This window comes from Paenibacillus sp. NRS-1782, from assembly GCF_050467685.1.
GTDB classification, from domain to species: Bacteria; Bacillota; Bacilli; order Paenibacillales; family Paenibacillaceae; genus Paenibacillus; species Paenibacillus terrae_A.
Map to the genome: position 1 here is coordinate 57672 of NZ_JBITPH010000049.1, position 57671 is coordinate 115342.

52 protein-coding genes, 1 tRNA gene and 1 riboswitch (1 of these 54 only partly in view) are annotated in these 57671 nt (G+C 46.7%); of the genes, 11 read left to right on the forward strand and 42 right to left on the reverse strand.

Annotated elements, in window-relative coordinates:
• The 7 genes from ACIFQM_RS19020 to ACIFQM_RS19050 all read right to left on the reverse strand — a co-directional run.
• Positions 1 to 550, reverse strand: partial view of a 4-hydroxy-3-methylbut-2-enyl diphosphate reductase gene (locus ACIFQM_RS19020; RefSeq protein WP_430040987.1) — the 5' portion only. It extends 407 nt beyond the left edge of the window; only the first 550 of its 957 coding nucleotides appear in the window; it begins with the start codon at positions 548 to 550; its stop codon lies beyond the left edge, outside the window.
• A 110-nt stretch (positions 551 to 660) separates the two neighbouring features.
• Complete coding sequence (locus ACIFQM_RS19025; RefSeq protein ID WP_430040986.1) at positions 661 to 2139, reverse strand: sensor histidine kinase; 1479 nt, start codon at positions 2137 to 2139, stop codon at positions 661 to 663.
• A gap of 2 nt (positions 2140 to 2141) precedes the next feature.
• Positions 2142 to 2831: a response regulator transcription factor gene (locus tag ACIFQM_RS19030; protein ID WP_044647436.1), complete on the reverse strand. Its 690-nt coding sequence runs from the start codon at positions 2829 to 2831 to the stop codon at positions 2142 to 2144.
• A gap of 147 nt (positions 2832 to 2978) precedes the next feature.
• Positions 2979 to 4574: a S1C family serine protease gene (locus tag ACIFQM_RS19035; RefSeq protein ID WP_430040985.1), complete on the reverse strand. Its 1596-nt coding sequence runs from the start codon at positions 4572 to 4574 to the stop codon at positions 2979 to 2981.
• A gap of 195 nt (positions 4575 to 4769) precedes the next feature.
• Positions 4770 to 5078 carry a hypothetical protein gene (locus ACIFQM_RS19040; protein WP_430040984.1) on the reverse strand — a complete coding sequence of 103 codons (309 nt, stop codon included), beginning with the start codon at positions 5076 to 5078 and terminating at the stop codon, positions 4770 to 4772.
• Between the two features lie 85 nt (positions 5079 to 5163).
• A complete protein-coding gene (locus ACIFQM_RS19045) occupies positions 5164 to 5739 on the reverse strand; it encodes a 3D domain-containing protein (protein ID WP_430040983.1) in 576 nt (191 codons plus the stop codon).
• Between the two features lie 61 nt (positions 5740 to 5800).
• A complete protein-coding gene (locus ACIFQM_RS19050) occupies positions 5801 to 6682 on the reverse strand; it encodes a putative sporulation protein YtxC (protein WP_430040982.1) in 882 nt (293 codons plus the stop codon).
• Positions 6683 to 6921: 239 nt separating this feature from the next.
• On the opposite strand from ACIFQM_RS19050, the gene ACIFQM_RS19055 reads away from it, so the two are divergent.
• The 4 genes from ACIFQM_RS19055 (at position 6922) to ACIFQM_RS19070 (ending at position 10199) form a co-directional block, all read left to right on the forward strand.
• Positions 6922 to 7317, forward strand: coding sequence for a hypothetical protein (locus tag ACIFQM_RS19055; protein ID WP_430040981.1), 396 nt, complete (start codon positions 6922 to 6924; stop codon positions 7315 to 7317).
• Positions 7318 to 7519: 202 nt separating this feature from the next.
• A complete protein-coding gene (locus ACIFQM_RS19060; RefSeq protein ID WP_430040980.1) occupies positions 7520 to 8014 on the forward strand; it encodes a cation:proton antiporter regulatory subunit in 495 nt (164 codons plus the stop codon).
• Between the two features lie 4 nt (positions 8015 to 8018).
• Positions 8019 to 9245, forward strand: a complete 1227-nt coding sequence (locus ACIFQM_RS19065) for a cation:proton antiporter (RefSeq protein ID WP_430040979.1) — start codon at positions 8019 to 8021, stop codon at positions 9243 to 9245.
• 90 nt (positions 9246 to 9335) lie between these two features.
• Positions 9336 to 10199, forward strand: a complete 864-nt coding sequence (locus tag ACIFQM_RS19070; protein ID WP_430041039.1) for a YitT family protein — start codon at positions 9336 to 9338, stop codon at positions 10197 to 10199.
• A gap of 206 nt (positions 10200 to 10405) precedes the next feature.
• Here ACIFQM_RS19070 and ACIFQM_RS19075 read toward each other — a convergent pair whose 3' ends face one another.
• The gene (locus tag ACIFQM_RS19075; RefSeq protein WP_007429455.1) at positions 10406 to 10495 is read right to left on the reverse strand and encodes a putative holin-like toxin; all 90 of its coding nucleotides are present in this window, start codon (positions 10493 to 10495) and stop codon (positions 10406 to 10408) included.
• 121 nt (positions 10496 to 10616) lie between these two features.
• Complete coding sequence (locus ACIFQM_RS19080; protein ID WP_430040978.1) at positions 10617 to 11075, reverse strand: hypothetical protein; 459 nt, start codon at positions 11073 to 11075, stop codon at positions 10617 to 10619.
• 131 nt (positions 11076 to 11206) lie between these two features.
• Between ACIFQM_RS19080 and ACIFQM_RS19085 the strand changes: the two genes are divergently transcribed.
• The 4 genes from ACIFQM_RS19085 (at position 11207) to ACIFQM_RS19100 (ending at position 14751) form a co-directional block, all read left to right on the forward strand.
• Positions 11207 to 11422: a helix-turn-helix domain-containing protein gene (locus ACIFQM_RS19085; RefSeq protein WP_430065981.1), complete on the forward strand. Its 216-nt coding sequence runs from the start codon at positions 11207 to 11209 to the stop codon at positions 11420 to 11422.
• Positions 11423 to 11927: 505 nt separating this feature from the next.
• On the forward strand, positions 11928 to 12464 hold the full coding sequence (locus tag ACIFQM_RS19090) for a pyridoxamine 5'-phosphate oxidase family protein (RefSeq protein ID WP_430040976.1): 537 nt from the start codon (positions 11928 to 11930) through the stop codon (positions 12462 to 12464).
• A gap of 292 nt (positions 12465 to 12756) precedes the next feature.
• Positions 12757 to 13500, forward strand: a complete 744-nt coding sequence (locus tag ACIFQM_RS19095; protein WP_430041038.1) for a YggS family pyridoxal phosphate-dependent enzyme — start codon at positions 12757 to 12759, stop codon at positions 13498 to 13500.
• Between the two features lie 21 nt (positions 13501 to 13521).
• Positions 13522 to 14751, forward strand: coding sequence for a benzoate/H(+) symporter BenE family transporter (locus tag ACIFQM_RS19100; protein WP_430040975.1), 1230 nt, complete (start codon positions 13522 to 13524; stop codon positions 14749 to 14751).
• A 97-nt stretch (positions 14752 to 14848) separates the two neighbouring features.
• Here the strand turns inward: ACIFQM_RS19100 and ACIFQM_RS19105 are convergent, their stop codons facing one another.
• The 5 genes from ACIFQM_RS19105 to metA form a co-directional block, all read right to left on the reverse strand.
• A complete protein-coding gene (locus ACIFQM_RS19105; RefSeq protein WP_430065983.1) occupies positions 14849 to 16279 on the reverse strand; it encodes a PLP-dependent aminotransferase family protein in 1431 nt (476 codons plus the stop codon).
• Between the two features lie 321 nt (positions 16280 to 16600).
• Positions 16601 to 17734 carry a cyclic dehypoxanthinyl futalosine synthase gene (mqnC, locus tag ACIFQM_RS19110; RefSeq protein ID WP_430040973.1) on the reverse strand — a complete coding sequence of 378 codons (1134 nt, stop codon included), beginning with the start codon at positions 17732 to 17734 and terminating at the stop codon, positions 16601 to 16603.
• Positions 17735 to 18141: 407 nt separating this feature from the next.
• Positions 18142 to 19320, reverse strand: coding sequence for a trans-sulfuration enzyme family protein (locus ACIFQM_RS19115; RefSeq protein ID WP_430040972.1), 1179 nt, complete (start codon positions 19318 to 19320; stop codon positions 18142 to 18144).
• The gene (locus ACIFQM_RS19120; RefSeq protein ID WP_430040971.1) at positions 19317 to 20501 is read right to left on the reverse strand and encodes a PLP-dependent transferase; all 1185 of its coding nucleotides are present in this window, start codon (positions 20499 to 20501) and stop codon (positions 19317 to 19319) included. Before ACIFQM_RS19120 ends, ACIFQM_RS19115 begins: the two co-directional genes overlap by 4 nt.
• 123 nt (positions 20502 to 20624) lie before the next feature.
• Positions 20625 to 21542 (reverse strand): homoserine O-acetyltransferase MetA, encoded by a 918-nt coding sequence (gene metA, locus ACIFQM_RS19125; protein WP_430040970.1) that lies wholly within the window; start codon positions 21540 to 21542, stop codon positions 20625 to 20627.
• Positions 21543 to 21663: 121 nt separating this feature from the next.
• Positions 21664 to 21789: riboswitch (SAM riboswitch) on the reverse strand.
• A gap of 553 nt (positions 21790 to 22342) precedes the next feature.
• Between metA and corA the strand changes: the two genes are divergently transcribed.
• Positions 22343 to 23278, forward strand: a complete 936-nt coding sequence (gene corA / locus ACIFQM_RS19130; protein WP_430040969.1) for a magnesium/cobalt transporter CorA — start codon at positions 22343 to 22345, stop codon at positions 23276 to 23278.
• 79 nt (positions 23279 to 23357) lie between these two features.
• On the opposite strand, the gene ACIFQM_RS19135 is transcribed toward corA, so the two are convergent.
• The 12 genes from ACIFQM_RS19135 to ACIFQM_RS19190 all read right to left on the reverse strand — a co-directional run bounded on the left by ACIFQM_RS19135 (position 23358) and on the right by ACIFQM_RS19190 (position 32011).
• Complete coding sequence (locus ACIFQM_RS19135) at positions 23358 to 24371, reverse strand: HRDC domain-containing protein (RefSeq protein ID WP_430040968.1); 1014 nt, start codon at positions 24369 to 24371, stop codon at positions 23358 to 23360.
• Positions 24372 to 24536: 165 nt separating this feature from the next.
• Positions 24537 to 25415: an ROK family protein gene (locus ACIFQM_RS19140; protein ID WP_430040967.1), complete on the reverse strand. Its 879-nt coding sequence runs from the start codon at positions 25413 to 25415 to the stop codon at positions 24537 to 24539.
• Between the two features lie 168 nt (positions 25416 to 25583).
• On the reverse strand, positions 25584 to 26480 hold the full coding sequence (locus ACIFQM_RS19145; protein WP_283655235.1) for a 5'-3' exonuclease: 897 nt from the start codon (positions 26478 to 26480) through the stop codon (positions 25584 to 25586).
• Between the two features lie 75 nt (positions 26481 to 26555).
• Positions 26556 to 26921, reverse strand: coding sequence for an arsenate reductase family protein (locus ACIFQM_RS19150; protein ID WP_430040966.1), 366 nt, complete (start codon positions 26919 to 26921; stop codon positions 26556 to 26558).
• 2 nt (positions 26922 to 26923) lie between these two features.
• Positions 26924 to 27886, reverse strand: a complete 963-nt coding sequence (locus ACIFQM_RS19155) for an RluA family pseudouridine synthase (RefSeq protein ID WP_430041037.1) — start codon at positions 27884 to 27886, stop codon at positions 26924 to 26926.
• A 21-nt stretch (positions 27887 to 27907) separates the two neighbouring features.
• Positions 27908 to 28471, reverse strand: coding sequence for a cob(I)yrinic acid a,c-diamide adenosyltransferase (locus tag ACIFQM_RS19160; RefSeq protein WP_430040965.1), 564 nt, complete (start codon positions 28469 to 28471; stop codon positions 27908 to 27910).
• An 18-nt stretch (positions 28472 to 28489) separates the two neighbouring features.
• Positions 28490 to 29062, reverse strand: a complete 573-nt coding sequence (locus ACIFQM_RS19165; protein ID WP_044646648.1) for a hypothetical protein — start codon at positions 29060 to 29062, stop codon at positions 28490 to 28492.
• 103 nt (positions 29063 to 29165) lie between these two features.
• Positions 29166 to 29372 (reverse strand): aspartyl-phosphate phosphatase Spo0E family protein, encoded by a 207-nt coding sequence (locus ACIFQM_RS19170; RefSeq protein WP_430040964.1) that lies wholly within the window; start codon positions 29370 to 29372, stop codon positions 29166 to 29168.
• A 112-nt stretch (positions 29373 to 29484) separates the two neighbouring features.
• Positions 29485 to 30696, reverse strand: a complete 1212-nt coding sequence (locus tag ACIFQM_RS19175) for an aminotransferase class I/II-fold pyridoxal phosphate-dependent enzyme (RefSeq protein ID WP_430040963.1) — start codon at positions 30694 to 30696, stop codon at positions 29485 to 29487.
• A 12-nt stretch (positions 30697 to 30708) separates the two neighbouring features.
• Positions 30709 to 31209, reverse strand: coding sequence for an Lrp/AsnC family transcriptional regulator (locus ACIFQM_RS19180; protein WP_014280586.1), 501 nt, complete (start codon positions 31207 to 31209; stop codon positions 30709 to 30711).
• 144 nt (positions 31210 to 31353) lie between these two features.
• Positions 31354 to 31740: a spore coat protein gene (locus tag ACIFQM_RS19185; protein ID WP_430040962.1), complete on the reverse strand. Its 387-nt coding sequence runs from the start codon at positions 31738 to 31740 to the stop codon at positions 31354 to 31356.
• A 34-nt stretch (positions 31741 to 31774) separates the two neighbouring features.
• Positions 31775 to 32011, reverse strand: coding sequence for a hypothetical protein (locus ACIFQM_RS19190; protein ID WP_430040961.1), 237 nt, complete (start codon positions 32009 to 32011; stop codon positions 31775 to 31777).
• A gap of 471 nt (positions 32012 to 32482) precedes the next feature.
• On the opposite strand from ACIFQM_RS19190, the gene ACIFQM_RS19195 reads away from it, so the two are divergent.
• Positions 32483 to 33721, forward strand: a complete 1239-nt coding sequence (locus tag ACIFQM_RS19195; protein WP_430040960.1) for an NAD(P)/FAD-dependent oxidoreductase — start codon at positions 32483 to 32485, stop codon at positions 33719 to 33721.
• Positions 33722 to 33796: 75 nt separating this feature from the next.
• Here ACIFQM_RS19195 and ACIFQM_RS19200 read toward each other — a convergent pair whose 3' ends face one another.
• From ACIFQM_RS19200 to ACIFQM_RS19215, 4 genes are all read right to left on the reverse strand, one after another.
• Complete coding sequence (locus ACIFQM_RS19200; RefSeq protein ID WP_430040959.1) at positions 33797 to 35050, reverse strand: MFS transporter; 1254 nt, start codon at positions 35048 to 35050, stop codon at positions 33797 to 33799.
• A gap of 115 nt (positions 35051 to 35165) precedes the next feature.
• Positions 35166 to 35846 carry a hypothetical protein gene (locus ACIFQM_RS19205; RefSeq protein WP_430040958.1) on the reverse strand — a complete coding sequence of 227 codons (681 nt, stop codon included), beginning with the start codon at positions 35844 to 35846 and terminating at the stop codon, positions 35166 to 35168.
• A 54-nt stretch (positions 35847 to 35900) separates the two neighbouring features.
• A complete protein-coding gene (locus tag ACIFQM_RS19210) occupies positions 35901 to 36314 on the reverse strand; it encodes a DUF350 domain-containing protein (protein WP_007429540.1) in 414 nt (137 codons plus the stop codon).
• A gap of 59 nt (positions 36315 to 36373) precedes the next feature.
• Positions 36374 to 38743, reverse strand: a complete 2370-nt coding sequence (locus ACIFQM_RS19215; RefSeq protein ID WP_430040957.1) for an endonuclease MutS2 — start codon at positions 38741 to 38743, stop codon at positions 36374 to 36376.
• Positions 38744 to 38895: 152 nt separating this feature from the next.
• On the opposite strand from ACIFQM_RS19215, the gene ACIFQM_RS19220 reads away from it, so the two are divergent.
• Complete coding sequence (locus ACIFQM_RS19220) at positions 38896 to 39255, forward strand: phage holin family protein (RefSeq protein ID WP_430040956.1); 360 nt, start codon at positions 38896 to 38898, stop codon at positions 39253 to 39255.
• Positions 39256 to 39406: 151 nt separating this feature from the next.
• Here the strand turns inward: ACIFQM_RS19220 and zapA are convergent, their stop codons facing one another.
• From zapA to ilvC, 12 genes are all read right to left on the reverse strand, one after another.
• Positions 39407 to 41431: a cell division protein ZapA gene (gene zapA, locus ACIFQM_RS19225; protein WP_430040955.1), complete on the reverse strand. Its 2025-nt coding sequence runs from the start codon at positions 41429 to 41431 to the stop codon at positions 39407 to 39409.
• Positions 41432 to 41639: 208 nt separating this feature from the next.
• Positions 41640 to 44087 (reverse strand): phenylalanine--tRNA ligase subunit beta, encoded by a 2448-nt coding sequence (pheT, locus tag ACIFQM_RS19230; protein ID WP_430040954.1) that lies wholly within the window; start codon positions 44085 to 44087, stop codon positions 41640 to 41642.
• Positions 44088 to 44115: 28 nt separating this feature from the next.
• Positions 44116 to 45147, reverse strand: coding sequence for a phenylalanine--tRNA ligase subunit alpha (gene pheS / locus ACIFQM_RS19235; RefSeq protein ID WP_430040953.1), 1032 nt, complete (start codon positions 45145 to 45147; stop codon positions 44116 to 44118).
• Positions 45148 to 45623: 476 nt separating this feature from the next.
• Positions 45624 to 47465: a ribosomal protection-like ABC-F family protein gene (gene abc-f / locus ACIFQM_RS19240; RefSeq protein ID WP_430065985.1), complete on the reverse strand. Its 1842-nt coding sequence runs from the start codon at positions 47463 to 47465 to the stop codon at positions 45624 to 45626.
• Positions 47466 to 47976: 511 nt separating this feature from the next.
• Positions 47977 to 48047 (reverse strand) — tRNA-Gly (locus ACIFQM_RS19245).
• Between the two features lie 107 nt (positions 48048 to 48154).
• Positions 48155 to 50296: a putative bifunctional diguanylate cyclase/phosphodiesterase gene (locus tag ACIFQM_RS19250; RefSeq protein ID WP_430045863.1), complete on the reverse strand. Its 2142-nt coding sequence runs from the start codon at positions 50294 to 50296 to the stop codon at positions 48155 to 48157.
• A gap of 343 nt (positions 50297 to 50639) precedes the next feature.
• Positions 50640 to 51743, reverse strand: coding sequence for an ATP-binding protein (locus tag ACIFQM_RS19255; RefSeq protein ID WP_430040950.1), 1104 nt, complete (start codon positions 51741 to 51743; stop codon positions 50640 to 50642).
• A 342-nt stretch (positions 51744 to 52085) separates the two neighbouring features.
• A complete protein-coding gene (locus ACIFQM_RS19260) occupies positions 52086 to 52502 on the reverse strand; it encodes a hypothetical protein (protein WP_064963921.1) in 417 nt (138 codons plus the stop codon).
• 265 nt (positions 52503 to 52767) lie between these two features.
• On the reverse strand, positions 52768 to 53307 hold the full coding sequence (locus tag ACIFQM_RS19265; protein ID WP_430040949.1) for a peroxiredoxin: 540 nt from the start codon (positions 53305 to 53307) through the stop codon (positions 52768 to 52770).
• A gap of 301 nt (positions 53308 to 53608) precedes the next feature.
• Entirely contained in the window at positions 53609 to 54685 is a 1077-nt protein-coding gene (gene leuB, locus ACIFQM_RS19270; protein WP_430040948.1) for a 3-isopropylmalate dehydrogenase, read from the reverse strand.
• Between the two features lie 204 nt (positions 54686 to 54889).
• Positions 54890 to 56431 (reverse strand): 2-isopropylmalate synthase, encoded by a 1542-nt coding sequence (locus ACIFQM_RS19275; RefSeq protein WP_430040947.1) that lies wholly within the window; start codon positions 56429 to 56431, stop codon positions 54890 to 54892.
• Positions 56432 to 56555: 124 nt separating this feature from the next.
• Entirely contained in the window at positions 56556 to 57548 is a 993-nt protein-coding gene (gene ilvC / locus ACIFQM_RS19280; RefSeq protein ID WP_014280566.1) for a ketol-acid reductoisomerase, read from the reverse strand.
• Positions 57549 to 57671: the final 123 nt, after the last annotated feature.

Here is a 57671-nt window from a genome sequence, read left to right on the forward strand (position 1 = left end):
GCTTTTTCATAATGTGCTTGATGTCCCACTGACTCATGGTCGTCTGATTCGTGATTAGAATTTTGCCCGCAGACAACATAAGGCTGTCGATCTCCTCTTCCTTCTCGATCAGATGAACATGGTCGGGAGCAATGCCGATAGCTCCCTCCGGCTCGGGATGATTCTTTTTGCCGATATAAATAATCTGATATCCCTCGGCAGACTTCTCCCGAATCAGATCATGAGTCTTCGTCACGTCCGGGCAAGTTGCATCAACCGTAGTCAGCCCCTTATCGCGAGCCAGCTTGCGAACCTCAGGGGATACACCATGGGCGGTGAAAATAACGGTACCACTCTCCACCTGGCTTAAAATCTCCATGCGGTTAGGGCCGTCCAGTGTAATAATTCCCTCATCCTCGAAGGAATTTGTGACATGACTGTTATGCACAATCATGCCTAGTATATAAATAGGCCGAGGTAAGTCCAAGTTTTTGGCCGCCTGACGAGCCAATACCATGGCATCGACTACGCCGTAGCAGTAACCCCGGGGCGAAATTCTGAGCACTTCCAAAAATAGCACCCGCTTTCTTCGACACAGTAGACAGCTCCAAAAATTGAGTAGCTGCGGCATCCAAGCCTTTACCGGCCAATTCTATGATGTAGTTGCCTTCCTATTATAGCCTATTCCAAAGGCGCGGAAAAGCTGACCGGAAGCCAGATGATAAATGTCGTCCCTTCCCCTTGGCGTGTAACCACTTCCACAGACCCGTGATGCTCATCTATAATCCACTTGGCAATGGACAAACCCAAGCCAATACCCTCCGTCACCCCGCGCGACTCATCCGCCCGATAAAAGCGGTCAAAAATAAAGGGAACCTCACTCTTGTCCATCCCGATGCCTGTATCACTAATCCGCAGACCTACCTGTCCCTGATAGACGATAGCATCAAACCGGACCGTACCTTCTGGTGTATATTTGAACGCATTATCTATGAAAATGAACAGCATTTGCTGCAAATAATCCTTACTGCCATCCATATAAACGCCATTCAGTATCGAAAAGTCACCCACGTTCCATTCGGACGTCCGCTCCAAAAATTGAGCACGCCGGGCAACCTCACTTACGAGTGGCTCCAGCGCCACCGGGGCCTTCTCGAATGTTTTCCCTGTATCTGCTCTGGCGAGCGATAGCATATCGCCAACCAGACGGCTCATCCGTTTTCCTTCATCCGCCATATCACTCAGGGCCTCCATAGAGAGCTCACGAATCATCGCTTCATCCATATTGGGACGGTCTCCCGGCTCGGTAGTCCACATTTTGAGCAAAAAATCAACGTTGCCTCGGATTGTCGTAAGCGGCGTACGCAGTTCATGGGAAGCATCGGCTACAAAGCGGCGCTGGGCTCCATAAGCATCCTCCAACTCCTTATAAAAAACCTCCGTACGCCCCAGCATCTTGTTAACCGTCGCGATCAGTTGTCCAATTTCATCTGGCGGTCCATCATATTCAATGCGGACACTCAAATCATTACTGGACTGAATCTGATTAGCCCCTTCGATCACCTTGACCAGCGGCTTCATGGACTTGCGAGCTAAAAAGAGGCCTGAGGTCGCAGCGGCGAGCAATGCAAATAACGAACCGTACACAAGCACACTTTGCAGCCTGTTCATAAGCCGATCCTGAGAGCCTGTAAATTGCCCCACCTGTAACAGTCCAACCACTAATCCCAGTTCCTCGGATTTGATCGGTTGCTGATAAATCATAAAGGAATCCCCATCCACACTTACACGTCGAATTCCCTCATTTTGAACCGCTCCAGCCGCTGTGGATGGAACCGGAAAGGTAATATCGAGATTTTTCATATTTTGCGTCGTCTTGGTGACACCGGATGTATAATTATAAATTTGTACATATAGCTGTGATTCATCAATTCCACGACCCTGCACCAAGCCCAAATCCAGATTGGGGACCTCAAACAGTCCTCCTTTGACGGTGAGCAGTAACTGCTTGTTAATACGTGGCGTCTGGTTCATAAGCTGACTTTTCACTTCATTATAGGTGTAATAATATACCAGTCCGTAAATAGCCAGTCCAAACATAACAAGTACTATAGCCAAGATGCTGGAATACCAAGCTGTCAGTCGCCAACGAATAGACATATTTACACATCACCTCTTAAAATATAACCCGCTCCCCGAATCGTACGAATGAGCCGTTTGCCGCCATCCTGCTCCGTTTTTTGTCGGAGCATGGCAATATACACTTCCAGCACGTTTGACTCTCCGCTGTAGTCATAGCCCCAAATTTTGTCCATAATCAGATCACGAGACAGAACGCGCTTCGGGTTTTGCATAAACAAGTGGAGCAGTTCAAATTCCTTTGCCGTCAGCTCCAGCCGCTTGCCGCCGCGAACCACTTCACGCGATTCGTTATCCAGCTGTAAATCTTCGAAGGTCAGTCGATGTCCATTATGATCCTGCTGCTCGGTTTTACGGCGCAGAAGCGCCCGCACACGAGCCAGTAGCTCCTCCAGAGCAAACGGCTTGACGAGATAGTCGTCTGCACCCAGATCCAGCCCCTTGACCCGGTTCTCCACCTCGTCCTTGGCTGTAAGCATCAGAACGGGCACCGTACTTCCTCCCTCCCGCATGCGACGGCATACCTCGAAGCCATCCAGTTGCGGCATCATCACATCCAGCACGACAACATCAGGCTCAGCTGTAAGCATTTTATTCAATCCCTCTGCGCCGTTGGCAGCCGTCATCACTTCATAGCCCTCGAAGGCCAGCCCTCTGCGCAGCATGGACACAATTTTTTCATCGTCATCAATAATCAGAATGGTAGAACGCATACACCATCGAGCTCCTTTATTATCTTCTTTTCACTCTATTGTAGCAGGAGTAGACGCGTGTAGCATCTTGCCGCCGTATACAGCAAGAAACGAAAGGTAACTCCCTTCCGTTTCTTGCCACATTTTCACTTTTAAAGAAGGATTGGATCACTGTTGAAGAGTCGAGCTAAAGTCGTTCTTGTTACCCACTTTTAACTGGACATCCTTTTTCTGTCCTGCCCGTTCAATGTTAAGCGTCAGTGCTGTACCCACTTTTTGCTTTTGAATGAAATTGATCAGCTCCTGTGATGTGCTGTAAGGAGTACCATTAGCTCCGATAATCACATCATAAGGACGCAGATCCGCCTGATAAGCTGGTGATTTGTAGATAATATCCCGCACCACTGAGCCTTCAGTCAGGGTTGTCCCCAATTCTTTGGCTACTTCGGGACTCAGATTCAACAGACTTGCGCCAATGAAAGGAACGGGTTCTTTCGGAATAGGCTGATTATTTTTCAGCTTGTCGACGACTTCCAAAATCGTATTGGACGGAATCGCAAACCCGATTCCCTGTGCGTCAGCACTGACAGCTACGTTCATGCCGATAACCTGTCCTTGCAGATTCAACAGAGGACCACCAGAGTTCCCAGGGTTAATGGACGCATCGGTCTGAATTAAATGTTTATATTGAGTAGGTTTTCCCGTAGACTCACTGTTAATGGTAATCGTACGTTCCTTCGCACTCAGCACCCCGGCTGTTACCGAATGCTCGAAGCCTTCAGGGTTACCGATGGCTACCATCCACTCACCGACTTTAGCATTTTCGGAGTTGCCTAACGTTACTGTCGGAAAGTTATCCTTGCCTTCAATTTTCAGCACAGCCAAATCCAGATCTGCATTTTTGCCCAGTACTTTGGCTTCATATGGCTTATTGGTTCCCTCTACCGTGACCTGGACCACATTCGCGCCTTCAACAACGTGATTGTTTGTCAGGATGTAGCCCGTTTTATCGAAAATAAAGCCGGAACCAATACCAAGCGGAGTCAGTTGTCCGCTGTTGCTGCCATCATTTTCATTGCTGCTGCCGTTGTTTCCGCTATTGCCACTGTCTCCATACTGATTACCGAAAAAATATTGATATAGCGGGTCATTATAATAAGGACTGCTTTGTCTGCCACTGCTACTAGATTGCTTAGCCAGTGTTTCAATTTTGACGACTGCCGGACCCGCTTTGGCCACAACGGATTGAACGTCTGCCGTGCCGGAAGGCATTACAGCCGGAACTGCGTTAGGCGCCTGACTCGTCGTTCCCGAATTAGTCGTTTCTCCGCTTTCAGCTGCCGCCGAAGTCATCGCCGTCTCAGGAGTGAACATATTCGTGCGGTCGGCCGTGTACATCAGAACCGTAATAACCAGCATCCCGGCCAAAAAGGATAGGAAAATCGTCTTTACCTGGGACTTGGGTTTATTTTGTTTAAATTGCCAGTTACCGCCGTTCCGGCCTGAGCCGTCTTGTTGTTGCTCAGCCCCGGCACGATGGTAAGAGGAAGGGAGTGGCCTTACCGCCTGCGGTGGCGTAATCTCAACGTCCTTCTCTACAAGCTTCCCATCCTTGCGTTGTCCATCTGATTGAACCGAAGAAAAAGGACCGTACGAATAGTAATATGAGGAACCGTTTGAATCATTCTGCCGAGTTGTTTTATCGGATTCAACCTGATCATTGTCATCCCGGCGTCCGGAATTATTATTTTTAAATTCGTCCATTGTTTATCTCCTCCCAAACCCTATGCTTCAAGGTGGTGTTGTTTAGCTGACTTTATTTTGCACTTTAAACCTTAATTCCACCTTAAAAACAATTAAAAAGGAGATAAAACCTTTTACTCCATGATCGCTCACGCCTTGTTCAAACACGAAATGCCCCGGATATGAGTCCGGAGCATTGTCAATCGTATATGCTTTTTATTTCGTGTTAAAGTTTTCGTCAAATTTTTCGTTCGGTGTTTGAGCATTATTTTGAACTTTGCTGCGACTGGAGTTTTGTACCTTTTGTGATACAGAGCTTGTGCCGCCTTGATCTGCTGCGAATTCTTCACTATATTTCTCATTTGGTGTCTGGTAGTTGTCCTGAATTTTATTCTGCTCGGACTTTTTCACCTTTTGAGAAACGACACCTACTGAGTTGTCTTGGGCAAATTCCGCTTTGTACTGATTTCCTGCGTTTGACTTGTTACCTTGATTGGTGTACGAATTTCCGCCTTGATTTGCCATAATTCTCAACCTCCCAATATGTTTTTCGGGATAAGCTTTACCCCGCAACATAGTATGTGAAGTCAGGAAGGACAATATACACGAATTATATGGAATCATCCAGCGTAGAAGCCGGAATGGATTTGTGCGTCTCGATCACCTTTTGGAGCGAATTTAGCATCTTCTCCGTACATTTTCCGCTTCCTTTTCTAATAATTTGCACATCCACTTCTTTCTTACCCCACTCAGAATAGACCTGCCGGGTAGTTTTAAAATACAGGTCGATTTTATTGCCTTTGATCGCTGATCCCGTATCTGCTACAATGCCGTAGCCGTAACCTGGAATGTACAAAATGCTGCCCAAAGGAAATGTTTTGGGATCAGCTGCAATCGTGGACAATGTGTTTTTGTCACGACGCACTTTAACACCGGAATACGTAATACCGTAACCCGGATGAGTTGGCCGCTTGCCAGTGGATTCATAGCCTGCTGTATATCCCGTTGCCGTGACCGTCATGGTCGTAATCACCTGCTCCTCCCGCGGAGACAAAACAGGCGTTGACTGCCCTTTTTTATGCTGGACCGGCTCTTTGTGACCGTAAACCTCATTGCCAGGCAATACCAGACAAGTGAGGGTTAACACGGTTCCCAAAATCCGTTTCCATACCAACATGGATCTCATAAAAAACCTCCCCTTGAGGCAAAGGCTTTCCAGAAATCCGTTGGTTTATACGAGCACTTGATTATTTTTGAATATCCTGCCCGGGATAGAGCCTGCTGAGCTTCATTTTATCTTCAAAAATATGCAGGAGCGTCCGCACAATAGGGGTGTGCTCATCATCTGTGTGTAATATAATGGAAGCAGGCGAAATCGAAATGAGTGTACTAACGATTCTGTCCTCGACCTCCATTTCAAGTTCAACCCCTGGCATCTCCACAATAATATCATCTCCTTCAGGTGTCGGTATCGGCACCATGGAGCTATCGAGGATGGTAAAATCATGTCCACCCTGATGAAGCACATGCACCAGTGGAACTTTACTTTCCTGGAAAAACACAAAATATTTGAGCAATCCCATAAATTCTTCATACTGCCGATCTGCCCAAAATTCTTCCATGGCATAGTCGACGATTTCCTCAAGCTCCTTTTTATATGCGTTCAGCCTGAATTGAATAAGCCCTTCCAGATTAACCACGCGCAGCTCCATAAAATCCTTTTCCAGTAAGGCCGCCAGTTTGCCGTGGCGCTTCATACGCCCTCTTCGGCCATCATCCTTTAACAAAGAACGCACCATGCTGCGAATCTGTTCCGTATCCTCTTCCTCCAGTAGCGAACAGGCTTTAGCGAGGATCAGATTGAGCATCCCCCATTCCTTCACTTTGATAATATAATCCGCTATTGCGGAAGCCATGATGCTGTATACACAGGGGAGAAAGCTTTCAAACGCCGGATTGCTCTCTATACCCTTGCAGGTCCATGACACTTTGTTTTCCAGTTGTCTGAAAGTGAATCGAAATCCGCGCCGTGACATATGTAGTCCTTTGTTTCTACTCTTGACCACCTGATAAAAACGGTCGCTTTCCTGATTTCCGTCTGTATGGGTCCACACTGTAAACAGTTCCATTGGCTCACTCCTTTCGATCACTGATTACAGTATATGGCGGGCTCTAAAGGGTTATACGAAGTGAACGACTGGAAACAGGATACAGCGTAAAATGAGAAAAATCAGGTTTCAAAGAGAAGGTTTTGGTGTTATAAAGAATGGCTACAACTCAGGACAAAACCAGAATACGTTTGAATATTTAGGGTTGGGTATGTTAAGGTTATATTAATATGAATTTTTCACAAGAGGGAGGGGATTAGATGTCAACGATGCTGAACATGCTGCGTACACTCATGATTGTCCTATTGAGCCTCGTTCAGATTTTGTCCCTTCCTGTGACGTTTCATGCGGAAGATACTACTCAATCCCTCCAGTTTACTGCGGGATCTTCTCTCATGCCGATTGTTGAAACTTCTTCGTTGGAAACAGACTCCCATGGGCTCGAGCATCACTCCAAACCAGCCATCCGCAAATCCTCTCCGGTCCTTCATCTGGTAATTGCTGCGGCCAAATCACTTCCCTTTGTTATTTTGGTGGCGTTGGTGCTACTATTGAGTATTCCAAAACTGCGCTTGCCTTTTATTCCTGTCATCTACAAGCTGAAAAAGCAACTCTACTTGTTCCCCATTAAATTCACCTCCAGTTATGTGGCTTAACCCCATTTACATGCACATCATATTTGCATGTCTTTTTGTAAAATTTTCCTAATAGTTTAATAAGTAAGTCTGTTCTCTGTCTATTTTCATGCCAATTAATGTAATTTTATAATGTGAAGAAAAGTTCCATGTCACACCTAATGTATGTGATTTATTTCCCATACCAATTTTAAACAAATGTACAATACAGGAGGCATTACAAATGGATATTCGAGAATCTATTTTGCCAGGAATCGGGATTAAATATCGAATAGATACGGAAAATGGCGATCGCCTAGTCATTATTATTCATGATGACGGCAGACGTGAGCTGTATCATTTTGATTATGAGGATTTGGAACAAAGTATTTCCATGACGACCCTAAGTGATCAGGAAGCGCGATTGGTGGCCTCCATAATCGGTGGCATGACGTATAAGCCCAAGCAGCTTGAAAGCGTAGAAATGACGTTCGACGATTTTATTATTGAATGGTACAGAGTCGAACCTCACTATGCCAGTGTTGGCAAGTCCATCGGTGAGCTGGATGTACGCCAAAATTCAGGAGCTACGGTTATTGCCATTGTTGAGAAAAAAGGCAACAAGTATGTAAATCCCGGCCCGGAAGTGATTATTAGCGAAGATGCTACTGTGGTCGTGGTCGGGGAACGTGATCAGCAAAAACGCTTTAAACAAATTCTTATGAACGGAAGCGGGTGATTGGATGGATCATCTGGTATTTGAGGTTGGATTGGCTATTGCTCTGATCGCCGCAGCCGGACTTATTTCCACCAAACTGCGCTTATCGGTCATCCCTTTTTATATCCTGATTGGAATGGCCGTCGGACCACATGCGATGGAACTGTGGCACTTTGATTTCCGATTTATCGAAAGCGCGCCTTTAATTGATTTTATGGGAAGAATCGGGGTGCTATTTCTTCTCTTCTACCTGGGACTGGAGTTCTCGGTAGGCCGTTTGATTAAATCAGGCCGTTCCATCGCAGTGGGCGGCACCATATATATCGGCATTAATTTTACATTAGGGCTGGCGCTCGGCTTTCTAACTGGTTTTCCCATTGCAGAGACACTCGTCATTGCCGGGATCACGACGATTTCCTCCAGCGCCATTGCTGCCAAGGTGTTGGTCGATCTGAAGCGAACCGCCAATGCTGAAACTGAAATGATTTTAGGCATTATTATGTTTGAGGATGTTTTCCTCGCCGTCTACATTTCCATCCTCTCCGGATTGGTTCTCAGCGATTCATCCTCGCTCGGGGGTGTGCTGTTATCGGCACTAATCGCGCTTGGTTTTATGCTCGCAGTTATTATTATCGGTCGGAAGGCCGTCCCTCTGTTAAATCGAATTCTTCGTATTCGCTCCAATGAGGTATTCGGACTTGTTATTTTTGGCTCCCTGTTTCTTGTGGCAGGTTTTTCGGAAACGATTCATGTGGCGGAAGCCATCGGAGCCTTATTAATCGGACTCGTGCTGGCCGAAACAGAACATGCCAAACGGATTGAGCATTTAATTGTTCCTTTCCGCGATTTCTTCGGCGCTTTATTCTTCTTCAGCTTCGGACTATCTATTGATCCACTGTCTCTGGGCGGAAACGCAATCTGGCTTGCGCTGGCAGCAGTCATTCTTACGTTAATCGGTAACATTTGGGCCGGGATGCTGGCTGGACGCACTGTCTCTCTGTCACCCAAGGCGTCGGCAAATATCGGTTTGACGATTGTGGCCCGCGGTGAGTTCTCGATCATTATGGCTAATTTGGGCAAAGAGGGCGGTTTGCTGGATATTGTTCAGCCCTTTGCAGCTATCTATGTACTTATATTGGCGATTATGGCTCCGTTACTGGCAAAACAGTCAAAACCTATTTTTAATATGATGAATAAGGTTTTCAAATTCAAGGACCACCGCCTTCGAAATGAAGAGAGGAACTCGGTGTAACTGAAATGTAAAAGCTGGATACGACAATCCAATAGGAGGGAAGGCTATGCCGCACGCTGTAAAACATGCCGAAGCTCTATGAGGCGGCTTGTGAAGCCCGCTTCGGGAGATGCGAGCAGGTTCCCTGTCTTTTATACGGTGATTGGCGGTATTACGGCATCCGTCGGTCTGGAATTGTTTTTGCATCCGCATGATATGATCGCTGGTGGCGTCACAGGCATCTCCAGACTCATGTCGCTTTATACACAAGAGCATTTTGGATTACTGCTGTTCATTTTGAACTTGCCGCTTATGCTGCTGTATTCTCTGTCGACCCACAAGCCCATGCTACTTCGGGCGCTTCCAGGTCTGTTTGCCTTTTCAGGCTCAGCCATTATTCTGTCCCCTTTCCCGGCAGTGAGTGGCCACCCGGTAGTATGCGCTCTGGGCGGGGGGATCTGCATCGGACTTGGCGCAGGGCTGGCGGCCCGTCACGGAGGTTTGCTCGATTCTCTGGGGCTGAACGAATCTTCCGATGGCCGTCCGTCCAATCTGTTATTGACGCATCGGAAGATTCCGTTGATACAAATTGTGATGCTTTGTAATGGTTTGCTGCTAATTACGGCTGGTTTCGTGCTAGGCTGGGAGCCAGCTCTGTATTCAGCCCTATCCTGCCTTGCTGCCTATGAAACGACCCGACTGATGTTTACCGGTCTGACTCGGATGATTTGCGTCGTCAGCAAGGATCAGCAAACCGTCGAAGAAGCCTTAAACCGCAGACTCCGTATTTACAGTACGCCTGTGGGAAATCCTGCACAGATGGAGGGCAAAAATAGAGGTGAACGGACAGAGGGAAAAGATGAACAGGTCATCGTCTATAGCGTTCATCTATTGGATTTGCAGCGCTTTAAGGCAGTCATCCAAATGGCAGACCCGCAGGCTGAGATTATGTATATGAAGCGATGGGAAGTGTAGCAAGGCCAAGTATATTTACCGTAATACGTCTTTACTCCATTGTCATGCTGGTTGGCAATATGATAAAATATAGCTAAGATGTATACACTAAAAAAGAGTAAGGATGTTGTAGCATCCTTACTCTTTAGCAACAGCCGCTTATAAGGGCGGTGGCTGTTCAAAGATTTGTCGATCGAAATAGACCGTTTACCTTTGGAGAGGGCGGTCTATTTCTTTTTGTTGAAGGAAATAATCAAGATAACTAACGTTGCAAATTGAATCATCAACATCAGCGTATCTTTAACCTCCACAGGCATCACCTCCTTTGCAGGAGACTAGCCGACCGCCCATCTAAGCCATTCTGTTGTTAAGGGATATTATACCATATAGATATTACTTAGAGGAAGAAAAACGCCTGTTTTAAGTCTAAATTTGAGATTAGTACCCTGATACATAGTTTTGTGACTCATCTTCTGCCCTTTCAATAGCTTGAATAAAGGTAAATAAAGGTTGATCTCTTTTGTACTGAATAGCCTTTTCACCTGTGCCCCCTACCGCTCTCCATTCCCAGTAATTATGCACATCAACCGTCTCCAGAAAATAAACTGACAAGGCTTCGATTGGATTAACAGCATACATTTTTATAAAATCCTCGTTGGAAAGTTGATCATACTTAAGATAATCGTTCTTCATTTTATAGAGCAAAATGGATATATCTTGAGCATTAACATTTACAATTCGATTTAAGAATGCATTGCGCCGTTCGACATTATTCAGTATGATTTGTAAAGCATTGCGAATATCACGAGCATCTGGGCCAACGTTGAGTATATTGATTAAATCGTTAGTCGTCAGATAAGAATTAAACGGTGCTGGCTCAATAATATGTGTCCACACATTGTCGTTCCCTTGTTCAAATACTTGAATAGCATCAGAGACATTAATTCTGATAGTGCTCCATTTGCGGTTTAGGGAATCTGTAATATGGTAGTAGTGCAATTCTGTATCGGTATTCGGAGGACATTTATATGTTAAAGTTCAGAATTAAACTAAAAGAGGTTCTAAAAGATCGTGGAATAACTCAGAAAAAATTAGAGGAACTCTCGGGAGTTCCACAATCCAAAATATCTAATTTGTGCAACAATAAATTTCAAGAACTGAATATAAACAACATCGAAAAAATTGCCCATGCATTACATATCAAAGACATATCTATATTAATGCGATTTGAGGAAAAAGAATAATCAATAATATAAACACATAAAAAAACGCTTATCTACACTAATCCCTCTTCACGGATTAATGAAAGATAAGCGTTTTGTCGTGATTACGCTATATTAACGAAAGTATTCCTAATTTTGCATGATAAAATCATGTTCGATGCTGCTGGCACCGTCAAAGGTACGAATAATATCATAGCGGGTATTGCTTTGTGCCTGCGGCAGAAACGTGAACTATTAGTAGCTTGTTTCAAGATACATCTTAGTATAAGTAGCGGTTGATCATGCGCATAGTGAGCGTGTACTCCCATGCATTTATCCCATCTGATCAAATGAAAGTCCCGTTTCAAGCCGCCGCTGGTTAAACAGCTTCATAACTTGAGCAAAGCTGAAGCCACTCCTCGGCTTTGAAAAGAATCTGCTTAGCAAAAAATATGGACTGCTCGATTATTATATTATGGATGTACTAACTCAATCCAATGACTGATATACTAACGAAAACAATCCAACATTATAGGAGTGGTTGAAAATGGATAAGGTTCGTTACAAGATAAGAGAAGTATCAGACAGTGGCAAAATTGATTCTTTCTTGAATAAAGCGAGGATTGGGCATCTGGGTATGGTTGATGGTAAGTTGCCATACGTTGTTCCGCTCAATTATGTTTGGTCAAACGGAAAGCTTTATTTTCATGGAGCTACAGGCGGGAGACGAAATCAGGTGATGAGTACAAATCCAGAGGTTTGTTTTACAGTTTGCGAAGAATATGGAACTATTACTGATCCAGTACCAGCCAAGACAGACACCGCATATATGAGTGTTATGATTTTCGGCAAGGCTGAGCCTATTGTCGATCTGGACGAAGTTACACTTATGTTGCAGGAAATGATTCGAAAATATGTGCCTGATTATTATAACCGCCCATTAGCCAAACAGCACGTTGACAAATACAGGTCCGCTGTATTCGGAGGTCCAGTTCAGGTATACCGAATTGACCCCTATCATATAACGGCGAAAGAAAATCCAATCGAAGAAGAAAAAATGTATAGACCAGCAAAAACAGTCTAATAGCGGTCTCTAATGAAAACATTTATTTTTGCCAATTTCATGTGTCTATCTTCGTGATCTCCATTCCTGAACCAATATAGAAGGTACTTACATCTATAAAACAGGGTTTGGGATGAAAGTTAAACCAGCCATGTCGAGTAATGACCAAAAGCCATGGATCCTAATCATAAGGACTGTGGCTCTTTACTGATGTTAGAACCAAAAATTTTGATAAGAAGGCATCAGAAATGCGAAAAGCTAAAATACTTGAACAAAATACATGGGTGAGAAGCAGAAAGAGGGTAGAACGAACATGGGCCAATTAGTCGAAGAAAATCTTGAATCCGTACGACAACGGATGGAATTGGCTTGCCAGGCTTCAGGGCGCAAGAAAGAAGATGTGAAATTGTTGTTAGCGACAAAAACCGTACCCCTTGAAAAATTAAAAATTGCCATTCAAGCGGGCGAAACTTTATTTGGTGAAAACAAAGCTCAAGAGCTTTTGGGGAAATTACCGCTTATGCAGCAGTACAACCAGGTGGAATGGCATTTTATCGGACATCTACAAACGAATAAAATAAAAGACGTTGTAAAATATGTCAAGCTCATTCATTCTGTGGACCGTTTGAGATTGGGGCAGGCATTGCATCATCAGCTTTTGAAAGAGAACAAGACCATGGATATTTTGGTGCAAATCAATACGTCCTACGAAGAAAGCAAATTTGGCGCTCCGCCGGAAGCAGCACTGGAGTTAGTTGAACAATTGTCTCAGTTCGAAACGTTAAACATTAAAGGCTTGATGACTATTGGAAAACTGAATGCCTCAAATGACGAAACCAGACATTGCTTCCGATTGTTAAAACAAATTCAAGCACAGATTATGGTAGAAAAATTTCCACGTGTAGAAATAGACACTCTTTCGATGGGCATGTCAGGGGATTTCGAGGTTGCCATCGAAGAAGGAGCTACAATCATACGCGTAGGGACAAGCGTATTTGGCCAACGTTATTTGCCAGACACGTATTACTGGAACGAAAACGCGCGTCAGAACGATTAGGAGAGAGGCAGGAGAGAGCTTATGAACACAACATCAACTTCACTGCGCGGCCGCGATTTAATTTCACCCACTATAGCTGCTTTAATATCTGTCATTGTCAATTATGGGGGTACATTTATTCTCGTATTTCAGGCAGCAAAAGTAGCAGGTCTAAGCTCTGAAATGACCGCTTCATGGATATGGTCGATTTCTATTGGTGTGGGTGTAACTGGTATATGGCTAAGTTACCGATACCGTGAACCGATTATTACCGCTTGGTCAACACCAGGCGTAGCTTTTCTTGTTTCGGCGTTAGCTGTAACCCCCTATCCAGAAGTGATTGGCGCCTATATTATCTCTGCTTTAGGATTTATTATTTTGGGGTTATCGGGGATGTTCGAACGTTTCGTCCGGCTAATCCCTCCAGGCATTGCTTCAGGGCTGCTGGCAGGTATTTTACTGCAGTTTGGCATTTCAGCCTTTGGTGGCGCGAAAGTTGACCCCCTGCTTGTAGTTGTCCTGTTTACTGCGTATGTAGTATTAAGAAGGTTTACATCCCGTTACGCTATCGTGGGTATTTTGGCAATCGGACTTATTTATTTAATTAGTGTGGGGAAAGTAGATTTCAGTAATATCAAATTGGCAATTGCATCGCCGGTATTTGTCGTTCCAGAGTTTTCGTTTCATGCTTTATTGGGTGTTGCATTACCGCTGTTTATTATTACCTTGACAGGACAATATATGCCTGGAATGCTAGTGTTACGAAATGACGGATTTAAAACGAGCGCGAATCCGATTTTGACTGTAACGGGTTTAGGCTCGCTCTTAACAGCGCCTTTTGGTTCACACGCCTTTAATGTAGCAGCAATTACAGCGGCGATTTGTACAGGGAAAGACGCGCACGAGGATTCAACAAAACGTTACATTGCAGGTATTGCCTGTGGCATTTTTTACATTGTTGTCGGCATTTTTGGTGTGACGCTGTCTGCTCTGTTTCTGATTCTTCCTGCTACCTTTATCGCCACCTTAGCAGGATTGGCACTCCTGGGTACAATTGGCGGTAGCCTTGCCAACGCATTAACAGATCCCAAGGGACGTGAGACAGCATTAATTACTTTTTTGGCAACAGCCGCAAATGTTACATTACTTGGAGTTGGAGGTGCATTTTGGGGACTTATTACAGGTTTGACGGCACATATTTTGATACATGGACAGTTTCGAAAAAAGCAGTATAGTACGAATGTAATACAACAAGCCGAGCAGAAACAATAGAAGGCTTGAAATCAGTACAGAAACAGATAAAGTCACAAAGGTATGGCAGATATATTGTGGAGGCGCTTTAATGATGCATCTCGGCGTAGACGGCGTCTTATAAAAGCATCTCCGCAAGGCGATAAATACCGACTTCAATTGCCTCCTCATCTACTTTAGCAAAACCAAGTACCCATCCTTTTCGGTCGCTATTTAGACAATAATTGCTTAGGGGATAAACACGTATTCCTTCTTTGAGCGCTTGGTTCGTCGCAGCTTCTTCGTCAAACGATTCCTCAGCTTCGAGAAGCATGTGCAATCCTGTTTCTACCCCACTGAGTTTAAAACGCTTGTCCAGACCAGTAGCAGCTATGGCCTTTGTCATGGCTGCATGTCTGCGCCGATATACATTTCTGACTCTTCTCATGTGGCGCATGAAATGCCCGTGTTCAATAAAATGAGCAAGCGTCAATTGTTCCATAATTGGAAGATGACGATAAGTGAGTGCATGGACATGAGCAAGCTGTTGGATGGCCCCTTTTGGCCCAACAATCGCCGATATTCGGATTCCAGGAGCAACCATTTTGGAAAAGCTCATCATATATAACGTATTTTGGGGTTGATGGCTGAATAACGTAGGAAGTGGGTCCCCACGATATCGAAATTCACTATCATAATCGTCCTCAACAATCCAAAATTGATGTTGTGAAGCCTTACGTAACAATTGTTGCCTCCGGGGTTCCGACATTATGACTCCAACTGCACACTGATGCGAAGGCGTGACAAAAGTTAGCTTGGATTGTGGGTGAATGCGATCTACCTGTAATCCGTACTCGTCAACAGGAACGGGCACCACATTCATACTCCTATATTTCATGGTCATCCAAGCGGCAGGAAAACCGGGATCTTCAACAGAAACCGTGTCCCCTTCCGTTAATAGCGCTTGGGCGATCAAATCAAGGCTATGCTGCGCTCCTGAGGTTAACATAATTTGATCAATATGCACATGGATTCCTCGTTCAAGTGACAAATACCGTTGTATCTGTTCGCGAAGTGATACAAAACCGTAGGCGTTACCATAAGCCCAATTCCCCAAGTCCATTTCTGTGGAGGCTTGTAAAAATGATTGTCTCCATTTTCTTTGAAAATGTTGGTCCAAATAAGGCTCGTGGGGACAGAAATCAATCTCCACATTTTGCTCTTCTTTGCCTCTAAGCCAGCCGTGTAGATGATTGACTGCAGCCTTTAATACAGGTAATTCAGGGGTGACTGGCCCTTGAGGCATAACATCTTCAAAAGAGCCTGTTATATAGCTCCACTCACTTACCCTTGTTCCACCGCGCCGAGATGTCACGGTGTATCCACGGCTGAATAATTCCTCATAAACAATCTGTATGGTTGAGCGCGAGACACCGACTAATAAAGCGAGCTCACGAGATGGGAGTAGCAATTCCCCTGGTGGCCATTTTCCTGTTCTAATATTATGAATCGCTTGGTCTAGAAGTTGCTGCCATAGGGGACGTTGGTCGTTTCGGTTAACTTTGAGCATAAGATTCACCTTCATATGTATTTGAATTCAACATGTGGATTGCTTAAATGACTTATTAATGTATGATTATAACACTCCATTAATTAATATACTATCATGACGATAGCTGCCTTTCAATACGATAGTATTTAGAAAAAGAGGACAACTAGAGCGTTTCTCTAAACTTTAAGCAGCCAAATCATGATGGAAGCCAACGTCAAAAAAGCTTGTCTATCATTAATCCTTCCATTTGGATTAATGATAGACAAGTTTTGTGTTACGATCGCAAAATAACAGGTTATATGCTCCATTATGTGTTAATTTAGTTATGGTGTGTTTGTCTTAATTTTGCATAATAAAGTCATGTTCAATACTGCTGGCACCGTCAAAGGTACGAATAATATCATAGCGGGTATTGCGCTGTGCCGGAACATGACCCGTTTCACGAATCAGCTGTAAAATGGATTCGATGTTGACTTTGTACGTTGCACCTGCGGCGGAAACGACGTTTTCCTCAATCATCGTACTGCCGAAGTCGTCGCAACCGTAATACAGTGATTTTTTACCGATCTCTGGTCCCATCGTTACCCACGAAGACTGAATATGCTTGATGTTATCCAGTACAAGACGGCTGATTGCAACAGTCTTCAAATATTCCTCTGGCGTCTGGCGTTCCTTTTTCAGGTTCGTATTATCCGGTTGGAAGGTCCATGGAATAAAGGCCAGGAAGCCTTCGGAATCATATTTGTTTGCAATGCATTCGTCCTGGGCATCACGAACACGCAATAAATGCAGCGCACGCTCCTCCATCAACTCGCCAAAGCCGATAACCATCGTGGCAGTCGTGTTCATACCCACCTTGTGAGCGGTCTGCATCACGTCCATCCAATCCCGCCAAGAGCCTTTGAGACGGCTGATTTTGCGGCGTGTGCGGTCATCCAAAATTTCTCCGCCCCCGCCTGGCAGGGAATCCAATCCGGCTTCATGAATGGCTCGAATCGTATCTTCCATGGACAAGCCGGATTTTTCCTTCATCTTATGAATTTCAGCCGGCGAGAAGGAGTGCATCGTAATATCGGGAAAACGATCCTTGATCGCTTTGAGCAAATCGGTATAATAACTGAACGGCAGATTAGGATTCACACCGCCTTGCATCAGAATTTCGGTGCCGCCTACATCCTGCGTTTCCTTGATTTTCTGGAAAATCACTTCATCGGGGAGGACATAGCCTTCATCTGAACCCGGTCTGCGGTAAAAAGCGCAAAAGCGGCAGTATACGTCACAGACGTTCGTATAGTTAATATTTCGTCCGATGACAAAGGTTTTGATCGGATTAGGATGCATACGGTTCATCACTTTGTTCGCCGCGTGACCAATCTTTTCTACCTCGTCCGACTCGAACAAAGCAACGGTGTCCTCTAAATTCAGGCGTTCGCTGCGCAGGGCTTTATCTAAAATATGGTCGATTACACTCATGGTGTATCCTCCTTCGCTTTCACAGGGGGACGAAATGAAAGACAGGACTTATGAACGAGAATGATTTCACAAACCTGCGTTCGAACCCTGTCGTATTATATGTGTTCATGACTGGCTTTGTATTTGTCTGTGCTATATAGCATAGTAAAACCTAATGATAATACTAACATATCTTTAGGTAAGGAACCATACTTATTCCCGTTTCTTTCTGCTTTCTACCCAGGGGATGATGCGACGAACAAGCTATAATTCTACGGTACATTGTCTCATGGAAATGGAAAATGGGGTTGTGCAACACCGTTCATATTGTCCTCCGCCATGTCGTCCTACACAAAGCAGCAAGCTTCCCACTACACAGAAGCTTGCTGCTTATTTAGATTTTATGTTTATGTTGCTGTGTTTTTGTTTTAGCGAAGAGCCTCATTCAGATCACTGATCAGATCATCAATATCCTCCAGACCTACGGAGAAACGTAGCAGACCGTCCGTGATTCCACGCTCCAGACGTACACTATGCGGCATTGCAGCATGTGACATCATCGCCGGATACGACAAGATACTTTCCACAGCGCCCAGACTTACCGCCACAATCGGAATTTGTATGCGATTGAGTACCTCTTTTGCACGCTCACCGGAACCTACATCAAACGAGATCACCGCTCCGTATCCACTGGATTGGCTCTCATGTACGGCACGCCCCGGATGATTTTCCAGACCCGGATAGTATACCGCCTCAATGTCACTTCGCTCGTTCAGCCAATTGGCCAGCTTCGCTGCACTCTTTTCGCTGTGAGCCATACGCGCTTCCAGTGTCTTCATCCCGCGCATAAGCAACCACGACTCCTGTGGGGCCAATACGGTTCCAAGCCCATTTTGAAGCTGCTTGATTTGTCTGCCCAACGACTCCGTACGTGCTACCGCAAGACCTGCCAATACATCGCTATGGCCGCCGAGAAATTTGGTTGCACTGTGCAACACGATATCGACACCCTGCTCAATTGGACGTTGATAATATGGCGTCATAAAGGTGTTATCCAGCAGTGTCAGCAGTCCTTTATCCTGTGCCCAAGCTGTTACCCCTGCCACATCGGTGATTTTGAGGGTTGGATTGGACGGAGTCTCCATGTACACTGCCTTCGTATTTTCCTGCAATGCTTCTTTCACAAGGCTGATGTCTGTCATATCGACGAAGGTGGTTTCAATATTCATCCGTTTTAAAATCGAAGTCAGCAGACGGTAGGTCCCCCCATATACATCCTCCGAAACAATGACATGATCCCCTGCGGACAACAGCATAAACGTACTGGATATTGCCGCCATGCCTGATGCAAAGGCAAACCCTCTGGCCCCGCCTTCCAGTAAGGCGATATAGTCCTCCAAAGCTTGCCGTGTCGGGTTGCCGGAACGGCTGTAGTCATGCAGCGGAGGATTGAAAATATCGTGATGGTGAAAGGTGGACGCCTGATAAATCGGTACGCTCGATGCACCCGTAACACTATCGATTTCAGAGCCAAAATGTAGCAGCTTGGTAGCGAATTTCCGTTCTTTTTCCGACTCTTGCCCGATTTTCCGTACGTCCTCAATCATTGCTGTTGTCCTCCTTCAATTTCCTGGCGCGCCGCCTCCAACGCTGAATGCAAATCTTCAATTAAATCATCCGTATGCTCAATGCCGACGGAGAAGCGCAGCAACCGATCATCTACTCCCACTGCATCCCGAATCTCAGCCGGTATATCAGCATGTGTCTGTACAGCAGGATAAGTCATTAACGATTCCACACCGCCCAGACTTTCTGCAAAAGCAATAAGCTTAATGTTTCGAAGCAAGGGCTCCACATAACGGGCATCTTTTACTTTAAAAGAGAAAATACCTGTGTTGCCGCTGGATTGTTTGTTTTGAATCTCACGCCCTGGATGACCCTCAAGTCCCGGATAAAACACCTCAGCCACCGCCGGATGCGTCAGCAGATAATTGGCCAGCACCGTCGCATTGTGCTCATGCCGATCCATACGCAGCGCCAATGTTTTCATGCCCTTCATCAACTGGTAGCTATCGCTCGGAGAAAGTACAGCACCAATGGAATTGTGCAGGAAGGAAATTTCGGCTGATAGCTCCTTACCCTTGGTTACGATCAAGCCTGCCAGCACATCATTGTGTCCGCCCAGATACTTGGTTGCGCTATGTACCACAATATCGGCACCCAGCTCCAAAGGACGCTGGAAATACGGTGTTAACAGCGTATTATCTACAATGGTAAGCAGCTGACGTTGTGACGCCCATTCGGCTACAGCCCGAATATCCGTAATCATCATTAATGGATTCGTAGGCGTTTCAATGAATACCGCTTTGGTATTCGGTCGACATGACTGCTCGATGGCTTCAAGATCGTTCGTATCCACATAACTCGCCGTCACGCCGAATCTGGATAAAATACGTTCCAGCAAACGATACGTGCCTCCATACAGATCCAGCGATACAATCAGATGATCCCCTTGTCCAAACAGGGCAAATACCGTTTGCAGCGCCGCCATACCTGAACTGCATGCAAAGCCTGCATCACCGGATTCCAGTGTAGCGGACGCCTCCTCCAGCACCTTGCGTGTCGGATTGATCGTCCGAATGTAATCAAATCCTGTGCTTTGACCCAAACGGGGATGGCGAAACGCCGTAGATTGATAAATCGGAAAATTCACCGCTCCGGTTACCGGCTCTTCGATTGAACCAATTTGTGCTAATCTGCTTTCGATTTTCCACTGTTTCTCACTCATATGAATCCTCCTGTTCATTTCCACAATAGGTGCATAACATATGCCGCAAAATTGGATTATCATATCTATACTGCTGCGCTGCTGCAAGGTGGTACTGCGTAGATATAAACGTTAAGCCCCATTTTAAATCTGGGGCCCGATATCAAAAGGAGTTTCTTGGTATACATAGTAGTTGAGCCAATTTGAAAATAATAAATTGGCATGCGCACGCCAGGTTGAGGGCGGTGTACGCTCAGGGTCATTGTTGGGAAAATAATTTTTCGGTACTTCAATATCCATCCCTTTGGCGACATCACGATCATATTCCCATTTCAGAGAAAGTGGATCGTATTCGGAATGTCCAGTCACAAAGATTTGTTTGCCATCACGCGTAGCTACCAAATACACTCCGGCTTCCTCAGATTCGGATAAAAGCTCCAGTTCGGCGATATGCTCGATATCTTCGCGCCGAACCTCTGTATGCCGGGAATGAGGTGCATAAAACATTTCATCAAAACCGCGTAGCAACTTCACTTTAGGTTTAATAACGCTATGTGAAAACACGCCAAAGCATTTGTAATCAAGTCCGTATTTAGGAACATCGAAATGATGGTACAGACCCGCCTGTGAGGCCCAACAGATATGCATGGTCGAAGTTACATTCGTTTTCGTCCATTCAAAAATTTGCCGGATTTCCTCCCAGTAGTTCACATCTTCAAACTCAAGCTGTTCAACGGGTGCTCCAGTAACAACCATACCGTCAAAGCGGCTGTTTCTGATCTCGTCAAAGGTTTTATAAAACATGTTCAAATATTCCTGCGATGTATTTTTAGATACATGTGACTTCATGTGCACCAGCGTAACGTCCACTTGAAGCGGAGTATTGCCGACCAGACGCAACAGTTGGGTTTCCGTTGTCTCTTTGGTAGGCATCAAATTCAAAATGGCGATACGCAACGGACGAATATCCTGATGATAAGCAAGGCTTTCATCCATTACGAAAATATTTTCGCCCTCCAGCACTTCCTTGGCAGGTAGTGTATCCGGAATTTTAATCGGCATGTAAATTCACTCCTTGTTCGGTGAAGTTTTTTGCGAAAATCGTCATGTTGAGATGCCGGGCATATAATAAAAAGACCTTCCTCGGTTACGAGAAAGGTCATATTTGTATCCATATGCGCCTCTCTCATCTGTCAGGGCATCGCTCTTTGTAAAAAGCGCGCGTCCTGCAAGAATTAGCACCGTGCGATTAAAATCGCCGGTTGCCGGGTATCATCGGGCTAGTCCCTCCACCTGCTCTTGATAAGATTTCGCTATATTCAATTTGGGTTCATAAAAAGTTCTTGTTGTTCACTTTAATGCATCCGATGGGCTTCGTCAAGATGAGACTTGTAATTTTTCACCCCTGCATTCACACTTCGTCTAATATTTCCATATGTTAAATCATACATTACCCTATCGTCGAAGCTCTTGTCACTCGTGTTGTTTAGCCCATGATTTTGCGCTTGAAAGGCTGTAGGCCGAGCGTTATACTATACAAGTGCTATAGGCGAAAATTTAAAGCAGTGGTGCAGATTTAGAGTGCTTTCTGCGATCCTGTGGCAACCTAAAAAAGAACATGTGTGAGGTGAATCCGGAATGGAAGGCGACCCGAGTCCGAATAGGCGGCGATCCCTGAACAACAGCATAGGAATGACTTCAGCTTGCCGAAAGACGGGACGCCAGGCTCTGCATGCTCCAAAAGCCTCTTGCTTTTGATGGGGATCCGCTTAACCGCTCCGGCTAACTGGCTAACTGAGTCATTCCTTATGCTTTTAGGTACACGTATTTTCCGTTACGACGGAGCATAAGGAGTGACATATATGAAAATCCGTTTGGTAAACAACGGGGTTTTTACCCCTGTCGAAGAAATTGAAATGGCGCTTACTCCGCCAACAGAAGGCTTTTATTGGATTGATGCCGATGTTGATGATCTGGCAGTGCTCCAGCCTTTGTTCTCCATGCATGATCTCGCGGTAGAGGACTGTTTGAGTGAAGAAGAGCAGCGTCCGAAGATTGAAATTTACGAAAGCCATTATTTTATCGTTGTAAACAGTATTCGTTTTGATGATGAAGAAATATTTTTACGTGCTTTGAACATTTTCCTGGGCCGCCATTTTATCATTACGGTGACAAAGCAGAAAATCAATGAGCTACGCACCCTCAAGCCTATGCTATGGGAGCAGGAGGTCAGCCAGCCTGACCGTTTTATGTATCTGTTGATCGACTTGATCGTTGACAACTATTTTCTGGTTGGTGACCGGATTGAGGTTCGCATTGAAAAGCTGGAAGAAGACATTTTGATGCATACGAAAAAATCGCATTTGAATGAAATTATCGGCTTACGCAGTGAGATTCTGTGGCTAAAAAAAGTGCTTGGTCCACAAAAAGAAGTCATCAATACGTTGAACAAACGGGATTTACGACTGATTGACGATCAATTGCAAAAATATTTCAGCGATATTTATGAAAATGCCGTGAAAATTTCGGAGACTTTCGAAACTTACCGCGATCTAATGGGTAACCTTCGAGAAGCTTATCAATCCAGTATCGCTAACCGTGCGAATGAAATCATGCGCGTGTTTACAGCGATTACAACCGTGTTTATGCCGTTGACGGTGATTACCGGAATTTATGGTATGAACTTTGATAATATGCCTGAGCTTCATACACGTTATGGTTATTTTGTCGTCATTGGTATTATGGTGACGCTGGGTGTCAGCATGTTTTGTATTTTCCGCAAGAAGGATTGGGTTTGAAAAGAATCAGCGGTAGCCGTATCCTCACAGGATATAGCTGCCGCTTTTTTTGTGTGGTTATTTTTATATTTTCGCTATGTTATCCCGCATGTCGATTTGATGCTACCTGATGGCGAAAACGGATACGAATCAGACGCAGCCGCTCATAAACTTGATCCAGTCCCGTTTCCGCAGCCTGTTCCTCACCATATACCCGCAGCATGACGGGCTTGAGCAGCGTATCCCCCAGTTCTTCATACGCAGACCAGATCGCCATCTGCTCTTCTTCAGATACGTTCACTAATTCCTGACGGATCAGTTTTTCCATATCGATTCCATCTCGATCCAAATGCTCTACTGCTTCAATCATTTCTCTACGATGTAACCCCGCCTTCAGTCCAATATGCTCCAATGTAAGACCGTCTGAAATACCTTCAATAATGGTTTTTGTCAGACTGAATTTATTCAGTTCCTGCTTATATTGGTTCTCTTTTTGCTTGTAAAGCCATGATAAGAAAACTTCCTCATCCAGCGTCTCTGTTACCCAATTTAGCGGAAATGGCGTAGTCCGGTCATTTTGTGTCGTAATAGCCAGCAGCTCTGGCCCATATTGAGATATTTTACCCTGCCCCATCCCTGGTAGCTCCAGCAACTCCTCCTCGGTATGGGGAAGATATACGCTAATCAACCGGAGCAGACGATTGGTGGCAATAAAATAAGGTGCCTTTCGCTCGGCAGCCGCCTTTTGCCGCCTCCACATCGTCAATTGCTCATACACATCATCACGCGGAAACAAATCACTATAGCAATACAGCTTTTGTAATGTTTGTCCACGTCCTGTTGCTCCTGCCCCTTCCTGCTCATGAAAAACACCATGGATTAAGGGTCTGTAGCCCTCTGCCATCTTCAGCGCCAGCTCATGGCGGTATACATGCAGCAACTCCTGCCACAAGCTACCCTCGTACCAAAGATCATCTGTACTTTCATCCAAGCTGTGTTGTGTGCTCCATCCTGCACTCCATACCCCATCATGTTGTCCAATCCATACCTGGGCAAATAGCTCATGGCCCTGTTCATTCCGTTTGGACAAGCGGTTTAAAAATACGATTTCCATGCTTTTTTCCTCCATGCTTATAATTGGGTTACAGTCCGGTACAACGCCAAACGCAAAAAAGCACCTATCTCGCGTATTTGCAAGAAAGGTGCTTCCCTTTTTGAGCCGTACTATGCTGTTGCCTATATGATAACCGTACCTCGTATCGCCGTCAACCCGAAATTTTCATTTGTTCAGCTTTTCCTTTGCCAAGGCAAGAGCACCGCACAATCCGGCATTGTCTCCCAAGCCTGGGGCCACGATATATTGATCAATTTCTGTAGTCAGACTCGGATGCTGTACGTATCCGTGCAACAGTTTTTGAAGCTCGGCGCGAACGAGTGAGAACAGCTGCTCCTGCTTCATCACTCCACCGCCCATAATAATTTTTTGCGGTGAAAGAATCAATACATAGCTCATCAAAGCCTGTGCCAGATAATAAGCTTCCATCTCCCAAGCCGGGTGATCCACAGAAAGCTCATGTCCTTTGACCTTCCATCTTTTTTCAAGTGCAGGACCTGCTGCTAATCCTTCCACACAATCTCCGTGATAAGGACATGTCCCTTCATAAGTATCTTTTGGATGACGACGCACCAGGATGTGGCCCATTTCAGGATGTGACAATCCATGAATCAGCTTTCCACCGACCAAAGCACCCGCTCCGATACCTGTACCTATCGTAATATAGAGACAGCTATCCAGTCCCTTAGCCGTCCCCCAAATGGATTCGCCCAATGCTGCACCGTTCACATCCGTGTCAAATCCCATAGGTACGTCAAAATGCTCTTTCAGTTTGCCAATCAGGTTATAATTGCCCCAATGCGGCTTTGGCGTTGTTGTAATATAGCCATATGTATCACTGCCTTCGATAGGATCAATCGGCCCGAACGACCCTACGCCCAGCGCTTCAATACCCTTCCCTTCAAAAAATGCAACGACATTCGCCATCGTTTCTGCTGGCGTGGCTGTAGGAAAGCTCGCGCGTTCCAGCACCTCTCCCTGTTCGTTGCCAATTCCACATACAAATTTGGTACCACCTGCCTCAATTGCTCCCAATACTGTCATAGCTGCTGTTGTCCCCTCTCAGTCATGATCCGGTTCTCTCTACCCTATATTCGCCTGAAACGCGTCCAAGGTCAATCCCCTTAAAAGGACACTAACGCACAAAGCGCCAGCATCCTCATATGTGTAATGCGAGCTCCGGGTTGTACCTGTGAAGCCAAACTGGCTTCGTTATGATCCAGTTGCCACACCCATTAACGTACACAAGCTTTTCATTTCAAGCTCCTCAAACTTGTCTACAATTTGCACATGATCCAGTGTCAGCAGACAGCTGTCCAGTTCGCATGCTACAGGTACACCACAGTGAATTTCAGCCAACTTACGTGACAAATGCAGCATATCCAGATCACTCTCAATCTTTTTGCGCACCGCCGGCGTCAATTGATCCAGATTCTCCAGAATACCTTCAATGGAGTCATATTCCTGTACCAGCTTGAGTGCCGTCTTTTCACCAATGCCTCGTACTCCCGGGTAATTGTCGCTTGCATCCCCCATTAGGCCCTTGAGGTCCACGACTTGGCGAGGTTTGAGTCCTTTTTCAGACAGCAGCGTTTCCGGGGTATACACCATATAATTGCCGTGGCCTTTTTTCATGATAATGACCCGTGTCCGCTCATCCACCAATTGGAGTAAATCATGATCTCCGGAGAGAATCATTACATCCATGTCCTCAGTCTGCGTATAAAGGCGTGCCAGCGTACCGATACAATCATCCGCTTCAAAACCTGCCGCTCCAATGTTAGGAATGCCGAGGCTGTCCGTCACTTCACGGATCAATGTAAATTGAGGAATCAAATCATCTGGCGCGTCAGCCCGATTGCCCTTGTACGCAGCAAAATGTTCCCCGCGGAACGTCGTTCCTCCCATATCCCAGCAGCATACGACATGCGTCGGATTATAGGTTTGTACCGCATCCCAAAAATATCGAATAAAACCATATATGGCGTTCGTTGGCACTCCGGCCTTTGTACGCCTTATATAACCGTTTGCAGCAGTTGCATAATAAGCGCGGAATAACAGAGCCATGCCGTCAACCAGCATTATGGATTGTTCTTTACGTTGTGTCACAGATTGTATTGCTCCCATTCATGATATTATTATTTAACCCCAACAGTATAACATATCGCGGAGTCGAATTGGACGTTATTGAGCGCCCCATGCTTCCTCAAATGTTTCCACTTTGAAGCCTACCGTTACTTTGTTCCCGTCTGTTACAATCGGGCGCTTGATCAATCTTCCATTCGAGGATAAAAGCGAGATTTGCTCTTCACGGCTCATGTCTGCCAGCTTGTCCTTTAGCTTTAGCTCCTTATAAACCTCACCGCTCGTATTGAAAAACTTTTTCAGCTCCAGTCCACTTATGCTGATTAAATCAGCTAATTCCTCCGGGCCGGGAGGTTGTTCAAAAATAGGAATCAATTCCGTTTCATGTTCCTTGCTTTGCAGCCATTTCACTGCATTGCGGCAAGTGCTGCATTTGGAGTACTGGTATACTTTCAACTGGCTCATCGTTATGTTAACCCTCCATTTTGATTTCTTAACAGATCCTGCAACTGGGCCATATCGTCCGGCAATGGGGCGCAAAACGTCAACTGCTCTCCGGTCACAGGATGCACCAAGGACAGCTCTGAGGCATGCAATGCCTGTCGGGGCATCTGGGCATCCAGCTGATCATAACGCTCACGTTGCGCAGCGTCAGCAGGCGTATTTCGGTACATTTTATCTCCGATCAGCGGACATCCGATAGAAGTCATGTGTACCCGGATTTGGTGCGTACGCCCGGATTCCAGCTTGATCCCGATGCGGCTCCCCTCATTCCAGGCTTCCTCCAGCTTATACAGTGTAAGGGCCGGATAACCATCAGGGGTCACCATGCGCAAATGTGGATCATCCGGATTACGGTCAATTGGCCCATCCACCCTGCCAGCCTGTGGGTCAGGGCAACCGTGCACCAGGGCAGTGTAACGCTTATCCACCGTTCCCATAATCATTTGCTCGGAAATATGCTGGTGTACATATGGATTTTTAGCCACCACAAGAACGCCAGTCGTCTCCTGATCCAGACGATGAACGGGGCGAAACCGGAATAGCTCACCTTTAGCCTGCCAATAATGCACAACCCCATTAGCCAGTGTTCCCGTGTAATGGCCGTGAGTCGGATGGACAATCATACCCGCCGCCTTGTTGACAACCAATACATGCTCATCCTCAAACAAAATGTCAAAAGGAATCGGTTCAGGCAAAATATCATCGGAACGCTCGCGCTCCATACGAATTTCCACCCGATCCCCGGACTGTACCTTAACACTGATATACACTCGTGCTCCGTTCAGCATAATACCTTGTTCCGTCAGCTTGAGTCTGGATATCAGCTTGCGTGAAACATTCATACGTTTTTGCAAAATGGTCTTCAACAGCATTCCCTCCTCCTCAGGAGGGATCGTATACACGATAGGTTCATAGTACAAGCTCATCACAAAATCCCGGTTGCCTCCTTATTTGCGGAACACTTTTTTGCTGCGCACATATTCGACATCCGGCACCCCTTGACGTACATTCGCGGTGCGGGCCACGACGAAGAAATAATCGGACAGACGGTTCAAATACCGACGTACCGCAGGATTGATCTCCGTATGCTTACCCAGTGTGACCGCACGACGTTCCGCTCGGCGGCAAACCGTACGGCAAACATGAAGTGCTGAGGACAACGTACTACCACCCGGAATAATAAAACGCTCGACCTTCGGATTTTCCTCCTGACATGCATCAATCCAGCCTTCAAGCCGCTCTGCCAGTTCATCCTTCACCTTGTATTTGCTTTCGTTGATTTTGACAAACGCCAAATCCGAGCCGCAATCAAACAGTTCCTGCTGTACTTCCTCCAATTGGACCCGAATATCTGCAAACTTTTCTCCTTCGGCAAAGCTGATCGCTTGTCCTACAAAGCTGTTCAGTTCGTCAATCGTACCGTATGCCTCCACACGGTCATCATCCTTGGCCACCCGACCGCCGATCACCGAGGTTTGTCCCTCATCACCTGTTCTTGTATAAATCCCCATGGTATCTCATCCCCTCTATCATTCCGTCAGTGCTTTTAATACCTTAATGGCTTCTTCCTTATTACTCGTACGCGGTGGCACGGTAGCAAATAATGTTTTGGAGTTATATTTTACATCCTTGAACATCTTCATCTGCTCCACCGGAATCCCGAACAAATGAGTTTCCTTGATCATATCTGTTCCTTTTTCCCCCTGCTCCTTCTCCTTAAATACGCCGCCCTCGAATACACCCCGAGCATACGTTTTCTTGTCAAAAGCATCGTCTAAGGGCAAATTCGAACCATTCTGTCCATACAACTTCATATCCTCTTCTGGCAAAATAAACAGATCGTTTTCCCCGGCCGCATATTCAACGACCAGTTTCTGCTGGTTATACAATGGGCTAACTGCAATCTCGATGGTTGGAGCCTGTTCGCCCAGTTTATCCTTAAGCTTTTGCGCCAACTCATCGCGAATAATTGAAGCATCCCCTTGCTTATCCATGATAAAAATGGTGAAACTGTCCTTGTCACGCCCCCCGCATCCCGCCAACAGCACGAGTGCCAGCATTCCGATGATCCATGGCGACAGCCTTTTCAGCCCTGCTCTCATATGTACGCCCCTCTCTTCCATGCCACTAATATATCATAAGTTGTGAACGCAAAAAAAGAAGGCCCTGCGGCCTTCTCTATACGTACGGCTTGGCTTCACACGGTTACACCTTGCATTCCGTACCGTACAGCTTCATGTATTCGTTAATTTTCAAATCGAGCTTGCAACTGATCTCAATGACAAGATCAGAGGTGAAGGACTTTTCTTCCTGAAACGTCCGCATCATCTCATTGCGCAGGAACAAAATTTCATCTTCCAGGGAAATGTCGTATCCTATTGAACTCGATGAATGATATCCAACATATGACATGAGCATTCCTCCTGCAATTGAAAAATTGAACTTCCTGCTTTCGATTTTATATTATAGCATATAAATTTAGAAATAAAATACTTTTCTCTATGAAATACCCATAAAAATAATTTCAACCTTCTTTTTTTAATTTTTCTACAAATTGACCAATCCGATCCAATGCTTCCGTCAGTTGAGACACAGAGGTCGCATATGAGCAACGAAGGTATCCTTCGCCCCCCAAACCGAATACGTTCCCCGGCACCGCCGCAACCTTGGCCTCTGCCAAAAGACGCTGCGCAAATTCATCCGAGCTCAGCCCTGTGCTTTGAATACTTGGGAAAACATAAAAAGCCCCTCTCGGTTCGTGGCATTCCAGACCAATGTCCCGGAACCCCTCAACCATCAGACGGCGACGCTGATTATAAGCCTCCACCATGCGATCCTTCTCGCCCAAACCATTGCGTAGACCCTCAAGAGCCGCAACCTGACCCATCGAAGGCGCACACATCACGGTATACTGGTGGATTTTAAGCATAGCGGCAATTAAATCAGGGTGCCCGCATGTATATCCAATACGCCAGCCCGTCATGGCGAAGGCTTTGGAGAAACCGCTGACGAGAATGGTACGATCCATCATGCCTGGCATAGCCGCGAAGCTGACATGCTTCTCACCATAGTTCAATTCTGCATAAATTTCATCAGAAATGACGATCAAATCATGCTTTTCTACAACTTTCGCAATCGGAAGCCAGTCCTCATAGGTCATGGTCGCTCCGGTTGGATTGCTCGGATAGCATAAAATCAGCACTTTGGATTTAGGTGTGATTTTAGCCTCCAGCGCCTCTGCTGTCAGCTTGAATTCATCCTTGGCGAAGGTTTCAATCCCTACGGGAACACCGCCGCCAATCGAAGTGATCGGAGAATACGAAATGTAGCATGGCTCAGGAACGAGAATTTCGTCACCAGGTACAATTAACGCACGCAAAGCCAGATCAATCGCTTCACTGCCGCCCACCGTCACGATGATTTCACTTTTTGGATCATAGCGGACTGCAAATTGCTCATCCAGATATTCACTAATCGCCTCACGCAGTTCAGGCGTCCCTGCGTTGGAAGTATAGCTGGTAAAACCCCGCTCCAATGAATAGACGCAGGCTTCACGCATATGCCAAGGGGTTGTAAAATCCGGTTCGCCTACCCCCAGAGTAATAATATCCTTGTTGCCGCCCACCAGATCAAAAAACTTACGAATACCCGAGGATGGAATCTCGCGCACCAATGGAGACAAATACGAGCTCATGGCTTTGTTACTGTCAGTCAATGCTTCAGGTTTGATATTCATCATGATCTTCCTTTACGGCGAAATCATCAGACGATTATCTTCCTGATGATCTTCGAAGATAATTCCGTCCTGTTTGTATTTTTTGAGCGTAAAATTGGTCTTGGTAGACAGGACCGAATCAATAGGCGACAGCTTTTCCGACACAAAGTTCGCTACCTCGCGAAGATTGCGTCCTTCTACTTCCACTAACAAGTCGTATGCACCAGACATGAGATATACCGATTTAACTTGTGGATACAAATAAATCCGTTCAGCGATGCCTTCAAATCCTCTTCCCCGCTCCGGTGTAATTTGCACCTCAATTAAAGCAGTAACCTTTTCGTCGTCAACTTTATCCCAATTGACCACAGCGGCGTATTTGACGATCACATGTTGGTCTTCAAGCTCTTTAATCGCGGTACATACATCCTGTTCGGCAACTCCCAGCAAGGTAGCAAGCAGAGTAGGCGTCCTTCTTGCATCTTCTTTTAACAATTCCAGCACTTTTAATTTCAAATCATTCAGTTCTGTCATTCTACATAAGGCCTCCATCAAAAGAGATTACTATACATCATACAATACGTGCTTTAAACCTGCAAAGAAAAACCGCCCGCCCCGGTGAACCCGGTAGACGGACGGCTTGCTATGAGAATAGGCTTCAAAAGCGGATTGCCCCGTTTACATATAGTAAGGGTTGTTTTGGTGAGCAGGCTGGCCCTGTTGATGCATAGGCTGGCTATACACTCCCGCGGAGGACGATTTTTGCTGAATGAACTGCTGGCATTCCTGTTGGGTTTTTCGGGCTTCCTGAATCTGTTTGTCCAAATCGGTGCGCAGCGCTTTGGTCGTGGTGGAATACATGTTGTTTTGACTCATCAAACGGTACAAATCACCTTGCAGACGCAGTGTATCGCTCGTAAGGTCGGTGAAAAGCTGACGCACAGACGGACAATTGGATTCAGTTGTCGCCGTTGTATATTCTCCTACCGTGCGTTTCATATCGGCAAGTATGGTATAGAGCAAATCTTCTTCGGGCATAAATGACGTATTGTTCTGTGAAAACATCGTGATATTACCTCCTTGGTTGGTTAATCCATCGTTACTGCTGTGGTTGCATAGGGGCAATCTGCTGGTGCTGTTGAAGAGCATTTGAAAGCAGATTTAGGTGGTTCTCATGAGTTCTCGCGAATTGCAGACAAGCTTGCTGAATGGCAGGATGCTGAACGGATGCTGCCGTTGCCGCACATTGCTTGAGCAGCAGTTCTTCATTGGAAATGGAGTCCACGATGTACTCCAGTTCTTTGCCAGTCAAAGGTTGCATGTTCGTAGATTGCATGGTCTGTGCCTCCTTAAATGTTTTGTTGCACGCTGGTTAGCTTGTCCGTTTGGCGGAATTATATGTATATGTGGAGAAGAGCGGAGTTTATCGAAATTTGACGAATTAGTGAGGGGCGGTTCTGCTGATGAGGACGCTATGCGCTCCATTTGATCTTACGATCGCTGTTGCCACGGGATTCTTTGGATTGTATAAAACATTTAGAGGTAAGAATTCCATGGCAAAGGCGAACGCTGTCGCTTCTTCAGATTCAAATGGATCGCTTCGCTGCTTCGACGGGAATTGCCCCCTAAGGCGCCAAGATTTCGACAAAACTCCCCTTGGGTGGAAAGTGAAGGGTATTAGAATATGAGCTGTTTGATGGCTTCTCGGAACTACTGACAACCTTTAACGCCCTTTAGAACTAAAAGTGTGATTGAAAATACGATGTGTACCTGAATATTACTTATTGTTAATAAGGAGTGTTTTGTTATGGATTTGATTAGTGGGAATACGTATTGGCCTAGCACCCTGGAGCACAAACTGGATTTTCCTTCTTTAACAGAAGATTTGACTTGTGATGTGCTTATCGTCGGGGGTGGGATGGGTGGATCACTCTGTGCCCGACTGCTGGGAGAACGGCAGGTGGATACGGTGGTCATTGACAAGCGTAAGCTGGCGCACGGAAGTTCTTCGGCCAATACCGGATTGCTACAATATAGCAATGATAAGACGCTGACCTCTTTTATTAACACTTTTGGCGAAGCTATTGGGGTGCTGTTTTATCGGATGTGCAAGGATGCTCTGGATCAGTTGGAAAAGCTGGCCAGCACAGTGGACATCGACCCGTCCTTTATCCGGCGCAGCAGCCTATATTATGCGAGTACGCCGGAGGATGTGTCGGTGCTCCAAAACGAGTTCGAACAGCTAATCCGCTTTGGATTCCCAGTGGAATATTGGGATGAGCAACAGGTGGCTGCACGTTTTCCTTTTCGAAAACCGGCTGCGCTGTATACACATGAAGATGCAGAGGTAAATCCGTTTCGTTTTGCACAGGGACTCCTGCAATCTGCCAGCCATCTTGGTGTACACTTATATGAACATACCGAAGCAAAGCATTTTGAATTTGGCGACAACGAGGTTGTTTGTCATACCAGCGGTGGAACCATCCGGGCGAAAAAGGTTATTTTTGCGGCAGGCTATGAATCGCAGGAAATTAAAAAGGATCGCGGAGCCATACTGGAAAGCTCTTATGCGATTGCCACCAAGCCGGTTGGAGATTCAGCCATGTGGCATGAACAATGTCTAATCTGGGAAACCGCCCGTCCTTATTTGTATATACGCTCCACTACGGATGGACGCGTGATTATCGGGGGGTTGGATGAGCCTGTACTCGACCCGAGACAGCGTGAAGTCAGACTGCTGCACCAACAGAAAAAGCTGCTGCAAGCATTACAGGAGCATTTTCCCGATATACCATTCAAGATTGATTACGCGTGGGCAGCCGTCTTTGGCTCCTCCCATGATGGCTTACCGTTTATTGGCCCGCACCCGCGCTTTCCGAACTGCTACTTTTTGGAGGGCTACGGGGGAAACGGCACAGTCACCAGTATGATGGCTGCGCAGCTTTTGGCTGATGAACTGACGGGCACACATCGACCTGAGATAGAGCTTTTTTCACTAACGCGTACCACCAAGCCTTCACCCGAAATCACGGAGCCGCTGACTTAGTAAATCCAAAACCGAAAGAGCCTCCAATTCCCATTTTCGTGGGTTTAGAGGCTCTTTTTGAATATATATTGTAAGCTACTCGGTTTGCCTGTGCCAGCGTCGTGCCTTGGAATGAGACTTGCTCTGCTTCGTTGTTTGCTCCTTCTTTAGCACATTGCGCATAAAACCCCATCCCGCCACGGGCATTAACGCAAGCCCAATCAACAGCCAGATCATGGCTACAGGGGCCTTGCTTATACTCAACACACCCAGAAAGATAAGCATTCCGGACAATCGACCTACCATCAAACACAACTCGCGCAGTACGACCAGTTCCACCCTCTGATTAACATCCTCTTCACTCACGCCCATCAGGTCAAAGCTCGCAGAAATCATCGGGATTAAATATAACGGCAAAAACAAGGCGGTTCCGATGCCCATAATCAGCAGCGTGCTATATTGCATCCGCCACAGTAACGGCAAAAGCACAATCACCAGTAGCACAGCCCCCAACAGCATGCCAACCGAGCGATATTGTGGCTTGAGCCATTTTCCGGCAGCCCAAAAGCTAAAAAATGAAACTGCGGATGTAATAAGTGAAAACTGCGCCAGCTTCCACTCCTGCTGAGTAGCGACGTACACAAGCAGCGTAATCAGAAATGCAAAAACTCCTTCACGAATACCCTGTGTAACAAGCGACAACGACAATGGCCGCCACATACTTCCTTTTTGCGACAAACGTTGCTTGGACTCCAGCCAATTGTAACTTCCTGTCGTCTTACGCTTGTGTAGAAAGAAACTCAGCACTACCCCTATCACATAAAATGCCAGAGAGATACTAAATATCACACGGTATCCCGCATCATCCTCCATACGGGCAATAATCCAGCCGGACAGCAAGGGACCAACAATACCTGAAAACGAGCCCAGCAGACCGACCCAGCCATTAAAATGATCCCGGCTTCCCTGATCTGTGACTTCGAAAAAAATCACATTAAAAGCCAGCCAAAACAAACCCAATGCTGCACCCAATATCATCCCTAACGGCCATATGTAGTGTACAGCCTGCGATCCCGTATATAAAACCACCAGATAAAATAATCCAGACAATGCGGTCCCTACGCGCAGAGCATTCATTTTGTTATGCTCCTTGACCCATTTTCCAGCTACCCAAACCGTGATTCCCAGCGCAATTTGCTGGCTGACATTAAACCAGCCAATCATTGCGTAATCCTGCCTGCTTTTCCACAGATATACGTTAAGAAAAGTACCTGACAGAGCTGCCGCAAACACAAACAATCCATTCAGGCTTAGTAGCAGAATGGATTGTCCGTTCAGGTTTGATTTCAATGTCGTTCCCCCTAACCGAAAATCACCATTCAGCTCCTTTTATCTCAGCTTGCTTCAGAGCTTCTTCGGTTTAAGATGCCCGAGTTCAACTTGGGCTTATCCGGGGGAATACAATTTAATTGTTGGAAATACCACTCAGCTTCTGTAACAAACGCAATCGGTCATCCTCTGACAACGTCTGCTGAACATGGAAGCAGCTTGGACATACATATACATTTAAGACAAACGGCAAATCCAGAACAGGTCTGCCAAGCGCAGGAGACATCGACGGTACAAAGCCTTCTCCAGTCACGGTTTGCGAACCTGCATGCAGCATGTATTCACTGCATTGGGAACATTCTAGAACCTCATCTTGTCTGTCGAGTATTTGTTCAGCGCCTTGTTCATAAGCCATTAGATCCGCACCGCTTTCTTCGAATTTTTGCAGGGTATGCAGCACAGGCAGCTTGTGAAGCTCGTTGTCCTGCAACGATGGAGCGTCAGCCGGCTTTTCAACTACGACTTCATCCTCTGCATCATATAAAATATCCTGCTCATCCTCATCCCCAAGCTGAATGCTCAACGTACGATAGCCCTTTAGGTCTTCGTTTATAGGGGAAGGCGCTGCTTGACCCACAGAAGTCACGCCATCATGGCTGTGGTCATGTGCAGAATCAGACTCCGTTTCATCTTCATCATCGGTGATATCCGAATACCCTTTCAGGTCATTATGGCAATAAGGGCACTCTTCTTCAGGTCCCAATTCTTCATCCCAAATAATTTCCATGTTACACCATGGACAAATAGTCATTTCCAAGCTTCATCATCCTTCCGTTCCAAGCGTATACCAAGCTCTAGTATACAGGATGTGTCAAGTTACACTGGCACCAATCACATAAGATAACGATATCGAGATAATCATGGAGAACAAGCCGACAGCGCGGTTGTCCTCCTTAATTTCCTGATCGATTGAAAATACCGGTGTCAGAAACTCAAACAGAAAGTACGCCGCAAGCAGCAGTAAAAAGCCAACGAACGACCAAATCATCGTATCGTACACGCTGGATTTGGCCTCCATCGCAAAGCGGAGTACGTTGCAAATGCCAAACATTTTCCCGCCCGTAGCCATCGCTACCGAAATGTTGCCGCGTTTGATCTCTTCCCAGCATTTATACCGGGTTACCAGCTCAAAGCAAGACAAAAATACAATCAGCTCCAGCACCGCCACCGAGAAATAGCCCAGCATCATTCCTAACGGATGTGACAGCAATTCATCAATCGCCATCTTCACTTTGTCCCTCCCGTTCTACAAAGCGTTCCCGGCCGGAGCCGGTAACCCGTAGCTCATTCCAATTCAGCAACCGTCACGCCTGTGCCGCCTTCATTGTAATTCCCGATACGGTAGCTTTTCACATGCTTATGCTTGCGAAGGTACTCCTGAATACCGGTCCGAAGAACCCCTGTACCTTTGCCATGAATAATGTGTACCTGCCCCAGATTGGCCAGAAACGCTTCATCCATGAAGCGATCTACCTCCATCAGTGCTTCCTCTACGTTCGCACCACGCAGATCAAGCTCGTTTCGCACATGATCATCCCGTGTTCGCTTAATGCCGGTTACCGGTTTCTGGGCTCTAGGTGTAGTTGTTTGGGCGGGTTGCAGCAGCTCCAGATCGTCCAGACTGACCTTCATTTTCATGATGCCCAACTGCACCACGGCTTCCTTGCTGCCAGACAGTTCCACCACATGGCCTTTTTTATTCAGGCTGTGAACGGATACCTCATCACCCGCTACGATAGAGCGAGTACGTGTCGCCGCTGGGCGCTTGACTGCGCTTTTCTTACGCTGTTTCGGTTCCGCTTCATCCAGCTCTCTGCGGGCTGCAATCAGCCTATGCTCCTTAACGGAAGCTCCTTCTTCCTGAGCCAGCTTACGCAGATCAGCAATGATTATCTCCGCTTCACTGCGAGCTTTGTCCACGAGACTTCTCGCTTCGTCCGTAGCTTTCTCCAGCAAGCGCTCCCGCTGTGCTTCCAGCTTTTCCAGTTCATTCTGGTGACGGGTGCGCAGTTCTTCCATTTCACCGCGCAATTGTTCCGCCTTTTCCCGCTCTTGCTCGGCTGTCAGACGATTCTGTTCCAGTGACGCAATCATATGCTCTACGCGCTGATCTTCTTCCGTCACCTCACCACGGGCATAATCCAAAATACGGCCCGGCAATCCCAAGCGCTCAGCAATGGCAAAAGCGTTACTTCGACCGGGTACACCTACAAGAAGGCGGTATGTCGGGCTTAATGTAGCAACATCGAACTCCATGCTCGCATTAATGATTCCTTTGCGCTCATAGGCATAGGCCTTCAATTCACTGTAGTGAGTCGTCGCAACCATACGGCAACCCAAAGCATGCATATGCTCCAGAATGGATACAGCCAAAGCCGAGCCTTCCGCAGGATCGGTTCCTGCACCTACCTCATCAAGCAGCACAAGGCTTTTTGGCGTCATATTTTTCAGGATGCTGATAATGTTGGTCATATGACTGGAAAAGGTACTCAGGTTTTGCTCAATACTTTGCTCGTCACCAATATCTGCATAGATGGCATCAAATACGCATAGCTGGCTTTCGTCCTCTACAGGCACAAAAAGTCCAGACATCGCCATTAGACTAAGCAAGCCAATGGTTTTCAGCGTAACGGTTTTCCCCCCTGTATTCGGACCGGTTACAATAATGGAGGTATACGAATTGCCAAGCTCCACATCAATCGGAACGACCTGCTCCAACGGAATAAGAGGGTGTCTGCCTTTTTTCAGCTTCAAATAACCACGATCATTCATCAATGGCAAGGTTGCCTTCATCTCACGAGCAAGACGCGCTTTGGCAAAAATAAAATCAAGCGTCCCCAAAACATCTACATCATATAGCAGCATATCCGCTTGTTCTGCGACAAGTGCAGTCAGCTTTTGTAAAATTACTTCGATTTCGCGTTCTTCTCTCAACCGTGTTTCCCGCAGCTTGTTGTTCATGGCCACGATGGATTCTGGCTCGATAAACAGCGTTGCCCCAGACCCGGATTGATCATGCACAATTCCGCCAAAATAAGAACGATACTCGGCTTTAACCGGAATTACAAAACGGTCTCCACGGATCGTAATCAACTGATCCTGAAGCATTTTGGATACGGTGGAGGAACGAATCATGGAATCCAGCTTTTCCCGAATACGCACTTCACCCGAGCGCAGTTCTCTACGGATCTGTGAAAGCTCTGTACTGGCAGAATCCAGCACCTCTGCATTTTCGTCGATACAGCCTTTAATCGAGTTTTCCAGACCTCTCTGTTCTGAAAGCTGTTCACTCCAATACAGCAGTGTTTCCACTGGATTTTCCTCATGCAGACTTACCACGTACACCTGTACACGGCGTGCAGCCTGAACTGTTGTCCGAATGCCAAGCAGCTCTTGCGGACTCAGTGTTCCGCCGATACGTGCGCGCTTGACCGCTGGAGTAATATCCACAACTCCGTTAAAAGAGGGTACTCCTTTAAGTCGATCGGCAGCATAGGCCTCATCCGTGCCTTTCAACAATTTCTTGATATGTTCCAAATCATCGCTGGGCTGTAGCCGCTGGGCTGTCTGTTGACCAATCGCCGTTTGAGCATAGTGACTTAGTTTATTTAAAATTTTTTGATATTCTAGGGTTTTGAAAATTTTAGAGTCCAACTTCACTACTCCTTTCACTTATATCTATATTATAACGAAAGCCGCGCACTTACGCTATTTGCCAACTCCGTTTTACACATAAGAAAACCCTTTATGCCATACAATAACCTTTGTATAACCCTGTACATTCAAAAAACAAAGGAGGTTATTCCGTGAGCATTCTCGGGCACATTGTGCGTTTCATCGTTGCCGCTTTGGTTCTGATGGTCGTAAGCTGGATCGTTCCCGGCTTTAGTGTAGGCGGCTTTTGGAGCGCGCTGCTCCTTGCCATTGTCATTGCCTTGATCGGTTACATCATTGAGGCTATGTTTGGCCGACGCGTTTCACCATTCGGACGCGGTATCGTAGGCTTCCTGGTGAGCGCTCTGGTTATCTGGATGGCTCAATATATCGTAACCAGTGTCAGTGTTTCCTTTTTGGGCGCATTGCTCGCTGCATTGGTTATCGGGATTATCGACCTGTTCATTCCGGTATCTACACCGTTTGAAGCTGGCCGCAAGAGCGAGAAATAATTCAGGGTCACATTCCCGACAAGGCTGTTCCACAGCAGATTTCTCCTGCCGCTGGACAGCCTTTTGTCATCCAAGAGCCGAATAGGATACAGCATACAAATAATCCCCGGCGATAAGCAGCCGGGGATTGCATTGCATTTATTATCCGTATCTACTGATCCTGTTCGATTAATTCAATCCACTCATTGTACTCGGATTGAAGCTTTGTATATTCCTCTTGCAGTTGACGTAATTCCGTTGATATTTTCTCCGTATTTTCCCGATCGACATCCTGTTGAACCTGCAAAAGACGAAGCTGATGAGCCGCCAGCTCATACTTCTGACCGACTTCCTCCAGCTCGGATTGTAAAACCATCCGTTCCTGAACTACAGATTGCTGTTCAGCCTTCGCCATCTCGGCAGCTTCAACCGCCAAACGAATTTCCTCTTGAAGCTGTTCCTTTTGCTCAACAGTAACGGCTATTTCTCGTTCCCATGAGGCAAATTCTTTCTTACGGGCAGCATCCTCGGCCTCCAAACGTTCCGATTCGGCCTTCAACTGCTCGTATTTAAGCTGCCATTCCAGTGATTCCTCTTCGGCGCGCTCCAGTTCCTTCCGCCGTTCGCTATCCTCACGTTGGAGCTGCTTGATATTCTGTCCCAGTTGCTCTGCCCGGCTCTTCATGCTTCCATACTGCTCCTGAAGCGTTTTGTAAGCCTTTGCCCCCTCTTGCTCACGCAGGATTGCCTTCTCCAGCTCGTTCTGAGCGCGAATCAGCTCAGGTGAAAGCTCCTTGATTCTCGCTTCCAACTGCAACAGACGTTGCTGTTGTGCAGCAAACTTATGGTTTACAACTTCAGCCTCAGCCACGGCATGCTGTAGTTTCTCCTGTACAGTATCCTTCCGTTCACGTACTTCCAATATCGAAAGCTCCAGCTCATCTACTGCGAGCTGGCGTTCCTCAGCAAGCTTCTTCCAAGATTTCTCGCTTTCGGCCAGTGTGGCCAGCTCACTTTGCAGTTTACGGGAGGACACATGCGCCTGCTCCAGCAACTTCTGCATCCGTCGCTGTTCTTCCTCCAACTTGGCCGCTTGCTGCTGCGTTGCCTTGGCTTCCGCTACCAATTCATCGTAACGGCTTTGCAGTTCTTCACGCGCAAGCGTATCCGCCTGCTCCCGTTCTGTCGCAGCCTGTCGCTGCGTTTCCAGTATAGACTCCAGCTCGGACTGCTGTTGCTTCAATGCTGCAACCTGCTCTTGCGCCTCTCCCAGACGGGAAGACAGCTCTGTACTGCCTGCTTGTACCTGCTCCAATTGCTCTTGAAGCTCCTCGATCCGAATTTCCTGCTCCAGTGCAGCTTCCTCGGCCCATTTCTCCGCTTCCTGATGTTGGAGCTTTTCTTCATTCAACGCCAGTTCCGCCTGTTTACGCTCCTGCTCCAACTGCTCGTTTAGCCCGGACCACTTGCCCTGCCATTCGGTGACCTTCCGGCTATGCTCCTGCTGCAAAGCAGAACGCAGCTTGTCCAGCTCTGTACGCTGACGCTCCTGATGAGTCTTTTCCGCAGCCGACAGCTTGGCTTCCGCCTGCTTGACCGATTCGGCCAGCTCCTTCTTGGTTTGCTCCTCCATCTGGCGGATACGGGCATTTGCCGCCTCCTGCTGCTCTTTCAGCTTACGAGAAGCTTCCTGACGGGACTCCTCCAATTGACGTTCAGCCTGCTTTTGTCCATTTTCGAGTTCTGCCGCTATTTTCCGCTGCTGTTCCAGCTTCGCCTTTAATTCGGCAATTTCCCTGGCTGATACGGATTCGTTCTCCTTCCATTTTTTCAGAACCGTTTCCTTCTCTTCCTTCAATTGGGCAAAAGACTGCTGCATATCCGTATTTTTTTGTTGCTGTTCTCCAAGAGCCGTCTGGAGTTGAGCCAGTTCGCCCCGAAGCTCCGCCCGCTCCCCGGCCAACCGGTTCATATGGCTCTGAATTTCCTGAATTTGTACAGCTTCTTCTGCCATATGAACCGCAGCCAGTACGGCAATTCGGGGCATATCAAGACGCGAATGAGCCTGAGAAATGCTATGCATGCGTTCATCCACGTAATTGGCAACCTGCTTCATATAATCGGTATTACTGCCGACGAGTTTATAAGAAGTACCGTAGATCTCTACAGTGACGCGAGTACGATCTGGTGTAGTCACAATTAAGCCCTCCTTCAATACTACTGTATGTTGATTCTAAGTTGTGTCCGGTACTAGGGTAACCCGCCCTTCGTGAAGCGTTCAACCCCATTAGTCCGGCTTCCCCGCAGCGGGTGAATATCAGAGTAGAGAGCTTCAATGATGATAGGCCAAAAAGCCGTATCGAACCTCTGTCACTAAGATTCGATACGGCTCCCCGCATTTCCTGCTACTTTCTCAATTCCGCTTCAAAAGTTTGTTCCAGAGACGTAACGACAGGAATATGCACTGCATTAATCTCTTCATCCGTCAACGTATGCTCCCAGTGACGGTAGGTAAGAGAGATAGCTACGCTCTTCTTGTCTTCACCAAGCTTGCTGCCTGTAAATACATCAAACACCCGTGCATCCTGCAATAGCTCTCCGCCTGCCGCATGAATCACACGCAGCAATTCGCCTGCCTCGACGCTCTTATCCACCACAAGGGCAATATCGCGCTCCACGGACGGGAAGCGGGCCAGCTCTCTGAACTGAATGTGACTGTTGGCGTGTTCGATCAGCTGTTGCAACGCAATTTCCGCTACATACGTATCATTCAGCCCATAAGACTGTTGCAGCTCCGGATGGATCTGCCCGATGGTGCCGACTCGTTGGGAGGTTCCATTCACATCCAGCCATACGGAGGCAGAACGTCCCGGATGATAGCTTTGCGGCTGGTCAGCCACATAACGGATGCTTGCACCCAATCCGAAATAGCCGAATACGGTTTCCAATGCACCTTTAATATCAAAAAAATCGACTTTCTCAGCACCGATGTTCCATTGTTTTTCACGGCGTACGCCTGTCAGCAGCAGACTGAGCACTTGAATTTCCTGCGGCTGGCGGGTCAACGTTTGTTCCGCGGTATAAAATACAGTGCCTATTTCAAAAATCGCCAGATTTTCCTGCTTCCGGTTCATGTTATACACTGCTGTATCCAGCATTTGCGGAATAATGCTCGTACGCAGCACACTGCGGTCTTCGCTCATAGGCATCGCCAAACGTACCGGATGGCTTCCCTCTGTCAGCGCATTAAACAAACCTGCACTTTCCGGGTGCACAAACGAGTAACTGATCGTCTCTTGCCAGCCGCCATGGGCCAGCAATTTACGCATAGAACGACGCAGTGATTGCGATGCCGTCAAAGCACCCGGCGTCGTGGGTCCTTCAATCGGCGTCGTCGGAATATTGTCATAGCCATACAGACGGGCTACCTCTTCAATCAAATCCACATCGATGGTAATATCCCCGCGGCGTGTAGGCACTTCCACTTCCAACACACCTTGCTCCACGTCACCGCATCCGAAATGAAGTTTGCCGAAAATCGTTTTTACCTCAAGCAACGACAACTCTGTTCCCAAATACCGGTTCACTTTATCCAGCGACAGCTTGATAATCCGGCTTTCGGCCTTCGCAGAAACAGCTTCCACGATGCCTTGATGCACAGTGCCTCCTGCATAACGCTGAATCAGCGCAGCCGCACGGTTCACTGCAGGTACAACAGCACCCGGATCAACCTCTTTTTCAAAACGCAGGCTTGCTTCGGAACGAAGTCCAAGCTGACGGGACGTTTTGCGAACCGTACCGCCGTCAAACTTCGCGGATTCCAGCGCAATGCTGACCGTCGCATCCGTAACTTCAGAATTGGCTCCGCCCATCACCCCTGCCAGCGCAATCGGCTTCACGCCGTCTGTAATCAGCAGCATATGTGGCTCCAGCTTGCGCTCCTGATCGTCCAGCGTAACCAATGTTTCGCCTGCACGAGCGAGACGTACTTCGATGTTGCCATTTTCCAGCTTATCCGCATCAAAAGCATGCAACGGCTGACCGTATTCCAGCATGACATAGTTCGTAATATCCACGATGTTGTTGATCGGACGAACTCCCGCCGCCATTAGGCGGTTTTGAATCCACAGCGGAGAAGCTCCCACTTTTACACCCGTGATATAACGAGCGGCATAGTGCGTACACAGTTCAGGTGCATCCACCTTCACCGACAGATGATCTGCCGCCGCATCGCTGATTTCCACCAAATCCTTAGCCGGGTCAGCCAGCGAAATGTCACGCCCCAGAATCGCGCTCACTTCATAAGCCGCTCCGTGCATACTCAAGCAATCCGAACGGTTTGGTGTCAGATCAAAATCCAGCACCTGATCATCCAGCGCCAGCAGCTTCGTAATCGGCGTACCGATTTCAGCATCCTCGGGCAGCACCAGAATACCTTCCTGCAACTCTTTGGGCAACAGCTTGTCATTCATACCCAGTTCCTTAGCCGAGCAGATCATGCCCATGGATACGACACCGCGCAGCTTGGCCTTTTTAATCTGAAAATCTCCCGGCAGCTTCGCGCCCACAACGGCAACAGGAACCTTTTGCCCTACATCCACATTTTTGGCACCGCACACGATTTGCAGATCTTCCTCTTGTCCCGCATCGACAATACACACATTCAGCTTATCCGCATCAGGGTGTTTTTCCTTGCTTTTGACATAACCGACCACGACGCCTGTAATCCCTTTGTTCCGATGTTCGACCTCATCAATTTCAATGCCCGAACGGGTGATTTTCTCAGCCAGATCCTCCGCGCTCACCTGATCCAGCGACACATACTCGGATAGCCAATCGAATGATACTTTCATATGGGTTCACTTCCCTTGATATAGTTGTTTATTGACGCGCAAACTGCTTCAAGAATGACAGGTCGCTGTTATAAAAATGACGAATATCGTCAATTCCGTATTTCAAAATGGCAATCCGTTCTACACCCATACCGAATGCAAAGCCGCTATATACCTCGGGATCAAAACCGCCCATTTCCAGCACTTTCGGATGCATCATGCCACAGCCCAAAATTTCGATCCATACGCGCTCGCCATTTTTCTTTACAAAAGTCACGTCTACCTCAGCACTCGGCTCGGTAAACGGAAAGAAGCTTGGACGCAGACGGATTTCGGTCGATTCCCCGAACATTTCGCGTGCAAATTGCAGCAAGGTTCCTTTCAGATCACTCATGCGAATGCCTTTACCAACAACGATCCCTTCAATTTGGTGAAATTGGAAAGAATGCGTAGCATCGTCGTCATCACGTCGGAAAACCGTACCCGGACAAATGACCTTGATAGGTGTTTCGCCCTTCATCGCCTCCATTGCGCGAATCTGAACGGGTGACGTATGGGTACGCATCAACAGATCCTCGGTTAGATAGAACGAATCCTGCATATCCCGCGCCGGGTGATTTTTAGGCAGGTTCAACGCTTCAAAGTTATAATAATCCGTCTCAGCCTGTGGACCTTCTGCAACCCGGTAGCCCATACCTGTAAAAATATCCTCGATCTGCTCGATTACTTTGTTGAGTGGATGCAATCCACCTTGCGGCATTGTGCGTCCAGGCAGTGTAACATCGATCTTTTCCGCTTGCAGACGCTCATTCGTTTCTGCTTTGGTGAACTCGTCCTGTTTACGATTGACGACTTCTTCAATCGCCTCGCGCACTTCATTGGCTACTTGTCCAACAACTGGACGTTCTTCCGCGCTCAGCTTGCCCATACCGCGCAAAATTTCAGTCAGGGCACCCTTTTTACCCGAATATTTGACCCGCAGATCGGCCAGCTCCTTGGGCGTTGCCACCTTCTCCAATACTTCCAATGCTTCTTCCTTCAAGGCCAGCAAATGTTCCTTCATTTGGATGGTTTCGCTCATCGCCTGTTCAGTCCCCTTTCTTCATATCCAGCTTTTCAGACAACAAAAAAAGGTCCTTTCTCCCGGTAAGGGACGAAAAGACCGTGGTACCACCCTCGTTAGACAATCCTGCTCAGCACACCCCGCGCTTCGCCTTTCGACAATATCTGCCTTTCGACAGTACAGGTGTTATCCATGCTATGCATGATCATCTCGCTCTGCACGTTGTAACGGTCGTGAACCGGTATCCCCTACTTGCCCACTTGCCATCTACGGATAGCATGGGAGGTTCAAGGAACTGCTCCGGAGCGAACTTCAACAGCCCTGTTTTGCAGAAACGCTCTCAATCCTACGGCGCTTCCTCCCTGTTCAATCGGACACTGCCTACTCTTCTCCATCAAGACATTTTCAAATTTCGAACTATTGTTCATTATTATATGCAAACCCTCGCGCTTTGGCAAGCCGGGCATACGTTTCACCCATTTTCACACAGCAGTTTAATCCCACTGATCCAGTTTGGCACGAATACGCCTGATTTCTGACAGCAGTTCCTGATTTTCATCGTTCGGCCCAGCCGTACCCATCAGCTCCGTAAGGCGCAGCTGTAATCGCAGACGCTCCTCACGCTGCTCCTGATCCTCTGGTTCCCGTTGACGGTTCCGCTGTTCTTCCTGCTTTTCGTCGGCTGTTCCTTCGTAGATTTCATAGGTGCCTCCAGACTGCATATCAAGCAAACGGGTTGCCGTCCGGCGCACCAGCTCCCGGTCATGAGAGACAAGCACCAATGCCCCATCGTAACTGCGCAAAGACTCCTCTACAATCTCACGGGTTTCAATGTCAAAATAATTGGTTGGCTCATCCAGCACCAGCAGGTTGGCTCCACTAAAGTACAAACGTAGAAAGGCCACTCTGCATTTCTCACCCATACTGAGCGTCCCGATCCTCTTGAACACATCTTCTCTGGCAAAAAGAAAGCATCCCAGCACCGTTCTCGCTTCCGTCTGCGTCATGGTGGGGAGCGCAAGCAAGCTGTCCAGCAATGTCTGATTCTCTGGAAGCTGCTCCAGCTCCTGTGAGAAATATCCAATTTTTAGCTGTGGATTCGCTGTGATCTTTCCCTTATACGGCTCCAACTGTCCTGTTAACAGCCGCAGCAGCGTTGTTTTGCCAATTCCATTCGGACCCCGAACAGCCAGACGATCGCCACGTGTAATGTTCAGGTTGAGATCCTGCACAATGGTATTATGGTCGTCATACCTAAAATATACATGCTCGGCACGCAGAAAATATTTGGCCTGAAATCCGCTGTCACTTAATTTCATATGCAGAGACGCAGCTTCACGCGGCTGCTCAACCCGATTGGCCTCCAGCCGTTCCAGCTCCTTCTCCTTCGCATGATAACGGGAAATATTTTTATTAGCCTTGGCCTTGTAAAAGCTTTGCGTAATGCCCATTTCCACATTGGAAGCTGCCCGGTGCGCCTGATGGAACCATTCCCGGTAGTTTCGAATCGTCTCCTCCAATGCCTGCCGTGCCAGCTCCTGCTTCCGGTAGCTGGCTTCCTGCTCCCGCAGCTCCCGTTCCTTATGCGCCTTATATTCCGTATAGTCGCCCTTATAGCGTCGAATGCCGGTTGACGTCAGCTCGCAAATGCCTGTAGCTACTCGATCCAAAAAGGCTCTGTCATGCGATACAAACAGCAGCGTCCCAAGATATGTGGACAGCCACTGCTCCAGCCAGAGCAAGCCTTCGGCATCCAGATGGTTGGTCGGTTCATCCAGCACCAGCAGCTTCGGCTGTCTGACCATCAATCCGGCTAACCGTACTCTGGTCTTCTGCCCTCCGCTCAGGTCACCATAGGCAACAGGCCACGTCTCAGCAGGCATTCCCATCCGGGTCAGCGCCTTTTCCACCTCGGACTCCCAAGCAAAACCTTGCAGCCGCTCATACCCATCCATCAGCTCGCCGTATTGCTCCAGTTGACGCTCTGTTCCCTCTCCCCTATGGGCAATTTCAGCCTCCAGTTGCTTCAGCGTCGTCTTCACTCGCCAATGCTCAGGACTGGCCTGCTGTGCCACCTCTAGTGCAGTTCGCGCGGATTGAATGGTATCCTGCTGCTTCAGCCAGCCCCGCTCCTCCAGCGGCAATTCATGCTCTACTTTACCTAAAGTCGGCGCCTCGTCGCCCAACAGTATGCGCAATAGCGTCGTTTTGCCTGCTCCATTTCTTCCGAACAGGGCGAGCCGCTCCCCCTCCGTCACATCCATGGACACATTCTCAAACAAAGACGTCCCGTTCCAATCCTTTATGACATTTCGAATACGCAAAATGGTTTTCATATGGTAATCATCCTTTCCCGGTCCGGTTTTCATCACCGGATGCAATAAAAAAAGCCGCAGAAGGCTGCGGCTTGCATACAAAGAATATAGAATGACTGCTATGAATCGTTTTAGAACATACGTTTATGAGAAAGAGAACCGTAAACGAAAAAAAGCATAATCCCGTTCCGGAGCAAACGTATACGTCCCAAACCTCATTTTCAGACACACCTCTCCCGTTGCAGCATACAGCCGCCTGCCAGTAACTGTGCAGTTTATGGGGAAAATCAGTGTCTTACTTCATCGGACGTATCGTTACCTTCCTTTTCACGGAATACTTGCTTGCAGCCAGTATAGCAGATCAGAACGTATTTGCAAATCATAATGCACGACAAAATTATTTTCCGAATACAAGGGTTGTATTGGACGAGCCTGCATATTTAGTGACAAAATCCTTGGTTTGTGTCATACGTCGAGCTATGGGAAAAATAAAAAACCCTTGCGTCACAAGGGTTTTTACTTTTTTACGCAAAGCGGGTGATGGGAATCGAACCCACGCTATCAGCTTGGAAGGCTGAAGTTCTACCATTGAACTACACCCGCACTTTAAAATATCTTAATTCATATGAATGACATCAACGAGCTGTTGTCAACCAGCAAAATCAGGATGTTATTTAGTATAGCTTACCTGCCTGTAAATTGCAAGTAAACTACATACCATCCTGAACCAGCCAATTCATAGGTTTGCGCAAAAACAGGTTTTCAAAAGATTCCGCCGAAATAGGCCGACTGAAATAATAGCCTTGCCCCTCATGGCAATCCTGAGCCTGTAAAAATTGGAGCTGACCCTCGTTTTCCACTCCTTCAGCTGTAACCTTTAGCTTCAAATGGTGGGCCATGGAGGCAATGGTCGACACAATAGCCGCATTTTTGCTGTCCACCAGCACCTCATTGACAAAGGAACGGTCAATTTTAAGTCGGTCAATCGGAAGATTTTTCAAATAATGCAACGAACTATAGCCTGTTCCAAAATCGTCGATACTGATTGCAACGCCAATGGCCTTTATGTTTTTCAGTTGCTCAAAGGCCCGATCCTTATCAAAAGTCATACTCTCTGTAATCTCCAGTTCCAGGTAGCACGGCTCCAGTCTCGTGCAGGTCAAAATGCCCCGGATCACATCCACGAGCTTTTTTTGCTGAAATTGGCGCATGGATAAATTCACTGATATCGGGATGGGCTGGTACCCTGCCTTCTGCCAACGCTTGTTTTGCAGGCAAGCCTCCCGCAGCACCCATTCCCCCAAAGGCATGATCAGACCGCTTTCTTCAGCCACCGGAATAAAATCTCCCGGCATCACCATTCCACGATGAGGATGGTTCCAACGCACCAGTGCCTCCAAGCTCGTCAGTTCACCGCTCTTCAAGTGAACACGCGGTTGATACACCAGTGAAAACTCTTTATTTTCAAGCCCACGCCGCAAATCATTTTCCAATTGGAGCCTTTCCTGCGCCCGCATCTGCATGACACTGGTATACCGCTTAAAATTCACTCCCTGCTCCTTGGCATTATGGACAGCGGTATCCGCATGCTGTATGAGCTTCTCACCCTGAGTGGCATCCACAGGATATAAAGCTATCCCTATACTCACCATCACATGATAGTACTCACCATTAATTTCAAAAGGCTGCTCAAACAGCTTTACCATATCATCAATACGATTTTTCATAGCATCTATATCCTGATAGCCTGTGAGAAGAAACGCAAACTCATCTCTGCCCATACCGAAAACATCCTCGCCTTCACAGCAAAAATGCTCCAAGCGTTCTCCCACCGCATACAGCAAATAATTCCCTGCCATATGCCCCAACGAATCGTTAATGGTTTTGAATCGGTCAATGTTCAATATTAAAAGAGCTGCCGTCTCATCGGGTTTTAATGGATTGCTCAGAGATTGCTCCAGACGTTGTAAAAGACGCCGACGATTCGGTAGCCCTGTGATATCATCATAATAGGCTATGTAATTAAATTCAGATTCTGCCGCCTTCTTTTCCTGGTATGGAACAAGGACCATGAGCCGAACCAAGCCGCTTAGCAGATCATAAAACGCAATAGCATTCATCACAAGTCCCATAAGCTGATTTATATCACTCATTTGCCGGGAGAACAAATAAAACAACTGGCTCACGATACACAGCCCAATCCCGCGAAGCATAAGAAAATTACCAAACTCTGGAGATGGATGCCGCAAATATTTGCGTACACCCAAAATAAAATAGGATACAAGCAGAAACAGGATAACCCAGTTCAACATCCACCCCAGGTTGTCCATCTCATGTCTTACACCCAGATCGGGTAAGTGCGGCCCGTATATCTGAATGGTCCCCAGGATCAGCAAAGTAAAACTTATACCTGTCCATAAAGCGGTTTTCCTGTATCCTGATTTGGCTTTTTTAAAGGGGGAAGAGCAAATGACTATAAGCATAATAGAGGTAAAGACACGGTTCACATAAAGAAGCCACAGCGAAATACCCGGAGACAAAACAAAATCCGTCAGGCTAATAAAACTAAACGAGAGGATATGAATAAGGTAAAGAAGTCCTGCCACCAGAAATGTGGGCGCGATGAGAAGTCTCTGCCAGGATAACTGCTCTAGCAAAACCGACCAGGATTGATAAAAAATAGAGAAACAGATCGCTCCACAGACGAATCCAGCAATGGGATATAGCAAGAAAAAAACATTATAAGAGTATAGCTTATTCAAGGTTTCATAAAGTAACTGAACCAAGACAAACAGAGCTAGCGCAGCAATGCCGATGCCTAACGTTTTCTTTACTTCCAGCTGTGTAATCATTCAGCCTATTCAGCCCCCTGCATATCGGAAATTCCGATCATCTAAGACGTTTGACAGCTTTGGAAGCCGTTTTTTAAGTCTATAGTATCAAAAATAAATATGGATTCTGGTACATAATAACATTTAATCTGTGAAAGGTGAATCATTTTTTAGTTTTATATTCATTATTTCATTTTCATATTTACGCAAATTAATAAGCTTACAACACCAAAAAAAGCGCATCATCTTTTCAGATCCTGCGCTCTATCTGTTCTTTTTCAAATGAGTGATACCTATACTCCAGTACTGTAAGAACACAAAAGAATCCGTAGCTACTACACCCCTTTGTGAAAGTCCCAGCACACTAAACTACAGGGAGCGTGATTTTAAACTGTGTCCCCTTTCCATGTGTACTGTCTACATGAATAAAGCCTCCGTGATTTTTGATGATCCGATAGCTCACTGCCAATCCCAAGCCGGTACCGCTTTCTTTCGTTGTAAAAAATGGGTCAAATAAACGTGATAATGTATTGTGATCCATTCCCAAACCGTTATCTTCAATGCAAATATGGACATACGAGCCTTCCAGCACTGTATGTATATCAATGCATCCCTTACGGTCCTCTCCGATACCTTCGATGGCATCCATTGCATTTTTGATCATATTGAGAATGACCTGCTTAATTTGCTTTACATCAATCGACACCTTCATGAGCGTACTATTTTCATCCAGTGCGATTTGACAACCCTTCATCAGCGCCTCGCTTTCGGTCAGCATCACAACCTCTTTCAGCAGACCCATCACAGGTACAGCCGTTTTTTGCGGAGCTGAAGGCTTGGACGAATTCAGAAACTCATAAATAATGTCGTTCGCGCGATCTATCTCTGTCAATATTATACGAGCATACTCATCTCTTCCCAGCTCCACCAGATGCGGCCGCAATAATTGAATAAAACCCCGAATAGCGGTAAGCGGGTTACGGATTTCATGAGCGATTGAGGCGGAAATGCGTCCTAACATCGCGAGCTTGTCATTTTGATACGCCGTCTGCTCAATTTGCTTATAATCCGACACATCCTTGACACTGAACAAAAAATCGCCATCCATCTGATCCCCGTAGGTCACTGTAATCAGCCAATGCCGACCATATTCATCAATCAGCTCATGATAGCGCTTTCTATGAAAGATGGTCTCTTTGTATATCTGCATAATTTTCTTCTTCTTAAATCGGCTTAACTCGGGATGATGCAAAATTTGCATCAAGTTGCGGCCTGCCAGCGAACTACGCGGCAGTTCCAGCAGTTTGGCCATTTGCACGTTAATAAAGGTCAGTACACCGTCACTGTCAAACAGCATGATACCACTATCCAGGTTCTCCAGCACATTTTCATACTTGTTATTGGCGATCTGTGTGGGAGGACAAGCTCCCACGGTATCAAGCAAGGCTTCTTGGAATTCACTGATCATGCCAGGCTTCCCCCTTGTTTCGGAATGATAAACTGGCCGTATCGGACGCTTAACATTTTTTGAAGAAGAGAAAGACATCATCTATCGACTACCCTTCAACGGTTAGAAAACAGATTCATAAAATCCCGGTCATCTCTTTCCAATTGAAAGTCTAATTTTATGATAGACAAGACTTAGGATTCCAGTCAATCGGAAAAAGTGTCGAATTCACATTTTTATCCTGTTTTCTTTCGTCATAATATCTACGCAACATTACCAAAAACGAAATAATAAGTTAGGAATAAGCGCCCTACACACCAAAAAAGCTCTCTAGGTGTGAGAGCTTCTTTGGTGTGTAGGATGTCAACTGCCGCTCTTATTGTGCTGAAGCCGAGAGCGTCTCTGGCTCATAACAGCCAGTCTTCTCTTGAGCTCTCCCTGCCATTTTTCATCGTTCATCTGCTTTGCTACCGTCAATAAATCCAGAGACATGTCAATTTGGCGCTTCACAATTTCAAACGCATCTTCACTCTCTCGATTCACACAATTCTCAAATATCGTATCATCATCTTCCATGACGTAGTCCTGAAAATCAATCTCGCTTGCCCCGTCTCCATGTGCATACTCCGCCAAAATTTCATACTCATTCTCGACTTTATAATGGACCTCAATGCGACGACATACCGGGCAAAACAGCAAAGGAACATTATGAACTTGGGTGCGGTAATGCTTCAGCGTTCCCTTGGTTCCTACCATGCTTGCTCCACAGCAATAACTCATCCGGGCTCAGCCTCCTCTGAACAAAACCTGTTCCGCCTTGTTTATCCTCTATGTTACCTTATTCGCTTTCACCAGTCGAAATTCCTCCAAAACACAGTAACATTTCCACAATTATTTCTTATTTCATCCTGTACTGTTCACTTCAAACACACACAATTATAAAATCTTTTCCTGCATAACATAGGCAAGCAAGCCCCCAATGTCGGTAAAAAACCGCTTGTTGGGGGCTTGCAAGTTTAATGTTCAACTTCTTCTGAAGTTTGTATTACAGGTTCTTGTCGCCTGGTCTCCAGTTCATTGCGCACAAGCCGCCAGATTGCAAAGCTTGCAGTACACGCAATGTTTCTTCTACACTACGACCTACGTCGTTGTGATTAACCACTTGATATTTCAATTCGCCTTCAGGATCAATGATGAACAAACCGCGCAATGCAATTCCTTCTTCTTCGATCAGGACGCCATAATCGCTTGCTGTTTTTTTCGTGATATCAGAAGCCAACGGGAAGTTCAGTTTGCCCAATCCGTTGTTTTCTTTTGCTGTGTTGATCCATGCTTTGTGGCTGTGTACGGAGTCTACACTGATACCCAGAATTTCAGTATCCAGCTCTTTAAATTGGTCAGCAGCATCGCTCAATGCTGTGATTTCTGTTGGGCACACAAAAGTGAAATCCAGTGGATAGAAGAAGAACACGAGCCATTTGCCACGGTAATCGGAAAGCTTCACCGAACCAAATTCTTGACCGTCCCCAGTCACTGTTTCCAATGCAAAATCAGGTGCGGGTCTTCCTACCAATCTTTCTGCCATAATATGAAATCCTCCTTTTAAAATATGTAAGAAAAACACCAAATATGTTTTCCTCAATCATCTGTATTGTATTAAAACAACCTACTTGATAAATGTTATCATTCGCAGAAATCAAAGTCAATATTGTAACCATTACTTTTTTAGAATTATTTTAAACTAGGTTTTGAAAATTCACAATTTATACACATTCACCAGGTTGTACACTTCCGGATATAACAGCAGCCCCTGATGGCTCAGGAGCTGCTGTATCATGCACTTGCTGTATAATCAGCTACCTTGTTTCAAGGAAGCCTCTAAGCTTTTATCGAATAGCCGCTGCAATCAGATCACCCATTTGGGTTGTCGAGATGGCCTTGGATTTATCCACCGCGATATCGGCTGTGCGATGTCCGGCATCCAGTACCTCAGCGACCGCCTTTTCAATGGCATCAGCAGCTTTCTCATATGCAAAGGTCATACGGAACATTAAAGCAACGGACAGGATGGTTGCAATCGGGTTGGCCAGTCCTTGACCCGCAATGTCCGGTGCCGAGCCGTGGACCGGCTCGTACAGACCGAAGCTGCCTTCCCCGAGAGAAGCGGAGGACAGCATACCGATGGACCCGGTCAGCATAGCCGCTTCATCACTAAGGATATCGCCAAACATATTTTCCGTCACGATGACGTCAAAGCTGGACGGCCGACGCAGCAATTGCATTGCGCAGTTATCAACCAGCACATGCTCCAGCTCAACATCCGGATAGTCTACTGCGACCCGGTTAACCACTTCACGCCACAAACGGGAAGTTTCCAGCACGTTGGCCTTGTCCACCGATGCGAGCTTTTTGCGACGCTTTTGGGCAATCTCGAAAGATTGGCGAACAATGCGCTCCACTTCCATTACATTGTATGCGCATGTATCGACAGCTTCCTCACCCTGAGGACTTTCACGTCTGAACTTCTCACCGAAGTAAATGCCGCCCGTCAGCTCGCGCACAACGATCAGATCCGTTCCTTCCAGCACTTCAGGCTTCAGTGTCGATGCGTCCTTGAGACAGTCGAAGACGACAGCCGGACGAAGATTAGAGAACAGGCCCAGCTCTTTGCGTATACCCAGCAGTCCTGTTTCAGGGCGAAGCTCCTTCGGATTGTTATCCCACTTGGGACCACCTACGGCTCCCAACAGTACGGCATCTGCAGATTGGCAGACAGCCAGCGTTTCTTGGGGCAATGGTGTACCCTTCTCATCAATTGCAATTCCACCGAACAGTGCATGCTCCGTTTCAAATGAATGGCCAAACACTTCCTCCGTACGCTTCAAAATTTTCTCTGCCTCAGCGACCACTTCCGGTCCGATTCCGTCCCCAGCTATTACCGCAATCTTTTTCACGTCTGCCATCACGTACACTCCTCTTATTTTACAGCCTTACGGGCGTATTATTTATACCTTCTTTGTAACATATATGGCAGGGCTTTGACCAAGATATAGAATCTATCAATTTAATAGGCTTAGCCTATAAGCTGAAAATCTGTAATACGTCAAAACAAAACAGGACCGGAAACACCCGATCCTGTAAACTCCAAATGGCTTGATTCGCAGCCATTAGGACTTATAATCTACACGATTGCTGTAGTTTTTACGCTTGTCGATCAAGCCATTCAATGCATCCACATAAGCGCGGGCACTTGCTTCCAGAATGTCAGTGCTTACCCCACGTCCCTGTACAGACAGATCGTTTTGGGTCAACACGACATGCACTTCACCCAGAGCATCCTTACCTTGGGTAACAGACTTGATCGAGTAATCCGAAAGAACGACTACCTCACTGCTGGCTTGGTCAATCGCATTGTAAATCGCATCCACCGAGCCGTTCCCTTCAGCTTCCGTCTCAATAACCTGACCTTCGTCGGTAACCAAACGTACCTTGGCGGAAGGTGTAGCCTCGTTGCCATATGTTACGAAAATCGTTTCCAGCTTGAAGACTTCCGGTGAATCGGCCAGTTTTTCTTCCAGTAGTGCCAGGATATCATCATCCGATACTTCTTTCTTCCTATCAGCCAAATCCTTGAACTGTCCGAAAGAGCGGTTCAGCTCCTCCTCGCTCAATTCGTAGCCCAACTCGATCAAGCGTTCGCGGAAAGCATGGCGACCGGAATGCTTGCCCAGTACCAGCTTGCTCTCCTTCAGACCAATACTTTCTGGCGTCATGATTTCGTAGGTCGTTTTTTCCTTCAACATGCCATCCTGGTGAATACCCGATTCATGTGCAAAAGCATTCGCTCCAACAATCGCCTTGTTACCCGGCACAACCATGCCCGTTAGGCGACTGACCATACGGCTTGTACGTGCAATCTCGGACAGTTGCAGAGACGTTTTGACCTGGAAAAATTCCTGTCTCGTCTCCAGTGCCATTGCGATTTCCTCAATAGCGGTATTTCCGGCGCGTTCACCGATACCGTTAATGGTGCCCTCAATCTGATCCGCCCCGTTCAGGATCGCAGCCAGTGTATTGGCCGTAGCCATTCCCAGGTCGTTGTGACAATGTGCGCTCAGTTGAACCTTTTCCACATCAACCACATTCTCCTTAACATGCTTGAAAATGTTGCCGTATTCATAGGGTGTCAAGTAACCCACGGTATCCGGAATATTGACGACAGACACACCTTCCTGTACAGCCATGGTGACCATTTCCACCACAAAATCAAGCTCTGTACGACCTGCATCCTCCAGAGAAAATTCTACCTTTGGCAAATATTTTAACCCGTAACGAATGGCTGAACGAGCGGTTTCTAATACCTGTGCCTTCTCCATCCGCAGCTTATGCTGACGGTGAATCGGAGAGGTTGCCAAAAAGATATGGATACATGGGTCCTGAGCTCCCTTAAGTGCCTCGCGGACCGCATCAATATCCTGTTCCCTCGCACGTGAAAGACCAATAACCGTTGAATTTTTGACAGCCTTGGCAACTGCATTGACAGCAGCCAGGTCGCCCGGAGAAGCAGCCGGGAACCCAGCTTCCATACGGTCAATACCCAGTTTTTCCAACTGATGGGCGATCTCTACTTTCTCACGGGTATTCAAGTTCACACCAGGTGACTGTTCTCCGTCTCTCAACGTTGTGTCAAATATATATATTTTGCGCAACCTAACGCACCTCCCTCAGGATAGAAGCATTAAATTACAATGCGGCTCACGCAATAAGCAGGGCCGCATTGTAATATTACATTATGAATGAATCATATTGTCGAACTCGTTGTACAAAAAGATCTTATTTTTTGATCCAGTGCATCATTTCGCGCAATTGTCCGCCCACCACTTCAATCGGATGGTTAGCTTCATTACGGCGAGTAGCCGTCAGGAATGCACGTCCGGATTGATTTTCAAGGATAAAGTCACGAGCAAATTTACCTTGTTGAATGTCAGTCAATACGTCCTTCATTGCTTTCTTTGTATCTTCTGTTACGATACGTGGTCCAGTTACATAGTCGCCATATTCCGCTGTGTTACTGATGGAATCGCGCATTGTTGCCAATCCGCCTTCATACATCAGGTCAACGATCAGCTTAAGCTCATGCAAGCATTCGAAGTAAGCCATCTCAGGAGCATATCCTGCTTCAGTCAACGTTTCAAAGCCCGCTTTTACGAGTGCGCTCACGCCGCCACACAATACCGCTTGCTCACCAAACAGATCTGTTTCCGTTTCTTCACGGAAGGAGGTTTCGATCACGCCTGCACGTGTACAGCCAATACCCTTGGCATAAGCAAGACCGATTTCTTTCGCTTGACCTGTTGCATCCTGCTCGATTGCGATCAGACCCGGTACGCCAAAGCCTTCTACATAGGTACGACGTACCATATGACCAGGGGATTTTGGAGCAACCAGCAGTACATCGCTATCTTTAGGAGCAACGATTTGTCCGAAATGAACGTTGAAGCCATGGGAGAATAAAAGCGCTGCACCTTTTTTCAGGTTAGGTTCAATTTCATTTTTGTATACGGAAGCTTGTGTTTCATCTGGCAACAAAATTTGAACCACATCTGCACGGCTTGTTGCATCAGCCACGTTCAGAACTTCAAAACCGTCGTTTCTTGCAACATCTGCCGATTTGCCTTCACGCAAACCGATAACAACATTCAGACCACTATCACGCAAGTTTTGTGCTTGAGCATGTCCTTGGCTACCGTAACCGATAACGGCAACTGTTTTTCCTTTCAATACGCTGAGCTCTGCATCTTTTTCGTAGTACGTTGTAACTGCCATGGTTAATTTCCTCCTTTTAATTGGACCCTTCATAATGAGCGGGTACTCCAAGAGACTCTGCCTCGTTACCCAAAATTTGAAAATCTCTTCGAGTCCCCGCTCTTATGCGGGCGGTTCTTTATT

Coding starts and splice junctions, on each gene's coding strand:
- ACIFQM_RS19115 (WP_430040972.1), bottom strand. CDS start 19,320: ATGATTGAGGACGTACGGAAAATCGGGCAAGAGTCGGAAAAAGAACGG.
- ACIFQM_RS19265 (WP_430040949.1), bottom strand. CDS start 53,307: ATGGCAGAAAGATTGGTAGGAAGACCCGCACCTGATTTTGCATTGGAA.
- mqnC (WP_430040973.1), bottom strand. CDS start 17,734: ATGAGTGTAATCGACCATATTTTAGATAAAGCCCTGCGCAGCGAACGC.
- ACIFQM_RS19075 (WP_007429455.1), bottom strand. CDS start 10,495: ATGCCTGTGGAGGTTAAAGATACGCTGATGTTGATGATTCAATTTGCA.
- corA (WP_430040969.1), top strand. CDS start 22,343: ATGAAAATCCGTTTGGTAAACAACGGGGTTTTTACCCCTGTCGAAGAA.
- ACIFQM_RS19040 (WP_430040984.1), bottom strand. CDS start 5,078: ATGGCAAATCAAGGCGGAAATTCGTACACCAATCAAGGTAACAAGTCA.
- ACIFQM_RS19120 (WP_430040971.1), bottom strand. CDS start 20,501: ATGAGTGAGAAACAGTGGAAAATCGAAAGCAGATTAGCACAAATTGGT.
- ACIFQM_RS19055 (WP_430040981.1), top strand. CDS start 6,922: ATGTCAACGATGCTGAACATGCTGCGTACACTCATGATTGTCCTATTG.
- ACIFQM_RS19170 (WP_430040964.1), bottom strand. CDS start 29,372: ATGTCATATGTTGGATATCATTCATCGAGTTCAATAGGATACGACATT.
- ACIFQM_RS19175 (WP_430040963.1), bottom strand. CDS start 30,696: ATGAATATCAAACCTGAAGCATTGACTGACAGTAACAAAGCCATGAGC.
- ACIFQM_RS19100 (WP_430040975.1), top strand. CDS start 13,522: ATGAACACAACATCAACTTCACTGCGCGGCCGCGATTTAATTTCACCC.
- ACIFQM_RS19135 (WP_430040968.1), bottom strand. CDS start 24,371: ATGGAAATCGTATTTTTAAACCGCTTGTCCAAACGGAATGAACAGGGC.
- abc-f (WP_430065985.1), bottom strand. CDS start 47,465: ATGAAAACCATTTTGCGTATTCGAAATGTCATAAAGGATTGGAACGGG.
- ACIFQM_RS19095 (WP_430041038.1), top strand. CDS start 12,757: ATGGGCCAATTAGTCGAAGAAAATCTTGAATCCGTACGACAACGGATG.
- ACIFQM_RS19090 (WP_430040976.1), top strand. CDS start 11,928: ATGGATAAGGTTCGTTACAAGATAAGAGAAGTATCAGACAGTGGCAAA.
- ACIFQM_RS19185 (WP_430040962.1), bottom strand. CDS start 31,740: ATGTTTTCACAGAACAATACGTCATTTATGCCCGAAGAAGATTTGCTC.
- metA (WP_430040970.1), bottom strand. CDS start 21,542: ATGCCGATTAAAATTCCGGATACACTACCTGCCAAGGAAGTGCTGGAG.
- ACIFQM_RS19160 (WP_430040965.1), bottom strand. CDS start 28,471: ATGGGGATTTATACAAGAACAGGTGATGAGGGACAAACCTCGGTGATC.
- ACIFQM_RS19155 (WP_430041037.1), bottom strand. CDS start 27,886: ATGAGCTTGTACTATGAACCTATCGTGTATACGATCCCTCCTGAGGAG.
- ACIFQM_RS19030 (WP_044647436.1), bottom strand. CDS start 2,831: ATGCGTTCTACCATTCTGATTATTGATGACGATGAAAAAATTGTGTCC.
- ACIFQM_RS19165 (WP_044646648.1), bottom strand. CDS start 29,062: ATGAGAGCAGGGCTGAAAAGGCTGTCGCCATGGATCATCGGAATGCTG.
- ACIFQM_RS19045 (WP_430040983.1), bottom strand. CDS start 5,739: ATGAGATCCATGTTGGTATGGAAACGGATTTTGGGAACCGTGTTAACC.
- ACIFQM_RS19180 (WP_014280586.1), bottom strand. CDS start 31,209: ATGACAGAACTGAATGATTTGAAATTAAAAGTGCTGGAATTGTTAAAA.
- ACIFQM_RS19060 (WP_430040980.1), top strand. CDS start 7,520: ATGGATATTCGAGAATCTATTTTGCCAGGAATCGGGATTAAATATCGA.
- ilvC (WP_014280566.1), bottom strand. CDS start 57,548: ATGGCAGTTACAACGTACTACGAAAAAGATGCAGAGCTCAGCGTATTG.
- pheS (WP_430040953.1), bottom strand. CDS start 45,147: ATGAGCGAAACCATCCAAATGAAGGAACATTTGCTGGCCTTGAAGGAA.
- ACIFQM_RS19050 (WP_430040982.1), bottom strand. CDS start 6,682: ATGGAACTGTTTACAGTGTGGACCCATACAGACGGAAATCAGGAAAGC.
- ACIFQM_RS19035 (WP_430040985.1), bottom strand. CDS start 4,574: ATGGACGAATTTAAAAATAATAATTCCGGACGCCGGGATGACAATGAT.
- ACIFQM_RS19255 (WP_430040950.1), bottom strand. CDS start 51,743: ATGATCAGTGAATTCCAAGAAGCCTTGCTTGATACCGTGGGAGCTTGT.
- ACIFQM_RS19195 (WP_430040960.1), top strand. CDS start 32,483: ATGGATTTGATTAGTGGGAATACGTATTGGCCTAGCACCCTGGAGCAC.
- ACIFQM_RS19105 (WP_430065983.1), bottom strand. CDS start 16,279: ATGCTCAAAGTTAACCGAAACGACCAACGTCCCCTATGGCAGCAACTT.
- leuB (WP_430040948.1), bottom strand. CDS start 54,685: ATGGCAGACGTGAAAAAGATTGCGGTAATAGCTGGGGACGGAATCGGA.
- ACIFQM_RS19150 (WP_430040966.1), bottom strand. CDS start 26,921: ATGAGCCAGTTGAAAGTATACCAGTACTCCAAATGCAGCACTTGCCGC.
- ACIFQM_RS19260 (WP_064963921.1), bottom strand. CDS start 52,502: ATGAGTTATTGCTGTGGAGCAAGCATGGTAGGAACCAAGGGAACGCTG.
- ACIFQM_RS19025 (WP_430040986.1), bottom strand. CDS start 2,139: ATGTCTATTCGTTGGCGACTGACAGCTTGGTATTCCAGCATCTTGGCT.
- ACIFQM_RS19085 (WP_430065981.1), top strand. CDS start 11,207: ATGTTAAAGTTCAGAATTAAACTAAAAGAGGTTCTAAAAGATCGTGGA.
- ACIFQM_RS19190 (WP_430040961.1), bottom strand. CDS start 32,011: ATGCAATCTACGAACATGCAACCTTTGACTGGCAAAGAACTGGAGTAC.
- ACIFQM_RS19065 (WP_430040979.1), top strand. CDS start 8,019: ATGGATCATCTGGTATTTGAGGTTGGATTGGCTATTGCTCTGATCGCC.
- ACIFQM_RS19250 (WP_430045863.1), bottom strand. CDS start 50,296: ATGATTACACAGCTGGAAGTAAAGAAAACGTTAGGCATCGGCATTGCT.
- ACIFQM_RS19210 (WP_007429540.1), bottom strand. CDS start 36,314: ATGGCGATTGATGAATTGCTGTCACATCCGTTAGGAATGATGCTGGGC.
- pheT (WP_430040954.1), bottom strand. CDS start 44,087: ATGAAAGTATCATTCGATTGGCTATCCGAGTATGTGTCGCTGGATCAG.
- ACIFQM_RS19140 (WP_430040967.1), bottom strand. CDS start 25,415: ATGACAGTATTGGGAGCAATTGAGGCAGGTGGTACCAAATTTGTATGT.